This is a genomic window from Rhodococcus koreensis, from assembly GCF_900105905.1.
GTDB lineage: Bacteria > Actinomycetota > Actinomycetes > Mycobacteriales > Mycobacteriaceae > Rhodococcus_F > Rhodococcus_F koreensis.
This window is the reverse complement of the sequence record NZ_FNSV01000005.1, coordinates 5,500,408-5,558,078: the sequence shown is the minus strand read 5'-3', so window position 1 is coordinate 5,558,078 and position 57,671 is coordinate 5,500,408. Positions and strand designations below refer to the sequence as shown.

At 66.0% G+C, this 57,671-nt stretch carries 48 protein-coding genes, 1 pseudogene and 1 riboswitch (2 of these 50 only partly in view); of the genes and pseudogenes, 23 read left to right on the top strand and 26 right to left on the bottom strand.

Annotated elements, in window-relative coordinates; all coding sequences use genetic code 11:
* From BLV94_RS29810 to pdhA, 5 genes are all read right to left on the bottom strand, one after another.
* Positions 1-158 carry the beginning of a protein kinase domain-containing protein gene (locus BLV94_RS29810; RefSeq protein WP_072946685.1) on the bottom strand. The gene continues 3,121 nt to the left of window position 1, outside the view, so only the first 158 of its 3,279 coding nucleotides appear in the window; it begins with the start codon at positions 156-158; its stop codon lies beyond the left edge, outside the window.
* Between the two features lie 479 nt (positions 159-637).
* The gene (lpdA, locus tag BLV94_RS29805; RefSeq protein WP_072946684.1) at positions 638-2,014 is read right to left on the bottom strand and encodes a dihydrolipoyl dehydrogenase; all 1,377 of its coding nucleotides are present in this window, start codon (positions 2,012-2,014) and stop codon (positions 638-640) included.
* A 62-nt stretch (positions 2,015-2,076) separates the two neighbouring features.
* Complete coding sequence (locus tag BLV94_RS29800) at positions 2,077-3,342, bottom strand: dihydrolipoamide acetyltransferase family protein (RefSeq protein ID WP_072946683.1); 1,266 nt, start codon at positions 3,340-3,342, stop codon at positions 2,077-2,079.
* A 17-nt stretch (positions 3,343-3,359) separates the two neighbouring features.
* The gene (locus BLV94_RS29795) at positions 3,360-4,358 is read right to left on the bottom strand and encodes an alpha-ketoacid dehydrogenase subunit beta (RefSeq protein ID WP_072946682.1); all 999 of its coding nucleotides are present in this window, start codon (positions 4,356-4,358) and stop codon (positions 3,360-3,362) included.
* The gene (gene pdhA / locus BLV94_RS29790; RefSeq protein ID WP_072946681.1) at positions 4,355-5,440 is read right to left on the bottom strand and encodes a pyruvate dehydrogenase (acetyl-transferring) E1 component subunit alpha; all 1,086 of its coding nucleotides are present in this window, start codon (positions 5,438-5,440) and stop codon (positions 4,355-4,357) included. The genes BLV94_RS29795 and pdhA overlap by 4 nt, the downstream gene beginning before the upstream one ends.
* 169 nt (positions 5,441-5,609) lie before the next feature.
* Between pdhA and BLV94_RS29785 the strand changes: the two genes are divergently transcribed.
* Positions 5,610-6,083: an Lrp/AsnC family transcriptional regulator gene (locus tag BLV94_RS29785; RefSeq protein WP_072946680.1), complete on the top strand. Its 474-nt coding sequence runs from the start codon at positions 5,610-5,612 to the stop codon at positions 6,081-6,083.
* Between the two features lie 14 nt (positions 6,084-6,097).
* On the opposite strand, the gene BLV94_RS29780 is transcribed toward BLV94_RS29785, so the two are convergent.
* Positions 6,098-7,447: an MFS transporter gene (locus BLV94_RS29780; protein WP_072946776.1), complete on the bottom strand. Its 1,350-nt coding sequence runs from the start codon at positions 7,445-7,447 to the stop codon at positions 6,098-6,100.
* A 272-nt stretch (positions 7,448-7,719) separates the two neighbouring features.
* A riboswitch (cobalamin riboswitch) is annotated at positions 7,720-7,915 on the top strand.
* A gap of 136 nt (positions 7,916-8,051) precedes the next feature.
* Between BLV94_RS29780 and metE the strand changes: the two genes are divergently transcribed.
* Positions 8,052-10,313 carry a 5-methyltetrahydropteroyltriglutamate--homocysteine S-methyltransferase gene (metE, locus tag BLV94_RS29775; RefSeq protein ID WP_072946679.1) on the top strand — a complete coding sequence of 754 codons (2,262 nt, stop codon included), beginning with the start codon at positions 8,052-8,054 and terminating at the stop codon, positions 10,311-10,313.
* 46 nt (positions 10,314-10,359) lie between these two features.
* Here the strand turns inward: metE and BLV94_RS29770 are convergent, their stop codons facing one another.
* Positions 10,360-11,736 (bottom strand): FAD-binding oxidoreductase, encoded by a 1,377-nt coding sequence (locus BLV94_RS29770; protein ID WP_072946775.1) that lies wholly within the window; start codon positions 11,734-11,736, stop codon positions 10,360-10,362.
* Between the two features lie 105 nt (positions 11,737-11,841).
* Here BLV94_RS29770 and BLV94_RS29765 point away from each other — a divergent pair, with 105 nt between their 5' ends.
* Entirely contained in the window at positions 11,842-13,713 is a 1,872-nt protein-coding gene (locus BLV94_RS29765; RefSeq protein ID WP_174705542.1) for a helix-turn-helix domain-containing protein, read from the top strand.
* Between the two features lie 6 nt (positions 13,714-13,719).
* Here the strand turns inward: BLV94_RS29765 and BLV94_RS29760 are convergent, their stop codons facing one another.
* Positions 13,720-14,304, bottom strand: coding sequence for a TetR/AcrR family transcriptional regulator (locus BLV94_RS29760; RefSeq protein ID WP_072946677.1), 585 nt, complete (start codon positions 14,302-14,304; stop codon positions 13,720-13,722).
* A 101-nt stretch (positions 14,305-14,405) separates the two neighbouring features.
* Between BLV94_RS29760 and BLV94_RS29755 the strand changes: the two genes are divergently transcribed.
* Complete coding sequence (locus BLV94_RS29755) at positions 14,406-15,548, top strand: acyl-CoA dehydrogenase family protein (RefSeq protein WP_072946676.1); 1,143 nt, start codon at positions 14,406-14,408, stop codon at positions 15,546-15,548.
* 29 nt (positions 15,549-15,577) lie between these two features.
* Positions 15,578-16,759 (top strand): acetyl-CoA C-acetyltransferase, encoded by a 1,182-nt coding sequence (locus BLV94_RS29750; RefSeq protein WP_072946675.1) that lies wholly within the window; start codon positions 15,578-15,580, stop codon positions 16,757-16,759.
* A 22-nt stretch (positions 16,760-16,781) separates the two neighbouring features.
* Here BLV94_RS29750 and BLV94_RS29745 read toward each other — a convergent pair whose 3' ends face one another.
* On the bottom strand, positions 16,782-18,011 hold the full coding sequence (locus BLV94_RS29745; RefSeq protein WP_083395712.1) for a PucR family transcriptional regulator: 1,230 nt from the start codon (positions 18,009-18,011) through the stop codon (positions 16,782-16,784).
* 224 nt (positions 18,012-18,235) lie between these two features.
* On the opposite strand from BLV94_RS29745, the gene BLV94_RS29740 reads away from it, so the two are divergent.
* Positions 18,236-19,831, top strand: a complete 1,596-nt coding sequence (locus BLV94_RS29740; protein WP_072946773.1) for an AMP-binding protein — start codon at positions 18,236-18,238, stop codon at positions 19,829-19,831.
* Positions 19,832-20,118: 287 nt separating this feature from the next.
* Here the strand turns inward: BLV94_RS29740 and BLV94_RS29735 are convergent, their stop codons facing one another.
* The gene (locus tag BLV94_RS29735; protein WP_072946674.1) at positions 20,119-20,577 is read right to left on the bottom strand and encodes a QcrA and Rieske domain-containing protein; all 459 of its coding nucleotides are present in this window, start codon (positions 20,575-20,577) and stop codon (positions 20,119-20,121) included.
* A gap of 426 nt (positions 20,578-21,003) precedes the next feature.
* On the opposite strand from BLV94_RS29735, the pseudogene BLV94_RS51050 reads away from it, so the two are divergent.
* Positions 21,004-21,271 (top strand): annotated as a pseudogene (locus BLV94_RS51050) (RNA polymerase subunit sigma); the annotation flags it as partial.
* Entirely contained in the window at positions 21,255-22,403 is a 1,149-nt protein-coding gene (locus BLV94_RS29725; protein WP_072946673.1) for an anti-sigma-D factor RsdA, read from the top strand. The pseudogene BLV94_RS51050 and the gene BLV94_RS29725, both read left to right, overlap by 17 nt.
* A gap of 424 nt (positions 22,404-22,827) precedes the next feature.
* Here the strand turns inward: BLV94_RS29725 and BLV94_RS29720 are convergent, their stop codons facing one another.
* Entirely contained in the window at positions 22,828-23,295 is a 468-nt protein-coding gene (locus BLV94_RS29720) for an Lsr2 family DNA-binding protein (RefSeq protein WP_244163686.1), read from the bottom strand.
* A 331-nt stretch (positions 23,296-23,626) separates the two neighbouring features.
* Here BLV94_RS29720 and istA point away from each other — a divergent pair, with 331 nt between their 5' ends.
* Positions 23,627-25,198 (top strand): IS21 family transposase, encoded by a 1,572-nt coding sequence (gene istA, locus BLV94_RS29715; RefSeq protein ID WP_304363181.1) that lies wholly within the window; start codon positions 23,627-23,629, stop codon positions 25,196-25,198.
* Positions 25,195-25,962 (top strand): IS21-like element helper ATPase IstB, encoded by a 768-nt coding sequence (gene istB / locus BLV94_RS29710; RefSeq protein ID WP_072951752.1) that lies wholly within the window; start codon positions 25,195-25,197, stop codon positions 25,960-25,962. The genes istA and istB overlap by 4 nt, the downstream gene beginning before the upstream one ends.
* 12 nt (positions 25,963-25,974) lie before the next feature.
* Here the strand turns inward: istB and BLV94_RS29705 are convergent, their stop codons facing one another.
* Positions 25,975-26,667, bottom strand: coding sequence for an Lsr2 family DNA-binding protein (locus BLV94_RS29705; protein WP_341866477.1), 693 nt, complete (start codon positions 26,665-26,667; stop codon positions 25,975-25,977).
* A 641-nt stretch (positions 26,668-27,308) separates the two neighbouring features.
* Positions 27,309-28,202: a LysR family transcriptional regulator gene (locus BLV94_RS29700; RefSeq protein ID WP_072947222.1), complete on the bottom strand. Its 894-nt coding sequence runs from the start codon at positions 28,200-28,202 to the stop codon at positions 27,309-27,311.
* A gap of 69 nt (positions 28,203-28,271) precedes the next feature.
* On the opposite strand from BLV94_RS29700, the gene BLV94_RS29695 reads away from it, so the two are divergent.
* Both BLV94_RS29695 and BLV94_RS29690 read left to right on the top strand, forming a co-directional pair.
* Entirely contained in the window at positions 28,272-28,871 is a 600-nt protein-coding gene (locus BLV94_RS29695) for a short chain dehydrogenase (protein ID WP_072947223.1), read from the top strand.
* Positions 28,872-28,941: 70 nt separating this feature from the next.
* Complete coding sequence (locus BLV94_RS29690; RefSeq protein ID WP_072947224.1) at positions 28,942-30,165, top strand: NAD(P)/FAD-dependent oxidoreductase; 1,224 nt, start codon at positions 28,942-28,944, stop codon at positions 30,163-30,165.
* A 104-nt stretch (positions 30,166-30,269) separates the two neighbouring features.
* Here BLV94_RS29690 and BLV94_RS29685 read toward each other — a convergent pair whose 3' ends face one another.
* Genes BLV94_RS29685 through BLV94_RS29665 form a run of 5 tightly spaced genes read right to left on the bottom strand, consistent with a single transcriptional unit; the run spans position 30,270 to position 35,970 of the window.
* A complete protein-coding gene (locus BLV94_RS29685) occupies positions 30,270-31,454 on the bottom strand; it encodes an acyl-CoA dehydrogenase family protein (RefSeq protein ID WP_143051433.1) in 1,185 nt (394 codons plus the stop codon).
* A complete protein-coding gene (gene phaZ / locus BLV94_RS29680) occupies positions 31,451-32,284 on the bottom strand; it encodes a poly(3-hydroxyalkanoate) depolymerase (RefSeq protein WP_072947225.1) in 834 nt (277 codons plus the stop codon). The genes BLV94_RS29685 and phaZ overlap by 4 nt, the downstream gene beginning before the upstream one ends.
* Positions 32,281-32,733 (bottom strand): MaoC family dehydratase, encoded by a 453-nt coding sequence (locus BLV94_RS29675; RefSeq protein ID WP_072947226.1) that lies wholly within the window; start codon positions 32,731-32,733, stop codon positions 32,281-32,283. Before BLV94_RS29675 ends, phaZ begins: the two co-directional genes overlap by 4 nt.
* Before the next feature lie 19 nt (positions 32,734-32,752).
* Positions 32,753-34,456: a PHA/PHB synthase family protein gene (locus BLV94_RS29670; RefSeq protein WP_072947227.1), complete on the bottom strand. Its 1,704-nt coding sequence runs from the start codon at positions 34,454-34,456 to the stop codon at positions 32,753-32,755.
* Between the two features lie 2 nt (positions 34,457-34,458).
* Positions 34,459-35,970, bottom strand: coding sequence for a long-chain-fatty-acid--CoA ligase (locus BLV94_RS29665; protein WP_072947228.1), 1,512 nt, complete (start codon positions 35,968-35,970; stop codon positions 34,459-34,461).
* A gap of 145 nt (positions 35,971-36,115) precedes the next feature.
* Between BLV94_RS29665 and BLV94_RS29660 the strand changes: the two genes are divergently transcribed.
* Positions 36,116-37,297, top strand: coding sequence for a PucR family transcriptional regulator (locus tag BLV94_RS29660; RefSeq protein WP_072947302.1), 1,182 nt, complete (start codon positions 36,116-36,118; stop codon positions 37,295-37,297).
* Positions 37,298-37,469: 172 nt separating this feature from the next.
* Here the strand turns inward: BLV94_RS29660 and BLV94_RS29655 are convergent, their stop codons facing one another.
* The 6 genes from BLV94_RS29655 to BLV94_RS29630 all read right to left on the bottom strand — a co-directional run bounded on the left by BLV94_RS29655 (position 37,470) and on the right by BLV94_RS29630 (position 44,777).
* Positions 37,470-38,246 (bottom strand): SDR family NAD(P)-dependent oxidoreductase, encoded by a 777-nt coding sequence (locus BLV94_RS29655; RefSeq protein ID WP_167372191.1) that lies wholly within the window; start codon positions 38,244-38,246, stop codon positions 37,470-37,472.
* Between the two features lie 105 nt (positions 38,247-38,351).
* Positions 38,352-39,929: an APC family permease gene (locus tag BLV94_RS29650; RefSeq protein WP_072947229.1), complete on the bottom strand. Its 1,578-nt coding sequence runs from the start codon at positions 39,927-39,929 to the stop codon at positions 38,352-38,354.
* Between the two features lie 46 nt (positions 39,930-39,975).
* The gene (locus tag BLV94_RS29645; protein WP_072947230.1) at positions 39,976-41,286 is read right to left on the bottom strand and encodes an MFS transporter; all 1,311 of its coding nucleotides are present in this window, start codon (positions 41,284-41,286) and stop codon (positions 39,976-39,978) included.
* Between the two features lie 119 nt (positions 41,287-41,405).
* Positions 41,406-42,158 (bottom strand): SDR family oxidoreductase, encoded by a 753-nt coding sequence (locus BLV94_RS29640; protein ID WP_072947231.1) that lies wholly within the window; start codon positions 42,156-42,158, stop codon positions 41,406-41,408.
* Positions 42,151-43,827 carry an NADH:flavin oxidoreductase gene (locus BLV94_RS29635; protein ID WP_072947232.1) on the bottom strand — a complete coding sequence of 559 codons (1,677 nt, stop codon included), beginning with the start codon at positions 43,825-43,827 and terminating at the stop codon, positions 42,151-42,153. The genes BLV94_RS29640 and BLV94_RS29635 overlap by 8 nt, the downstream gene beginning before the upstream one ends.
* Before the next feature lie 5 nt (positions 43,828-43,832).
* Positions 43,833-44,777, bottom strand: coding sequence for a dihydrodipicolinate synthase family protein (locus BLV94_RS29630; RefSeq protein ID WP_072947233.1), 945 nt, complete (start codon positions 44,775-44,777; stop codon positions 43,833-43,835).
* A 585-nt stretch (positions 44,778-45,362) separates the two neighbouring features.
* On the opposite strand from BLV94_RS29630, the gene BLV94_RS29625 reads away from it, so the two are divergent.
* The 9 genes from BLV94_RS29625 to BLV94_RS29585 all read left to right on the top strand — a co-directional run bounded on the left by BLV94_RS29625 (position 45,363) and on the right by BLV94_RS29585 (position 55,859).
* A complete protein-coding gene (locus BLV94_RS29625; RefSeq protein ID WP_072947234.1) occupies positions 45,363-46,841 on the top strand; it encodes an aldehyde dehydrogenase family protein in 1,479 nt (492 codons plus the stop codon).
* A 166-nt stretch (positions 46,842-47,007) separates the two neighbouring features.
* A complete protein-coding gene (locus BLV94_RS29620) occupies positions 47,008-48,339 on the top strand; it encodes a flavin monoamine oxidase family protein (protein WP_072947235.1) in 1,332 nt (443 codons plus the stop codon).
* Between the two features lie 197 nt (positions 48,340-48,536).
* Entirely contained in the window at positions 48,537-50,072 is a 1,536-nt protein-coding gene (locus tag BLV94_RS29615) for an APC family permease (RefSeq protein WP_072947236.1), read from the top strand.
* A gap of 181 nt (positions 50,073-50,253) precedes the next feature.
* Entirely contained in the window at positions 50,254-51,168 is a 915-nt protein-coding gene (locus BLV94_RS29610; protein WP_083395706.1) for a LysR family transcriptional regulator, read from the top strand.
* 181 nt (positions 51,169-51,349) lie between these two features.
* Complete coding sequence (locus BLV94_RS29605) at positions 51,350-52,498, top strand: PucR family transcriptional regulator (RefSeq protein WP_072947238.1); 1,149 nt, start codon at positions 51,350-51,352, stop codon at positions 52,496-52,498.
* Between the two features lie 200 nt (positions 52,499-52,698).
* The gene (locus tag BLV94_RS29600) at positions 52,699-53,250 is read left to right on the top strand and encodes a VOC family protein (RefSeq protein ID WP_072947239.1); all 552 of its coding nucleotides are present in this window, start codon (positions 52,699-52,701) and stop codon (positions 53,248-53,250) included.
* 118 nt (positions 53,251-53,368) lie between these two features.
* The gene (locus BLV94_RS29595) at positions 53,369-54,571 is read left to right on the top strand and encodes an aromatic ring-hydroxylating oxygenase subunit alpha (RefSeq protein ID WP_072947240.1); all 1,203 of its coding nucleotides are present in this window, start codon (positions 53,369-53,371) and stop codon (positions 54,569-54,571) included.
* Positions 54,561-55,505 carry a PDR/VanB family oxidoreductase gene (locus tag BLV94_RS29590; protein ID WP_072947241.1) on the top strand — a complete coding sequence of 315 codons (945 nt, stop codon included), beginning with the start codon at positions 54,561-54,563 and terminating at the stop codon, positions 55,503-55,505. Before BLV94_RS29595 ends, BLV94_RS29590 begins: the two co-directional genes overlap by 11 nt.
* 108 nt (positions 55,506-55,613) lie before the next feature.
* A complete protein-coding gene (locus BLV94_RS29585; RefSeq protein ID WP_072947242.1) occupies positions 55,614-55,859 on the top strand; it encodes a hypothetical protein in 246 nt (81 codons plus the stop codon).
* 253 nt (positions 55,860-56,112) lie between these two features.
* On the opposite strand, the gene BLV94_RS29580 is transcribed toward BLV94_RS29585, so the two are convergent.
* Together BLV94_RS29580 and BLV94_RS29575 are read right to left on the bottom strand one after the other, a co-directional pair.
* Entirely contained in the window at positions 56,113-56,916 is an 804-nt protein-coding gene (locus BLV94_RS29580; protein ID WP_072947243.1) for an MBL fold metallo-hydrolase, read from the bottom strand.
* An 11-nt stretch (positions 56,917-56,927) separates the two neighbouring features.
* Positions 56,928-57,398: a grhN gene (locus BLV94_RS29575; RefSeq protein ID WP_244163685.1), complete on the bottom strand. Its 471-nt coding sequence runs from the start codon at positions 57,396-57,398 to the stop codon at positions 56,928-56,930.
* A gap of 103 nt (positions 57,399-57,501) precedes the next feature.
* On the opposite strand from BLV94_RS29575, the gene BLV94_RS29570 reads away from it, so the two are divergent.
* Positions 57,502-57,671: the beginning of a helix-turn-helix transcriptional regulator gene (locus BLV94_RS29570; RefSeq protein WP_072947244.1), read on the top strand. It continues 964 nt past the right edge of the window; the window shows 170 of its 1,134 coding nt (coding positions 1-170); it begins with the start codon at positions 57,502-57,504; the stop codon falls past the right edge of the window.

The following is a 57,671-nucleotide window of genomic DNA, read 5'->3' as shown; positions in this document are numbered from 1 at the left end:
GCCACAGTGCGGTCGAGCGCAGTCTGGGTGCAGCGGTACACGACCCCGAATCCGCCGCGGCCGATCTCCTGAGCGTCCTCGAATCCAGCCGCCGCCAACTCCGCCGTGACCGAACCGGACACGTCGCGCTGGGTGGCGAACGGATCGACATCAGTCATCGACTACATCGATTCGTCCCATTCGAAACACGGTCGACGCATGCCACACTGCCCACCTCTCGACGTTGTACCCCAGGATATCGCCGACCGTCCCCTCCGATGGCCGACTTGCGTTCCACCCGAGTGTGGGACGGGGACGCGACGCGATAACCGGCCGGTCGGTTCGATCGGCCGGCACTTCGGGTTTCCGCTACAACTGGACACTCGCCCAGTCGTTTTCGAGGATCGACCCGGACGAATCGTTGCTCCCCGCGGTGAATAGTCCCGCACATATCGGGTACCCACCACCTACGCTGATCCGCGGGCCCGGCGGCCCCACGGACCAGCGAGGCCCCCTGACCGGTCACCCCTCGGCTGGAGGGCCACAGCCGCCCGCGGCCGGGGAGCCCCCCTCTTCCTCGCCTGCGGGCGGCACCATGCCGTCACACGCCATACCCTCTCCTCCACCCTGCCAAAGGGACACAGCTGAATGCTCTCGATCAACTGTGGCTGTGCAGCGGGGTTCCCGCGAGTGCGAGGTGCGCCTCGCCGAGCGCCTCGGCCTGGGTGGGGTGCGCGTGAACGAGTGCGGCGACCTCGTTCGGGTAGGCACCCCAGTTGACGATCAATTGTGCCTCGCCGATGAGTTCACCCACGCGTTCTCCGACCATGTGGATACCGACGACCGGTCCGTCCGTGGCTCCGGCGCGGACGAGTTTGACGCCGCCGCTGGTTCCGAGGATCTGGCTTCTGCCGTTGCCGGCGAGGTCGTAGACGACGGTGGCGACGTCGCCGTGGCGTTCGCGTGCCTGTTCTTCGGTGAGCCCGACCGACGCGACCTCGGGGTTCGAGTACGTCACCCGCGGAATTGCGCTGTCCTCCAACAAGGTCGGGCTCAGACCGGCGATCGTCTCGGCGACGAAGATGCCCTGCTGGAATCCGCGGTGCGCGAGTTGAGGTCCGGCGACGATGTCGCCGACCGCGTACACGTCCGGCTGCGAGGTGCGCAGGGAATCGTCGACCGTGACGAATCCGCGGGGGTCGACGTCGACGCCCAGCTCGGTGAGTCCCAGGCCCGCGGTGCGGGGTCCGCGGCCGACCGCGACGAGCAGCAGGTCGGCCTCGAGCGTGTCGCCCGATTCCACGGTGACGCTGACCGTCCGCTCGTCCTGAACGGCTTTCGCGAATCGGGTGCCGGTCATGACCGTGATGGCGCGCTTGCGCAGGGCCCGGGTGAGTTGCTTCGAGGCCCATTCGTCCTCGGCGGCGATCAGCCGGGGCAGCGCCTCGACGATCGTGACGTCCGCGCCCAGGGACGCCCAGATGCCGGCGAACTCGACGCCGATGACACCGCCGCCGAGCACGACGACGCGCCGCGGAAGCTCGGGGAACGTCAATGCTTGGTCGCTGGTGAGGATTCGGCCGCCGATCTCGAGTCCGGGGAGACTCCGGACCTCCGAACCGGTCGCGAGGACCAGTGCCGCGCCGGTGATCGTGCGGTCACCGACGTGGACGGTGCGGCCTCCGGCGTAGCGACCGGTGCCGTGGACCACTTCGATCCGGTGACTGCGGACCAACCCCTGCAGACCCTTGTAGAGGCGTTCGACGATCGCGTTCTTGTACGCGTGGACACCGTCGAGGTCGATCCCGTCGAGTGTCGCACCGATCCCGAGGGCCGACGCGTGGGCGACGGTGTCAGCGACCTCGGCGGCGTGCACGAGCGCCTTGGTGGGAATGCACCCGCGGTGCAGGCAGGTGCCGCCGACCTTGTCCTCTTCTATCAGGGTGACGGATTTGCCCAATTGCGCGGCACGGAAGGCGCAGGCGTATCCGCCGGATCCTCCGCCGAGAATCAGGACGTCGGGTTGGTCAGACATGGGGAATCTCCCTCGGTCGGGCACGTCATCGGACGTGCCGGAAGGTCGGATCGAACGGAGGCTCAGCTCAGCGCGATCAACGTCATCGGGTCGGACAGGATCTGGCCGATGGCGGCGAGGAATCGCGATCCCTGCTCGCCGTCGACCAGTCGATGGTCGAACGACAGGCTCAAGGTCGTCACCGACCGCAACGCGATCTCGCCCCGGTATTCCCACGGCTGCCTGCGGATCGCCCCGAAGCACAGGATCGCCGCCTCGCCGGGGTTGAGGATGGGTGTGCCCGAGTCGATGCCGAAGACACCGACGTTGGTGATCGTGATGGTGCCGTCCGCCAGGTCGGCCGGTCCGGTCTTCCCCTCCTTGGCGGTGGTCGTCAGATCCGACAGGGCGATCGCAAGGTCGCGCAGACCGAGGGTGTGTGCGTTCTTGATGTTGGGCACCATGAGTCCGCGCGGCGTGGCGGCCGCGATGCCGAGGTTCACGGAGCGTTTGACCACGATCTCCTGCGCGCCTTCGTCCCAGAACGAATTCAGGGTCGGGTTGGTGCGCAGCGCCACGAGCAGGGCCTTGGCCACCAACGTCAGTGGTGTCAGGCGCACGTCGGTGAAGTGCTTCGTGTCCCGTAGCTGAGCCAGCAGTTCGATGGTCGGGGTGACGTCGACCGTGACGAACTCGGTGACGTGCGGGGCGGTGAACGCGCTGCGGACCATCGCCGCCGCAGTGTGCTTGCGGACGCCCTTGATCGGGATGCGTTCCTCGTCGGCGTCGGGCACGGGCGTGGCCGTCGGCGTCGTCACCGGGGTGGCGGTGCGATGACGTTCGAGGTCATCCCTGGTGACCTCACCGTGCACCCCGGTGGCAGCCACCGCGGTGAGGTCGACCCCGTGTCGCTTCGCGACGAACCGCACGGGCGGCGAGGCCAGCGGACGCGTCGGGTGCGGGGCGGGCACCTCGTCGACGCGAGCGACCGCGGCGGTTGTGTGCCTGCGGCGGCGCTTGCTGGACGAGTCCTCGGCCACGCCGTAGCCGACGAGGACCGGAGTCCGCTCGGCCGGGGGCGCGGGGTCCACCTTCGGTTCCTCGCCGGCGACCTCGATGTCGATGAACGGGCAGCCGACGTCGACGGTCGTCCCCTCCGCCGCGTGCAGCGCGACCACCGTTCCGGCGTACGGGGATGGGAGTTCGACGGAGGCCTTCGCGGTCTCGACCTCGGCGATGTTCTGGTTCAGCGTCACGGTGTCACCGACCGCGACCTGCCAGGTCAGCAGTTCGGCGTCGGTGAGGCCCTCGCCGAGGTCGGGCAGCAGGAATGTCTTGACAGTGGGCACGGGGGAACTCCTGATGCTTACGCGGTGAAGGTGCGGTCGACGGCGTCGAGGATGCGGTCGACGTCCGGCAGGAAGTGCTGTTCGAGTTTCGCCGGCGGATAGGGGACGGTGAAGCCGCCGACGCGGGCGACCGGCGCCTCGAGGTGGTAGAAGCAGCGCTCGCTGATGCGGGCGGCGATTTCGGCGCCGATGCCGAGGAACACGGGCGCCTCGTGGGTGACGACCAGGCGTCCGGTGCGCTGCACGGACGCGGCGACGGTGTCGACGTCGAGCGGGGAGAGGGACCGCAGATCGATCACTTCGACCGAACGACCCTCATCCGCAGCGACCTTCGCCGCCTGCAGGGCCGTCGTCACGAGCGGCCCGTACGCGACGACGGTGACGTCGGTGCCCGGGGCGACCACCCGGGCCTTGTGCAGTGGCCCCGTCGCGGCCGGGTCGATCTGCCCCTTCTCCCAGTAGCGGCGCTTGGGCTCGAAGAACAGCACCGGATCGTCCGAGGCGATGGCCTGCTGGATCATCGTGTGCGCGTCGGATGCGTTGCTGCAGGTGACCACCCGCAGTCCCGCGGTCGCGGCGAAATAGCCCTCCGGGGACTCGGAGTGATGCTCGATCGCGCCGATGCCGCCGCCGTACGGGACGCGGATGGTGATCGGCATCGTGACGTTGCCGCCGGTGCGGTAGTGCAGTTTGGCGACCTGCGAGACGATCTGGTCGAAGCCGGGGTAGATGAACCCGTCGAACTGGATCTCACACACCGGCCGGTAGCCGCGCATCGCGAGACCGACTGCGGTGCCGATGATCCCGGACTCGGCGAGCGGGGTGTCGATGACACGGTTGGGGCCGAAGTCCTTCTGCAGTCCGTCGGTGATGCGGAAGACGCCGCCGAGTTTGCCGATGTCCTCACCCAGGAGCACGACCTTCGGGTCGTTCTCGAGGGCGCGGCGCAGGCCGGCGTTGAGGGCCTTGCCGAGCGGAAGCGTGGTCGGGGCGGCCGCGGAGATGGATGTGCTCATGCGTCGGTCCCTTCGAAGCTGTCGAGGTAGGAGGCGAACTGGCGCCGCTCGTCGTCGACGAGGGGATGGGGTTCGGCGTAGACGTTGTCGAACAACGACATCGGCTCGGGCTCGACGGTCTCGAGGCACCCGCGGCGCAGCGCCGCGGCGGTGTCGTCGGCGCGCTGCTGCACCGCGGCGAGATAGTCGTCGTCGATCGCGCCCGCCGACTCGAGGAGCGCACGGATGCGGTCGAGGGGGTCCTTGCGTTTCCATTCCTCGTCGAGCGCGGCCGGGCGGTACCGGGTCGGGTCGTCGGACGTGGTGTGCGGGCCCATCCGGTACGTGACGGCCTCGATCAGGGTCGGTCCGCTGCCTTCCCGTGCCCGTTCGAGCGCGGCCCGGGTCACGGCGATCACGGCGATCACGTCGTTGCCGTCGACGCGCACACTGGGAACGCCGAAGCCCCGGCCCCGCGCGGCGATGCTCACCCGCGACTGCAGACTGACCGGTTCGGAGATCGCCCACTGGTTGTTCTGGCAGAAGAACACCACCGGTGCGTTGAAGCTCGCGGCGAATCCGAAGGCCTCGGAGATGTCGCCCTGACTGGTGGCGCCGTCGCCGAAGTAGGTGATCGCGGCGCCGTCGGAGCCGTCGAACTGCAGCCCCATCGCATACCCGGTGGCGTGCAGCGCCTGCGCGCCGACGATGATCGCCGGGGTTGTCATGTTGTAGTCGAACGGGTTCCAGCCCGAGTGCGTCGACCCCCGCCAGAACCGGAGCATGTGGGTGGGATCGACGCCGCGGCAATACGCCACCCCGTGTTCGCGGTAGCTGGCGAAGACGAAGTCGCCGGGATCGAGGGCGCGAGCCGACCCGACCTGCGCCGCTTCCTGCCCCAGCAGCGGCGCCCACAGGCCCAGTTCGCCCTGCCGCTGCAGCGCAGTCGCCTCCGCGTCGATGCGCCGCACCACGACGAGGTCTTCGTACAGCGCGCGCACCGCGGCGACGTCCACGTCGTCGACGTACCGGGAGTAGTCGGGATGATCCACTCGCGCACCGGTTTCGGTGACCAGCTGCACCACATCATCGTTGTCGAACACGAAACCTCCGAATGGGGATGGAACGGGAAACACCGCCGCCCACGTGTGACCGTTTCGGTCAGAATGATGCACTTATGCAAACATCGGGATCCAGCATGCGCAAGTGCTGTCTATCAAATTAAGCAAAATGCCCAACTCCCAGCACGGAGAGTGTGGGATACTGCGCTACATGACGAGACTCGATCGAACCGATGCCCGCCTTCTGCTCGCCCTGTGCGACGCCCCCCGCGCAACCGGCGTCCAACTGGCGACCCTGCTGGGGATGGCACGGAATACCGTGCAGGCACGAATGTCTCGCTGGGAGGAGCAGCGCGTGCTCGCGCCCGTGGACCGCTGCGTGTCACCCCGCGACCTGGGATACCCCCTGCAGGCGTTCGTCACCGCGGTCGTCGACCAGCACCGCCTCGAGGACGTCATCGAACACCTGCGGGACATCGCCGAGGTCGTCGAGGTCGTCGGCATCTCCGGAGCGGCAGACCTGCACATCGGCGTGGTCGCCGTCGATGCCGACGACCTGTACCGCGTCGCCGGCCTCATCCTCGCCGTGCCCGGGATCGAGCGCACCACGGTGTCCGTCGCCATGCGTGACGCCATCCCCTACCGGACCCGCCCACTGCTCGAGCGGATCGCCGAGGAGCGCTGACCCCGGGCGCATGCTCAACGACTCGCGGTGACCACGCGGGTCTCTGCGTCTTCGGTACTGCGCGTGGCACTTACCCGGGATCTGAGGATGAGAACCAGCATCACGGCGACGAGCATGACCGCCCCCACGACCCACAGGCCGGCGCGCGAGTTCCCGGTGGCGTCGAACAGCCACCCGGTGACGTACGGGGCCCCGAAACCGCTCAGGTTGCCCACCGAGTTGACGACGGCGATGCCTGCCGCGGCGCCGGCACCGGTCAGGAATGTGCTGGGCAGGTACCAGAACACGGGCAGTGCGCAGAACACACCGACCGCGTTGACGGTGACCGCGATCATCGTCGTGAGCGGCGACTGCATGTACAGGGCGACCGGGATGGAGACGGCTCCGATCAGGGTGGGGACGGCGACGTGCCAGATCCGCTCACCCGTCCGGTCGGAGTGCCTGCTCCACAACACCATTGCGACGGCGCCGACCGCGAACGGAACCGCGACGATCAACCCGGTGGTGAACAGCGAGAAATCGGTGGCGAACGTCTTCTTGAAACCGGCGACGATGCTGGGCAGGAAGAAGCTGAGCGAGTACAGCCCGTAGGTGATCCCGAAGTAGACGAGGCCCAGCATCCACACGCGGGAATCCGTCAGCGCCCGGCGCACCGACCCGTGGGAACCGGATTCCGAAGCCTCGGATTCGAGTTCGCGAGTGAGCCACACCTTTTCGTCCTCATCCAGCCACGTGGCCTGCGACGGCCGGTCCGTGAGGTAGAACCAGGTGACCACCGCGAGCAGGACGGCGGGTATCCCCTCGATCAAGAACATCACGCGCCAACCGGACAGTCCGAACAGGCCGTCCCAGTATTGGATGATGGCGCTCGACAACGGTGCCCCGAGCGCCGACGACACCGGGAGCGCGAGAAGGAACAGGCCCATCAGCCGGACCCGGTAGGCGCGGGGAAACCACAGGGTCAGGTAGAGCAGGACCCCCGGGAAGAAGCCGGCCTCGGCGATACCCAGCAGCATGCGCAACCCGTACAGCGATCCCACATTGGGCACGAAGGCCATGGCGGCCGCGATGATCCCCCACGTGAGCATGATCCGGGCGATCCAGCGGCGTGCCCCGAACCTGTGCAGCGCGAGATTGCTCGGCACCTCGAACAGGAGATACCCGATGAAGAACAGCCCGGAGGCCAGGCCGAACATCGTCTCGGTGAGGCCGAGTTCCGCGCTCATGGTCAACTTCGCCAGCCCGATATTGGTCCGGTCGAGGTAGTTGACGAAATAGGCCAGGCCGAGGAACGGAATGAGCCGCCGGGCGACCTTCCGGACCACCCTCGCCTCGATCTCGGGTTTCTGCAGTACAGGCGACATGAATGTCTCGGCTTCCTGAAGAGTGGGCGCGCCCGACCGGGCGACGTGACGTGACGTGACGTGGACCACTCTATGAGTCGGATCAGCTCGAAACTATGGAGAAACCACACATGCGACACCGCGATGAATGGAGGGATCCTCAGCCGAACGTCTCCCCTGGGAAGCGGGTGTGGTGTCCCACCCGGACGGGGTTGTCCCCTATGCTGACCGGTGCAGCTGGTTCGCCCGGCACGGTCATGAGGAGCCCCGAAGACCGCACCAGGCGTCGAAGCACCGCGAATCCCTCCGGGGGTCTCGGGGTGTGAGAGGGAACCCGGTGAGAATCCGGGACTGTCCCGCAGCGGTGAGTGGGAACGACCGCCGTCATCATGCACTGGGCATTTTGCCTGGGAAGCGACGGCCACTAGGTCCGGTGGATGCCACCGGGTGCCCGCGAGTCCGAAGACCTGCCGACTGCGTCGGGCACGCCGTGCCCGACGGTCCACCGCCTCGGGGAATGGGCGTGTAGGCCTCCTCGTGTCGCAGCATGCTTTGTCTCGGGCTCGAGAGGTGTACTCGTTTCTGCCGGTGGTGGTCCTTCCCTGCATGCAACTGGAGAAACACCGTGACCACCCTCTTCACCGCGACCGTACTGGGATCACCTCGTATCGGTCGGAACCGCGAACTCAAGAAGGTCGTCGAGGCCTACTGGGCGGGCCGCGCCGACGCCGCCGCCCTGGCCGCGGTCGGCGCCGACCTGCGCCGGCAGACCTGGACCGACCTGCGCGATGCCGGGCTCGATTCGATCCCGGTCAACACGTTCTCGTACTACGACCAGGTCCTCGACACCGCCGTCCTGCTCGGCGCCCTGCCCGACCGTGTCGCCGGCATCGACGACGACCTCGACCGGTACTTCGCCGCCGCTCGCGGCACCGACAGCGTCACCCCGCTGGAGATGACGAAGTGGTTCGACACCAACTACCACTACCTCGTCCCCGAAATCACCCCGTCCACCTCGTTCGCCCTGGATGCGTCGAAGGTGCTCGGCGAACTCGGTGAGGCCCTCGAACTCGGCATCGCGGCCCGCCCGGTGATCGTGGGTCCGGTGACGTTCCTGCTGCTGTCGAAGGCCGTCGGCTCGGAGGCGCCGCTGCTGGATCGGATCGATGAGCTGGTGCCGTTGTATGCGGATCTGCTGACCCAGCTCCACGACGCCGGCGCCGAGTGGGTGCAGATCGACGAACCGGCCCTGGTCGCCGACCGCACCCCGGAGGAGATCGCCACCGCCAAGCGCGTCTACGACCAGCTGTCCGCCGTCGAAACCCGTCCCGCGATCCTGCTGGCGTCCTACTTCGGCAGCCTCGGCGACGCCCTGCCCGCGATCGCCTCGACCGGGGTCGAGGGCATCGCCGTCGATCTGGTCGCCGGATCCGACACCCTCGCCGCGGTTCCCGAACTGACCCGCAAGCACGTCGTCGCCGGTGTCGTGGACGGGCGCAACATCTGGCGCACCGACCTCGAAAACGCCCTGACCACCCTCGGCACCCTGCTCGGCAGCACCGGATCGCTGGCGGTGTCCACCTCCTGCTCGCTGCTGCACGTCCCGTACACCCTGCAGGCCGAGAAGAACGTGGACAAGGCGCTGCGGTCGTGGCTGGCGTTCGGCACCGAGAAGGTCCGCGAGGTGGTCACGCTGGCCACCGCGCTCACCGAGGGCCGGGAGACGGTGGACGAGGAGTTCGCGCTGGCCCGGGCGGCGGCCTCGACCCGCACCACCGACCCGCGGCTGCGCGACAACGCAATCCGCGCCCGGCTGGAAACGATCCTGGCCTCCGACCCCGGCCGCTCCCCCGCCGATCAGCGCCGCCCGGCCCAGGCCGCGCTGGAGTTGCCGCTGCTACCGACCACCACCATCGGCTCCTACCCGCAGACCACCGCGATCCGGGTGGCGCGAGCCGCGCTGCGCAAGGGTGAGATCGACGACGCCGAGTACCTGATCCGGATGCGCGCCGAGATCGCCGATGTCGTTGCGCTGCAGGAGGAACTGGGCCTCGACGTCCTCGTGCACGGCGAGCCGGAACGCAACGACATGGTGCAGTACTTCGCCGAGCAGTTGGACGGGTTCTTCGCCACCGAGAACGGCTGGGTGCAGTCGTACGGGTCCCGGTGCGTCCGTCCGCCGATCCTCTACGGCGACGTGCGCCGTCCGAACCCGATGACCGTCAGCTGGATCACCTACGCCCAGTCCCTCACCCAGCGCCCGGTCAAAGGCATGCTCACCGGTCCGGTGACCATCCTGGCGTGGTCGTTCGTGCGCGACGACCAGCCGCTCGCGGACTCGGCGAACCAGGTGGCCCTCGCCATCCGCGACGAGACGGTCGACCTGCAGGGCGCCGGGATCCGGATCGTCCAGGTCGACGAGCCCGCACTGCGCGAACTCCTGCCGCTGCGGGCGGCCGAGCAGACCGCCTACCTGGACTGGTCCGTGGGGGCGTTCCGGCTCGCGACCTCGGGGGTCGCGGACTCGACGCAGATCCACACCCACCTGTGCTACTCGGAGTTCGGTGAGGTCATCGACGCCATCGCGAACCTGGACGCGGATGTGACGTCGATCGAGGCGGCCCGCTCGCACATGGAGGTCCTGGGTGACCTGAACGCCGTCGGGTTCGATCTCGGCGTCGGCCCGGGTGTCTACGACATCCACTCCCCGCGCGTGCCGAGCGTGGAGGAGATCGCAGCCTCGCTGAAGGAGGCGCTCGAAGCGGTTCCGGCGGAACGGTTGTGGGTCAACCCGGACTGCGGATTGAAGACCCGCAGTCCGGTGGAGGTGGAGGCGTCGCTGCGTAACCTCGTCGACGCCGCGAAGCTGGTCCGCGCCGGCCTCTGACACACCCCCTGTGAGTACTTGTTAACCGCCGGCGGTTAACAAGTACTCACGGGCCCGGGGCAAAGACCTTTCCCGGGTTCAGGATTCCGTGCGGGTCGAGGGCGTTCTTCACCGATCGGTGCATGTCCAGCACGACCGGATCGAGTTCCTGGGCAAGACCTTCCATCTTCAGCAGACCGACACCGTGTTCACCGGTGACGGTGCCACCGAGTTCGAGTGCGGCGTCGATGATTTCCGCGAAGGCGGCCTGCGCGCGGGCGCGGGCAGGCTCGTCGTCGCGGGGTGTGATGAGCAACGGGTGCAGGTTTCCGTCGCCGGCGTGTGCGATGTTGGCGATCGTGGTCTCGTGGGCGATGCCGATCTGTTCGATGCGTGCAAGCATCTCGGGGACAGCCCGTTTCGGAACGCACACGTCTTCGGTGAGAACCGGTCCGAGCCGCTCCATCGCCGGGTAGGCCAGGCGGCGCGCGGCGAACAACGCATCCGCCTCCTCCTGGTCGGTGGACACGGCAGACCACGTGGCTCCGGCCTCGTCGAAGCACGACAGCATCTTCTCCGCCTCCTGGTCGCCGATGACGCCCGCGGTGTCGATGCGGCCGAGGAGAACGACGTTCGCCTCCACCGACAGTCCCATCTTCTTCCACGCATCGACGGCGATGAGGCACTGCCTGTCCACCAATTCGAGCGCCGACGGGGTGAGCCCCGCCGCGGCCACCGCGCTGACGGCCCGGCCCGCGTCGACGATGGAATCGAAGTAGCCGGCCACCGTGCGCTGCGGGTCTTGCAGCGGGCGCAACTTGACCGTGATTTCGGTGATGACGCCGAGCGTTCCTTCGGACCCGACCATCAGACCCGCCAGGTCGTAGCCGGCCACCCCCTTGGCGGTCTTGCGTCCGAGGCGCACGAGTTCACCTGTGCCGGTGACGATCTGCATTCCGAGCACGTAGTCACGGGTGACGCCGTACTTGACGCAGCACAGTCCGCCCGCGTTGGTGGCGACGTTCCCTCCGATCGTCGACCACGGCGCGCTGGCCGGGTCCGGCGGATACCAGAGTCCGTGTTCGGCGCACGCTGCCCGGAGGTGATCGTTCACCACGCCGGGTTCGACGACGGCGTACCGCTCGAGGGGATCGATCTCCTTGATCGCGTTCATACCCTCGAGCGCGAGGACGACGCAGCCGTCGGTCGCGTTCGCCCCGCCGGACAGGCCGGTGCCGGCGCCCCGCGTAACGACGGCGGTGTCGTGCTCGAGGCAGGCGCGCACGACGGCCTGGACTTCGAGCGCCGTTCGGGGCCGGACGACGGCGAGCGGCGCCGCGTACGGCGCCCACTCCGCCTCGTCGTGCTGGTACCGGGCGACGACGTCGGGGTCGCGCACGACACGATCCGCCGGAAGGGCTGCCAACAGTGCATCGATCAACATGACGAAAACCAGTCCTTTGCGGGCGAGAAGGTGATGGTTCAAACGTAGCTGTGATCTGGATCTCGGCCAATGTAGATTCCATCTATCAAATCCAGGAATCCATGGATGGAGACACCAGTGAGTACTGCCGATCGTGGCTGGATGGAACTGCTGCTCGACGACGCACCCCTCGACGAACTCGAGACCCTCCGGCGCACGCTGATCGACGGCTCCACCCCGTCCGACCGGGCGACGGTCGAACGGGAGGCCAACGCCGCGCTGCGGCTGCGGGCACAGCTCGACCAGCGCCGGCAGCGCAGCAGGGAACTGGCGGCGCTCAACGACATCGCGGTCCGGCTGACGACGGTCCGCGACGACCGGGCGCTGCTGCAGGAGGTGGTCGACCAGGCGCGGCAACTGCTCGGGGTGGATCTCGCCTACATGGGATCGGTCTACGACGAGGAATTCGTCATCGAAGTCACCAGCGGGGCGCTGACCCCGAATCTCGTCGGCATCCGGCTGGCACTGGACGAAGGACTCGTGGGCCTGATCGTCCGCCGGTCCGCACCGGAGTGGACCCCCGACTACCAGAGCGAACCGGCCTTCCGGCACATCACGGGAGCCGACAGCGCGGCGCGGTCGGAGAACATGCGCGGCCTGCTCGGGGTCCCCCTCCGCGTCGCCGACCGCGTCATCGGTGCGTTGTTCGCGTGCAAGCGTCAGGAGCGGGCGTTCACCGAATCCGAGATCGCGCTGTTGTCGGCGCTGGCGGCGCATGCGGCGATCGCGATCGAGAACGTGCGCTCGCTGGAACGCGACCGAGACACTGTCGCACGGCTCGAAGCGGTGAACGCCGAATTGTCGCAGCGCACGAACGAACTCGAGCAGATTCTGCAGTGGGACCGGACGCTGACCCAGGTGGTGCTACTCGGCGCGGGAGTGCAGCGCCTGGTGCAAGAGGTCGCTCAACTCTCCCGGCAACCGGCATATTTCGTGCTGGACGAATCTGCGTTACCGGCGGAACTGATGCCGCACGCGGACGATGTGACGGCGGCGGTCCGCGAATTGCGCGCAGGCGGGAAGGACCACATCGCACGACGCGGGGTGCTGGCGCAACGCGTCGCGGCGGCCGGGGAGATGCTCGGCGCGCTGCTGTCCCTGGGCGCGGAGCAGCCGACCACGCGTCTGCTGCTCGAACGGGCCGCACCGGCGATCGCACTGTCGCTCGCCGAGGAACGCGCGGCCGGTGAGGCGACGCGTCGCGCACGGGACGCGTTTCTCGTCGACCTGCTGACGCATCCGGCCGCCACCGAGCAGGACGAACGCAGGCAACTGCGGTTGGCCGGTCTGAACCCCGACACGACGTACTGCATCGCGGTGGCGACCGCCGCCGGGCCGGACACGTCCATCCGCACTGCCCTCGAAAACTTGCCGCTCCCACCTGGAACCGTTGCGGCGGAACACGGCTCCCGCGCACTGGCCGTCGTCCCCGCCAAGAACTCCGCGTCCGTCCAGGCGGTGTTCACCTCCGGGCGGCTCGACGCGACGATCGGTATCGCGGAACCTGCGCGCGGTGCGAAGGCGCTCGCCCACGCGTACGTCGAAGCGCAGCAGACCGTCGACGTGCTCGACACCCTCGGACGCTCGGGGGAGGTCTCCTCCGCGCGCGGTCTGGGCATCTACCGGATCCTGCTGAGCCACCTGGCGCGTGAGCACCTCGACGAACTGACGGAGGCCCAGCTGGGGCCGTTGATGGCGGAGCAGTCCAAACGCGGGGTGCCGCTGCTGGAAACGCTGTCGGAGTATCTGGCGCACGGCCGTCACCACGCGGCGACCGCGTCGAGCCTCGGCGTCCACGTCAACACCCTGTATCAACGCCTCGACGCGATCGATCGCCTCCTCGGCCCGGACTGGCGCGACCCCGACAAGGCACTCGACCTGCAGGTGCTGATGCGGTTGCGGAGAACGGCGGACCTACTCGGCGCGCGGACTCGGTGACCCGGCTCAGGCGCTGATGCCGCCCGTGAGGATGGCGGCGAGTTCGGCGTACGCGTGCGCGTCGTCGAGCCCGGTGCTGTCGCGGACCCCGCGTTGCTGGATGCGGACCATCATGGTGGCGGCGAGGTCGGCGGCGAACGCGGCGTGCACGTCGCGGAAGTCGCCGGCGGCGACGCCCTCGGTGATCAACTCCTGGACCCGACCGGCCGCGAACTGCGTGTTCCGTTCGTAGACCTCCCGTGCCGGGGGGAAGGCGTCGAGGTCGGCCATGAACTGGTCGGACGCGGCCGCGAGTGCGTTGCCGACGGCCGACAGGTACGCGGTGATCCGCTCGCGGGCCCCGCCGATCGGCTCGATGCGCGACTCGACGTCCTCGGTCGCGCGGCGGAAGAAGTGCACCGTGGCGGCCCGGACCAGCTGCTCCTTGCTGCCGGCGAGGGTGTAGAGCGTCGACTTCGAGCAGCGCAGCCGGTTCGCGATCTCGTCGAGCGTCAGGTGTGCGAACCCCTCGACCAGAAAGAGGTCGACGAGGGCGTCGAAGAGCTGGGTGCGCCGTCGGGTGGCGAAACCGGGTCGGGGGGGCTGCTCCATGACAGAAATAGTACTGGGAGGTGCCTTGCAGTACTATTTCGCAATCAGTACTCTGGGCCGTAATCCAGTACTGCTTTCCGTAGCCTTCCCGAGGAGACACTGTGGCCGTCGATCGTTTGCTGCCTACTGACGAAGCCCGTGACCTGATCCGGCTCACGCGCGACGTCGCCGACAAGGTCCTGACGCCGATCGTCGACGAGCACGAGAAGTCGGAGACCTACCCCGAAGGCGTGTTCGCCACCCTCGGCGAGGCCGGACTGCTGAGCCTGCCGTACCCCGAGGAGTGGGGCGGCGGCGCGCAGCCGTACGAGGTGTACCTGCAGGTGCTCGAGGAGATCGCCGCCCGCTGGGCCGCCGTCGCGGTGGCGGTCAGCGTCCACAGCCTCGCCTGCCACCCGCTGATGGCGTTCGGCACGGACGAGCAGAAGCAGCAGTGGCTCCCGGACATGCTCGGCGGCAACACCGTCGGCGCCTACAGCCTGTCCGAGCCCCAGGCCGGATCCGACGCCGCCGCACTGACCTGCAAGGCCGCCGCGACCGACGGCGGGTACGTCGTCAACGGCGCGAAGGCCTGGATCACGCACGGCGGCATCGCCGATTTCTACAACCTCTTCGCCCGCACCGGTGAGGGCTCGAAGGGGATCTCCTGCTTCCTGGTCCCGAAGGACACCGAGGGACTCACGTTCGGCAAGCCCGAGGAGAAGATGGGCCTGCACGCCGTGCCGACCACGTCCGCGCACTACGACGACGCCTTCGTGCCCGTGGAGCGGCGCATCGGCGCGGAGGGTCAGGGGCTGCAGATCGCATTCAGCGCACTGGATTCCGGCCGGCTGGGCATCGCCGCCGTCGCCGTCGGACTCGCGCAGGCGGCCCTCGACGAGGCCGTGGCCTACGCCCAGGAACGGACCGCGTTCGGCAAGAAGATCATCGACCACCAGGGCCTCGGGTTCCTGCTCGCCGACATGGCCGCCGCCGTCGACTCGGCGCGCGCCACATACATCGACGCCGCCCGCCGCCGCGACGCCGGCCTGCCGTACTCCCGCAACGCGTCCGTCGCCAAGCTCGTCGCCACCGACGCCGCCATGAAGGTCACCACCGACGCCGTGCAGGTCCTCGGCGGTTACGGCTACACCCGCGACTTCCGCGTCGAGCGGTACATGCGCGAAGCGAAGATCACCCAGATCTTCGAGGGCACCAACCAGATTCAGCGACTGGTCATCAGCCGCACCCTCGCCGCGAACTGACGAACCCACCCCCGAAAGGCCTTCCGCACATGACCACCTCCGTGATCGTCGCCGGCGCCCGCACCCCGATCGGCCGGCTGCAGGGCTCACTCGCCGGATTCTCCGGCGCCGACCTCGGCGCCATCGCCATCGAGGGGGCGCTCGGCAAGGCCGGTGTCGCCCCGGACCGGGTCCAGTACGTCATCATGGGACAGGTCCTCACCGCCGGCGCCGGGCAGATGCCCGCCCGTCAGGCGGCCGCGAAGGCCGGCATCCCGATGAACACGCCGTCGCTCAACATCAACAAGGTGTGCCTGTCGGGGGTCGAATCGATCATCCTCGCCGACCAGTTCATCCGGTCCGGCGCGTTCGACGTGATCGTCGCCGGCGGCATGGAGTCGATGAGCCAGGCACCGCACCTGCTGCCCGGTTCGCGCGGCGGTTTCAAGTACGGCGACGTCACCCTCGTCGACCACATGGCCCTCGACGGATTGCACGACGCATTCACCGACCAGCCGATGGGACTGCTCACCGAGGCGGGCAACGACAGGGACGTCATCGCCCGCGAGGACCAGGACGCGTTCGCCGCCCGCTCGCACCAGCTCGCCGCGAAGGCGTGGGACAGCGGAGTCTTCGACGACGAGGTCGTCCCCGTCGAGATCCCCGCACGCAAGGGTGAGAGCACCTGGCTGCGCCGCGACGAAGGCATCCGGCCGGACACCACCGCCGAAACCCTGGCGCGGCTGCGGGGCGCATTCCGAGCCGGCGGCACGGTCACCGCGGGCAACGCGTCGACCATCAACGACGGCGCCTGCGCCGTGGTGGTGATGAGCAAGGAGCGCGCCGAGGCGGAAGGCCTGACGTGGCTGGCTGAGATCGGCGAGCACGGGATAGTCGCCGGGCCGGATTCGGGACTGCAGTTCCAGCCGTCCGGAGCGATCGCGAAAGCCTGTGATGCAGCCGGTATCTCACCGACCACATTGGATCTGATCGAGATCAACGAGGCGTTCGCCGCGGTCGGGATCGCGTCCACCCGCGAACTCGGCGTCGACCCCGAACGCGTCAACGTCAACGGCGGCGCCATCGCCCTCGGGCACCCCATCGGAATGTCCGGCGCCCGGATCACCCTGCACCTCGCGCTCGAGTTGCAGCGCCGCGGAGGCGGCACCGGCGCCGTCGCCCTCTGCGGCGGTGGCGGACAGGGCGACGCCCTGATCCTGCGCGTCCCCTGATCTCGCATCGCGGCCGCACCGCTCAGCGCGGCTCCGTTGACGCGATCCGGACCGCGAGGAGGAGATTGACGACGTCCTCCACCCGCCGAAGGTCCTTGCCGGTGCGCTCGGCAATCCGACCCAACCGGTAGTACATCGTGTTCACGTGAATCTGTAGCGCGGAGGCGGCCTCCTTCGCGTTCATGTCGTGGGCGACGTACGCCGTCAGCGTCTCGATGTAGATCGCGCCCGCCGACAGGTCTTCGGCGATGAACGCGCGCAACTGGGGCTCGACGAGTCGGCGCGCGGTCGGGTCCGCGCGCCGCACCAGGTAGTCCAGCGGCGAGAGATCGTCGAAGATCTGGACCTCGCGCCGGCCTCCCAGGTGGTCGCAGGCGACCTGAGCCTCCAGCAACGCTTCGGCCGTCTGGTCGAACCCGCGGTGCGCCGAGCTGATACCGATCGACGCCGTGGTCCGGGTCGTCCCGAAGTCGGTGGCTGCGCGAGCGACCTTCTGCGACAGGGCGCCGGGGCTGAGTCGTTCGAGCGGGACGAGTCCGACGAGTTCCTGCCGCCACGGCACCAACATCCCCGACAGATGCCGGGAGAGCACCCTGCGTGCGTCGAGGATCGGATCCGCGTCGTCCGCCTCCGAGCTTGCCCGGCAGACGATGACGACGAACCCGGCGCCGTCCGCGAGCCCGGCCCGGCGCATCGCCTCCAGGCGGACCGGTACGGCGGGCACGTTCCCCGCGAGCAGATCCTCGAGACAGTCGAGTGCGATGCGCTCCTGGTCGGCCACGAGATATTGCTGCGCCTGCAGGTAGGTGGTCGCGGCGGCGGAGCAGCCCGCCTCGATCGTGCGCATGAGGTGCTCGACCAGGCTCAGTGCCGTTTCCTGCTGTCCCTCCGTCGATCGGACGAATTCGAGAACATACGACCAGAGGACGATCTGCCCGATGCGAAACGCGTGAAGGAAGTCGATCAGGGAGATGCCGTGCGCGACGCGCTCCGAGGCGTGCCCGGACGTGAACGCGAAATCGTCGAGGCGCGGATTCCGTTGTTCGATGACGCTGGTCGTGAACACCCCGAAGACGGCGGTGACGTGGGCGACCACATCGTCGTACAGTCCGGTGGCGCGGTAGGACGGCAGTTCCGCCCAGATCGCGTCGGTGGCGGCTCGCGCGATCTCCGGATGGCGGTCGTGCACCCACTTCGCGAGATCGATTGCCGCGTCGTCGAACGGCCGCATCGCGCCGTGTGCTGTGGTCATCCCCACGACCTCCGATACTGTCCACCCGCTGTGGCCAGGCTACAGCCAGAATTCGGACCTTCGACACATTCCCACCAGGGGACTGTGGGCCGACCACAAACATCTTCGGTGTCGCACCACGATGAAGTGATGGCTGTCACGGCCTATGGTTGCCCGGACGACCCACGAGGCTCGCCGCCATTCGCGCGTGGGAGCCCGCCGCAATCTTCGAGGGAGTGACCCACGTGAGCTTCAAGAGCCCGTTTCCGGACGTCGAGATCCCAAACCTCAGTGTCTACGATTTCCTGTTCGGTCGGGTCGACCCGGCGGATGCGGAACGGCCCGCACTGATCGACGGCGCCTCCGGTGCGGTCACCACCTACCAAACCCTGGTCGCGCAGATCGGCGGGGTCGCCGGGGCGCTGGCCGCCCGCGGCCTCGCGGTCGGTGAGGTGGTGGCCCTGCACTCACCGAACGTGCCCGCGTTCGCCGCGGTGTTCCACGGCATCCTGCGCGCCGGCGGCGTCGCCACCACCATCAACGCCCTCTACACCGCCGAGGACATCGCCAAACAGCTCACCGACTCGCACGCGAAATTCCTGTTCACCGTCTCCCCACTGCTACCGCAGGCCCGGGCAGCGGCCGTCACGGTCGGAATCCCGGCCGAGAACGTGATCGTCCTCGACGGCGCCGACGGGCACCCGTCACTGGCGGATCTGCTCACCGAGGGCCACCCGGCCCCGGAGGTGTCGTTCGACCCGGCCACCCACCTCGCGGTGCTGCCGTATTCGTCGGGGACCACCGGCCGCCCGAAGGGGGTGATGCTCACCCACCGCAACCTGGTCGCGAACGTGTGTCAGATCAACCCGCGGATGGGCATCGGCGCCGACGACAAACTGCTGGCGGTGCTGCCGTTCTTCCACATCTACGGGATGACGGTGCTGCTCAACGCCGCCCTCTACAACCGGGCCGCCCTGGTGACGATGCCGAAGTTCGACCTCGTCGAGTTCCTCAGCATCGTCTCCGCCCAGCGGTGCACGTATGTGTTCATCGCGCCGCCGGTCGCGGTGGCGTTGGCCAAGCACCCGTTGGTCGACGACTACGACCTGTCCTCGGTGCATTCGATCTTCTCCGGTGCCGCCCCGCTGGATCAGGAACTGGGCAGGGCCGTCGCCACCCGGCTCGGCTGCCGGGTCCGGCAGGGCTACGGGATGTCGGAGATGAGCCCGGTCTCGCACGCGATCCCGTTCGACCGCGACGACATCGCCCTCGACTCGGTCGGCCCGACGATCGCGAACATGGAATGCAAACTCGTCGACCCCGCCACCGGGCAGGAGGTCGCCTACCCGGCCGAGGGGGTCAGCGCGCCGGGGGAGTTGTGGTGCAAGGGCCCGAACATCATGGCCGGGTACCTCGGCAACGACGAGGCCACCGCCGAAACCCTGGACGCGGACGGGTACCTGCACACCGGGGACATTGCGACCGTCGACGCCGAGGGGGTGGTGACGATCGTGGACCGGATGAAGGAGCTGATCAAGTACAAGGGGTATCAGGTGCCGCCCGCCGAACTCGAGGCGCTGCTGCTCACGCACCCGCAGATCGCCGACGCCGCCGTCATCGGTGTCCTCGACGACGAGGGTGAGGAGGTGCCGAAGGCGTTCGTCGTCGCCCAGCCCGGTGCCAAGGATCTGGACGAGGCCGCGGTGATCGCGTTCGTCGCCGCCCGGGTCTCCCCGCACAAGAAGGTCCGCAGGGTCGAGTTCATCGACCTCGTCCCCAAGTCCGCCGCAGGCAAAATCCTCCGCAAAGACCTGCGCACGCGGGAAACGGCGGGTAAGTAGACCGCGATTCGACTCGCCAGGAGTGCCCACCTCCGGTGACGGTGAGTGCAGGTGCCGCCCAATCAGCAGCTCGGGCAGCACCTGCACTCCACCCCTCGCGTGAATCGCCTCATATGCCTGAGACGTGCGCGTTGTCATGTGACCACCATGACGGCCCCGACGCTACCAGAAAACAGGCCAATCGGTTTGTTTCATTCGCCAGGGGCAGACCAGCACGGCGCGGGCACGCGGGCTGAGGTCAATCTGCCGCGTACCAATTCGTTGACACCCCTGAGTCGTCACACACCTCAGCCGACCACGACCGAGTCACCCTGAACGGAGACGCTCCGTGGGGCGAGCGGAACGGACGCCGGACCGTTGTGCACGGACCCGTCGAGATTGAACTTGCTGCCATGGCACGGGCAATTGATGGTGCCACCGGAGACGTCGGATACGGTGCACCCCGCGTGCGTGCATGTCGACGAGAACCCGCGGAAGTCACCGCCGCTGGGCTGTGTGACGACAACATCGCCGAGCACCACGCCGCCACCGACGGGAACATTGCCGGTCGGCACGGTTGCACTCGCAGCCTTCACAGCTGGGCTACCGCTGCCGCCGGACGCAGACGACGCGCGAGTTCTGCTGAACAGAGCGCTACCGGCGGCCAAGGCGGCTGCAACACCCATACCGGCGATAACCGTACGACGCGGAAACGCCATCTGGTTGATCCGCAGGCTCTGCTCCTGGTTGAGTTCGTCGGACTGCATGGCGGTATCTCCCTGTCTGGGCTGGGGTCACGCGGGATCGATCACTGCGGCTCTCTCAATGGTTCTAACGCAGGACACACACGACTGGTTCAATGCGCGACGCCGGGCAGGCTGTGTCCGGCGGATGCCTGCGAAACCCTTCACCGTGCGCGGTCGGTCCGCCTTGCGGACGGCATTAGCGTCGCCGAAGTCGGCGACAAGATCAGCGCGACCCACCAGCAATGGAGGCGGCGCGGAGCCTCGCCGAGTACCGGCCACCGGTGGGATAATCCAACTAGGAGGATCGTCCACCCAAATGAAGCGATGCCCCTACAAAAACGTCGACCCCGGCCCAGGGCCTCAGGACCGCCCGAGTGCGCCGGGGTCGGCCCAAACGGACGGGCGCGGTCGTGCGGCAACCGCAACAGTCCTCTGACATGCGGTAACGAATCGGAGCCCGTCACCGACAAACCAGATGACGAAGCCTACGATGACGGACCCGAACAGCGGGCGCTGGACTCGGAAGCGAGCAGGCTGATGAACGAACCGCTGAGCACGCTGCCGACGAAGCACCGGGAGATTTTGATCCTCCAGCTCGTGGTCGGTACGTCAGCCGAGTAGACGGCCCCAATCGTGGGTAGTACCGCAGGAGCGGTCCGTGCGGCTCAACACGAAGCCATCGCATGTGACGAGGGCAGGTGAGAGGTTTGGTTAGGGGCATCCAGCGCAACGGCAATCCCGATGCCGATCTCCCAGGAGACGACGCACCGGTGGACGTCGCGGCTGTGCGCCGCGACGACGCACTGATCGACGCGATCGCCGGTGGCGGTCCCGTCGCAACGGATTCGCCGGAACAGGACCAGCTCGCGCTTCTGCTGACCAATTGGCGTGCCGACATCGTGTCGACGCCGATGCCGACCGGGCCGCTACTCGACGACGTGATCGCGGCGATCGACGCCTCGGACAACGCCCGTTCCGCACGCAGCGCCGCCCGCGGCAAGCTCCGGCTGTTGCGACCCATCGCAGGCGCTGCCGCCGCGATCGCGGTCGTCATGGGCGGCGCCACCATCTTCTCGTACAACGCCGAACCCGGCGATCCGCTGTGGAGCGTCAAGTCGGTCGTGTTCAGCCAGCAGGCCGATTCGACCGTTGCACAGATCGACACCACGTCCCAGCTGCAGGAGGCCGAACGGCTGATCGCCGCGGGCGACGCGGAGTCGGCGAAGAACCTGCTCGACGGCGCCGCCGACCGTGCCGGTGGGGTCCGCGACGCTGACACGCGCAACGAACTCGACGCGTGGCGGGCGAAGCTGGCCGCGGAACTCGAGAAGATCGCTCCCACCCCACCCCCGGCGACGACAACGCCGGGAACCACCACCACCGGCGCGTCGACGCAGACCACCCAACTGCCTGCCACCGTGCAGGGAACACCCGGTTCCACGACGGTGCCGGGAGTCGGGCAGTTGCCGGGAACCCTGCCCACGGATCTACAGATTCCGGGACTGCCGCCCACTTCACTGCCGCCGCTACCCACCTTGCCGCCGCAGCAGCTTCCGCTTCCGCCCGAGACGTTGCCATCCACCAGCCCGGAACCCCCCATCACGGTGGTCCCGCCTCCGCAGCCGCCCCTGCCTGTCCCTTCCGACACCCCGACCACACAACCACCCCCGCCTGTGCCGCCGGACAACCCGACCACACAACCACCCACCCAGCTGCCGCCGCAGGAGCCTTCGTCGGCGCCGCTCCCGCAAATACCGCCGGAAAACCCGACCACAGAACCACCCACCCAGCTGCCGCCGCAGGAGCCTTCCTCGGCGCCGCTCCCGCAGCCGGTCCCGACCAGCTGACTCGCTCCGCACTGACCATTCGATTTGATGCGCAACCCACGGCGAACCCCAAACCTACTGTGCACCAACGCTTCCTGATGCATCAACCTCACGGAAACGGGAGGGGCCGGAGGAATCCGGTCAGGAGCTTTGCCCAAGAGCCCGCCGGGGCGGCACCAGGCCTCGAGATCGGCGGCAACAGCAGCCGGATCAGAGTGCATCCCCGAGCGGGTGGGCGATATCCGGATCGACGCGCTCCGGTGATCGCAACGAGTTCGGCGGTCACCTGGCACCGAGCGAACTCGTTGGATTCACCATCTCCGGCGCATGTCGTGGGCGGTTGCCCTGCGCTAGCCGTGTCACCTCACCGTCGGAGGTATCCCGACGGCACCTTGGGTGTTTCGCAGCACGATTGCCGCGAGATTCATCACGGCCGTGTTGCTGCCTATGCGGCCGGCGCCTTGGCCTGAGCCAGATGAAAGGCGTCTACGATCTCCGCCGAGATCCGGCCACGGGCCGATATATCGAGGCCCTCGCCGATCGCCCACTCGCGAATATCCCTGGTCGTCCTCTTCACCGGAGCCTTGCTCGCCGCCGCGCTGTTCAATGGAGCCGTCCTCGCGGCTGTCTTCTTCGCGGCCGTCTTCTTCGCGGCTACCTTCTTCGCGGCCGTCTTCTTCGCGGCGACCTTCTTCACGGCCGGCTTCCCCGCGGCGACCTTCTTCGCCCGAACCGTCTCTGCCTGAACCTTCTGTACCTGAGCGTCATGGAAGGCCCGCTCGACCTCGGCCGAGATTCGGCCACGGGAAGACACATCAAGACCGGCACCGATCGCCCACTCGCGAATATCCCTGGTCGTCTTCGCCGCCGGAGCCTTCCTCACGACAGGCTTCTCCGTATCTACCTTCTTCACGGCCGACGTCTTCACAACCGACTTCTGCGCGGCTATCTTCTCAGCAGCCGGCTTGCCCGCAGCGACCTTCTTCGCCGGACCCCTTGTTGCCTGAACCTTCTTTGGCTGACCCTTCTTGGCCTGAGCGCCCTCGAAGGCTTCTACGATCTCAGCCTGCTAGCGGACATGCCAACCTCCCTGTAGACGGACACGTTCGTCCCTACTGACGGACAGCTGATCTCCCTGTCGATGGACAAGGGGCCGGCGGTGTGTCGGTCCTGACACCGACGCCCCTCCGGGGTTTTGCTCGAGGTCTTCGACCACCTACGAGCGACTCCCACCGGAGGGACGCATGAAGAAGTCTGACAGGGACATCATGGAAATTCTCGAGGCCTACGACACCACCGGCACCGCGCACTCCGCGGCGCAGCTGGCCGGGGTCGATCCGAAAACGGTCCGACGTTACGTCGCCGCCCGTGACGCCGGGATGCCGGTGACCGGCCCGTCGCGGCGACCGCGCATCATCGACGAGCATTTACCCCAGATCGAGCAATGGGTCGAGCGCAGCAAAGGCAAGGTTCGTGCCGACATCGTCCACGAGCGCCTCGTCGCTCTCGGCTTCGACGGCACCGAACGCACCACCCGACGCGCCGTCGCGGAGGCGAAAGCCGCATGGCGGGCCGGGCACCGCCGCACCTACCGACCGTGGATCACCGAACCCGGACTGTGGATGCAATTCGACTGGGGTGCGGGCCCGAAAGTACCCGGGCCCGGTGGGATCCTGCGCTCGACCCTGTTGTTCTGCGCCTGGCTGGCATGGTCACGCTACCGGGTGGTGATCCCGGTGTGGGATCAAACATTGCCGACGTTGATCGCGTGCCTCGATGCCACGGTGCGCCGCTTCGGTGGGGTGCCGACCTACGCGTTGACCGACAATCCCCGTACGGTCAGCATCGACCACGTCGCCGGGATCCCGGTGCGGCATCCGCAGATCGTCGAAACAGCCCGCCACTATGGCATGGCCGTGCACACCTGCGTGCCCTTCGACCCCGAATCGAAGGGCGGCAGCGAAGCTACCGTCAAGATCGCCAAAGCCGATCTGGTGCCCACCGACGCGAACCTGCTGCCGGACTACGCCTCGTTCGCCGACCTCGAGGCCGCGTGCGAGCAGTTCTGCGCCACGGTCAATGCCCGTCGGCACCGCGAAAGCGCCCGCATCCCGGAGGAGGCCCTGGCCGAGGAACGCGCCCGGCTGCACACCCTGCCGACCGCCCCACACACCCTGGCATTGGGCACCACCCGCAGCGTCGGCACCGATCAGACGATCCGGTTCGGGTCGGTGCGGTATTCGACGCCACCGGGGTTGGTCGGCACCGAAGTGTGGGTGCGCGCTGCCGGCACCGACCTGGTCGTCGTTGCCGACCTCGACTCCCTGCCGCGGACCCCGGACTGGGCCGGTGACCGTCGTGGTTTGACAGAGATTGCGCGGCACCGTCTTTCGACACCCGGCAATCCGAGCATCGACCTGGCGCATTACCCCGGCCACCCCCAAGAACCGGACGGGGCACCACGCCCACCACGACCGAAGGCCCGTTCCGCGGCCGAAGCCCGGTTCCTCGACCTCGGACCCGGGGCGCACACCTGGTTGGTCGCCGCGTCGGCGGCCGGCACGGTCCGGATCCGGGCGAAGATGACCGCCGCAGTCGAATTGGCCGTATTCGTCGGCGCCGAGACCGTCGACTCGGCACTGTCGAGAGCAGCCGAAGCGGGCCGATTCGCCGAGGGGGACCTGCCGGCGATCGTCGCGCACCACACCGACACCACAGCCGGCGCGGTTGTCGTCGCCGACGAGGAGCATTCGGTCCAACCCGGCACCGCCGCCTGGGCCGGATTCGGCAGCACCAGTGCGCAGGCAAGCTCATGAACCCCGCACCGCCATTGCCCGACGACCTCCTCGCCGTCCTCAAACGGATGCGTCTGCCCTACCTGCGGGCTGCCGCACCGGAGGTGCTGGCGACGGCGAAAGCGCAGCGGTGGGATCCGACCGAGGTCCTCAAGGTCCTTCTCGACGAGGAGGTCCACGGCCGGGACGAGGCAACGAAGGCGATGCGCCGCAAAACCGCCGGGCTTCCCGCCGGCAAGACGTTTTCCTCATGGCGGGAACAGGATTCATCGATCCCGGCTCCTACCCAGCAAGCCCTGAGCACGTTGGAGTGGGTGCAGCGCGCCGAGAACCTGGCGGTCAGCGGACCGTCGGGGACCGGCAAGACCCATTTCGTCGAGGCGCTCGCGCATGCGGTGATCGACGCGGGCATGCGGGTGTCGTGGTTCACCCTCGAAACGTTGACCGCCGCGATCGGGCGGGCGGCGGTGGACGGGTCGATCACCAAGACCATCACCAAGATCACCCGCGCCGAGTTGATCGTCGTCGACGACATCGGCATGCTGCCGTCCGGTCAGGCCGCCGCCGAGGCGTTCTACCGCCTCGTCGATGCCGCCTATGAGCGCCGCAGCGTCGTGGTGACCAGCAACCTGCACCCGTCCGGGTTCGACACGATCATGCCGAAAACGCTCGCGACCGCCGCGGTCGACCGACTGCTCCACCATGCGCATGTCGTGATCACCGAAGGCACCTCGCTGCGATTGCAGGAGGCCACCGCCGGACGCGGGGTGATGCCCCTGACCTGATGGTGCGGGAGATCAGCTGACCGCCGACAGGGAGATCAGCTGTCCGCGCATAGGGACACCACCTGTCCGCCTACAGGGACGCTCCCATGTCCCTTGACACTCAGCCGGAATCCGACCACGGGCAGACACATCAAGACCCGCACCGATCGCCCACTCGCGAATATCCCTGGTCGTCTTCGCCGCCGGAGCCTTCTTCGCGGCCACCTTATTCACGGCTGCCTTCGTCACGGCCGCCTTCACGGTGGCCGAATTCTTCGCCTGAACCTTCTTCGCCTGAACCTTCTTCGCCGGAGCCGTCTTCGCCTGAACCTTCTTGGCCTGAGCGTCCTCGAAGGCTTCTACGATCTCAGCCGGAATCCGACCACGGGCAGACACATCAAGACCGGCACCGATCGCCCACTCGCGAATATCCTTGGTCGTCTTCGCCGCCGGAGCCTTCTTCGCGGCCACCTTATTCACGGCCGCCTTCGTCACGGCCGCCTTCACGGTGGCCGAATTCTTCGCCTGAACCTTCTTCGCCTGAACCTTCTTCGCCGAAGCCGTCGTCGCCTGAACCTTCTTGGCCTGAGCGTCCTCGAAGGCTTCTACGATCTCTGCCGGAATCCGACCGCGGGGCGACACATCAAGACCCGCACCGATCGCCCACTCGCGAATCTCTCTGGTCGTCTTCGCCGAACCTTTCGAACCATTCGGTGACTGGGCCATCTTGTTCTCCTTCTTCGCGGGCAATCGTCGAACGCACACAGTAACGGCAAACTTCTCTCGGTAGTCAAAAAGCTCACCTGAGCTAACTTTTCGACGTCTCCAGCTATTACCTATCTGGGCAGGCCAACACGATACTCTGGGCTCCACAGCGCGACTCGCCCCCCGAAAGCCGCTTCCCCACCACCCCCGAAAATGCTTCGCCCGCTGCAGCATCAAATGCGTAAGCTTTGACGCATTCGGCGATGTGGGGTTTCAGCAGAGCGTGTGCCGAGTCACACCTGCACCGAGTCGTGAGGTCTGAAACTGTAAGCACACCATAACCGATGCAAATTACGTTCCTACCCTCACCAGTTGATTACCAAACACACACCCCAGACGTCGGCGAGTCACTATTCGCCCAAAGCCCCCCGCAGGCGACCCCAGGGGGCTTGCCCCAACCCAATGAACGTCCGCATTGCCCTCACCCCAGCCACGACGGTGATACGCGGTGATCGTCGTCTTCAGGACCTGCCCGCCATCGGCATCATCACCGCATCATTTGGTGCCCACCCTGGGCGGGTGATCCCGGCGGACCTGCTCGAGTCCATTCCGCCAACCTGGATGCATTGGCGACGTCGATCATCACCGACAGCCGTGATCCCCTAGCGCCCGGTTGGCGCTCGATGGGCGGCGGTGGTCTCCTTACTCAACAGGTAACTCGCGTGCTCGACGAACTGCCCGGTCATCGGATGGCGATCGTTCCGGGGCCACGTGAGGTACACCTCCACCGGGGCGACATCGGGTAGCGCGGTGTAGCTGACGCCTGGATGCGGATGGCTGTATTCCGTGGCGACACTGGTTAACCCGATCGCTTCACCTGTAGCGATCGCGGTCAACCACTCGTCAACATTTGCAACGACCACCGTACTTTCAGGACGCTCGTTCGCTGGCCACAAATCCAAGTCAGCCGTTCCCGCGGTGGAGCACAGTGCAATGCGTCGCCTCGACAAATCGCTGAGTGACAACGGACCTGTCTGATTGAGCGAATCGTCCTCGGCAACCGCAACCATGCGATCTTCATACCCTAGGAGCACGTGTTCGAACGTGTCCGGACTGGGGAACGACGACCGGAAGAACGCAATGTCGACCTCGCCCTTCCTCAGGGCAAGTTCGGGGTTGTCGACCTGCCTGACAACGAGCGCCGCATCGGGATTTTCGTCCTTCCAGGTTCGTAGCAATGTCACCGTATGCCGCCCCAGCGCCGACCATGCGTATCCGACCCGCAGGGGAGCTGGTCCGGCCGTGGCCTCGGCGATGGCGTCGTCGACGCTCTGAAGTATGCGGTGCGCCCTTTCCCATAACCGCCTGCCTGCCGCGGTGAGTTCCAAGCTTCGTGTGGTTCGTTCGACCAACCGTGTTCCGACCCGATCCTCGAGTTGATTGAGTGTGCGCGACAACGCTGGTTGCGCCGTGTGTAAGGCGGCAGCAGCAGCCGTGATACTTCCCTCGTCCCCGATCGCCGCAAGCGCACGCAGATGCCGCAACTCGATATTCATAACTTTCAAGCATAACCGGTCGTCAAGAAGTATTTCTCTTCCTACTATCGGTGTCGATAACTTGGCCGCATGAACATCCTGCTTATCGGATCCACCGGCCGACTCGGATCTGCGGTCTACACCGCACTCGCAGATCGTGGCCACAAAATTGTCACCGCCAACCGCACTGGAGGCGACTTCCGTGCCGACATCACAGACCCTGGAGCCGTGGCCGCACTCTACGAGAAGGTGGGTGTACTCGACGCCGTCGTGAGCGCTGCAGGCGTCGTACCGTACAAGCCCATTCAGCAGATGACCGACGATGACTACTCCGCCGCGTACGCGGGTAAGGTCCGCAGCCAGGTGGAGTTGGTCCGCCAAGGGATCGACCGGGTCTCGCTTACGGGATCGTTCACCCTCATCACGGGCATCCTCGCGCGTACCCCCATTCCCACCGGGACCGCCGCGTCCCTCGCGAACGGGGCGGTCGAAGCCTTCGTTCGGGCCGCCGCGATCGAAATCGCCCCGCAGCGCATCAACGCCGTCAGCCCCACCGTGTTCACCGAGGCACTGGATGCGTACGGGGACTACTTCCCAGGCTTCTCCTCCGTCGATCTCGCCGACGTCGCGCAGGCCTACATCCGCTCCATAGAAGGCGCACAGACCGGTCGAATCTACAAACTTGACTAAGTCTCCGTGCTGAGAAACCCAGTCGTTCAGCGAAATCTCACCATTCCCTGTCAGGAAGCGATCCCGCCCTATGAGCACCACTTCCCCCATCCCGCAGCAACCCACGCAGGACGCGTACGACGTCGTCATCATCGGCGGCGCCACCAGCGGCTCTGCGATCGCCTGGTACCTGAGCACCAACCCCGACTTCACGGGCTCGATCCTGGTTGTCGAGCGCGACGCCGGGCTGACGCACTCCGCCACCATGGCAAGCAACAACTGTATGCGTCAACAGTTCGCCACCCAGATCAACGTCGAGATCGCCCAGTACGCGGCTGAATTCGTGAAGAAGTTCCGGGAGAACCTGGGTGGAGACCTCACCATCCCGCACATTCCGATCCGGAACTTCGGGTACCTGTACCTCGCCGACAACGAGGAGTTCGCCGAGACACTGCGTGAGGATCAACAGCTTCAGGCATCATGCGGGGCCGGCACCGCGATTCTCGCGCGTGACCAGATCGCCGAGAAGTATCCCTTCTACAACCTCGACGACATCGTTGCGGGAAGCCTCAACACAGTCGACGAAGGCGCCTTCGATGCCCTGGCCATGGTCGAGTGGCTCCGCGGCAAGGCCCGGGAAAATGGTGCCGACTACATCGAGAACGAAGTCGTCTCCATGACCCGCTCGGGTGAACGCATCGACAGTGTCACGCTCGAGACCGGTGAGGTGATCAGCGCGGGAACGGTTGTCAATGCTGCAGGCACCCGCGCGGGACTCGTCGCGCAATTGGCGGGCGCGGATCTGCCGATCGAAGCTCGACGCCGCTACACCTACATCTTCTCCGCAGAGACTCCGCTGGATCAGGACCTGCCGCTGACCATCGATCCCACTGGCGTCCACATGAGGTCGTTCGGGGACGACAACTACCTCGCAGGGTGCCCGCCGAGGGATGGCGATCCTGCAGTGGGTTTCGATGATTTCGCCTATGAGGAAGGCATCTGGGAGACGAAGATCCTCCCGGTCATCACGAACCGCGTGCCGACAATCGGCGAGGTCACGGTGATCGATTCCTGGGTCGGCCACTACGAATTCAACACCTTCGATCACAATGCGATCCTTGGTCCCCATACCGAGGTCACGAACCTACTGATGTGCGCTGGGTTCTCAGGTCACGGTAGCCAGCAAGCACCCGCCTGTGGTCGCGGTGTCGCCGAGCTGATCACTTACGGTGAATTCCGGACTCTCGACCTGTCCCCGCTCGCCTACGAGCGCATCGCCAAGAACGAGCCGCTGGTGGAACGGGCCGTCATCTGAGACCCAACGGCGCCACTTCTACTGTGCCGGAGGGAGCGACTACGTGGGCCGGGTTCTCGCTCGGCGCAGATTTGCGGGGACGGTGTCGCGGGCGCACGCGGGCGTCATACGAAGGCGCTGTGTCCGGTCAACGACCGTCCGACGATCAGGGTGTTCATCTCCCTGGTGCCCTCGTAGGAGTAGATCGCTTCCGCGTCGGCGACGAATCGGCCTACGTTGTGTTCCAGTAGTATTCCGTTGCCGCCCATCAACTCCCGCGCCCATCCGACAGTTTCACGCATTCGGACTGTACAGAATGCCTTGGCGAGCGATGAGTGCCGGTCTTCGGCGTGCCCCTGATCCTGCAACTGGGACAGCCGTGCACACAGGGCCAAGGACGAGGTGATGTTTCCGAGCATCCGCACCAGCAGGTCCTGCACGAGCTGGAAGCCGCCGATCGGCCGGCCGAACTGTTCACGAGCGCAGGCATATCTCAGCGCGTTCTCGTATGCGCCGCGCGCGCATCCGACCGCCATCCAGGCCACGCCCGCGCGTGTCAGTCGGAGCACCTCGGCGGTGTCCTTGAATGTGTTCGCGCCTTGTAGGCGGTTGTGCTCCGGAACCCGCACGTTGTCGAGCGTGATGAGCGCGTTCTGCACGATCCGGAGGGCGATCTTGTGCTCCTGCTTGTCCGCCGTGAATCCGGGCGAGGAGTTCTCGACGACAAATCCCTTCACCTGGCCGTCGGCGACATCCTTGGCCCAGATGACCGTGAGATCGCCGAACGTCGCGTTGCCGATCCATTTCTTCTGCCCGTTCAGGGTCCAGGTGTCACCGTCGCGTTCGGCGGTCGTGGTGAGCCCGCCCGACGCACCGGAGCCGACGTCGGGTTCGGTCAGCCCGAAGGATCCGATCTTCTCGTACCGTGCCATCGAGGGGAGGAAGCGTTCGCGTTGTTCGTCCGAACCGCACAGGTATATCGATCCCATGGCGAGGCCGCCATGCACGCCGTTGAAGGTGGCTATCGAGGAATCCGTGCGGGCCAGCTCCATCGCAATCATCCCGTCGAGCAGGTAACTCCGTCCGGCACAGCCATGGCCCTGGTAGGGCACGCCGGCGATGCCGAGTTTCCGGAGTCCGGGCACGATCTCGAACGGGAAGGTCCCGGCATTCCAATGTGTGTTGATGATCGGGTCGACCTCGGTGGTCATGAAATCGCGCACGGAGTGCAGCATTGCGCGCTCAGAGTCGGAGAGCATCTGTTCGAATGCATAGAAATCCGATGTGTCGATGTTCGGACTGGGGCTCATGGGCTTACTCCTGGGTCGTGAAGGAAGGTGGTGATCACCGGCGCGAGTTCGGTGGCATTGGTGACCAGGTCGATGTGTCCGCCGGAGTGCAGATGGATGGTTGAATGTGGCAACAGCTGATTCATGATGCGGGCGTTGACCACGGGCACGATCGGGTCGTCGGTGCCCGCGACGAGGAGGGTCTGCTGCCTGATCGCGGGCAGCAGGGGCAGGCTCGTCCACACCGCTCCGGCGAGCAGTTGATGGAAGTAGCCGATCTTCGATCCGGCGTGCAGCTGCTGGAGGAAGAGCCCGGCAACGTCGTCGCCCTGCCGGCGCGTGGTGCCGCCGTACAGGTCGCCGGCAATCGAGGCCGCGTAGGCCGGGTCGCGGAACCTGCGCGGTGTCAGCATCTTGGCCAGCACCCGAGGGTTGCCGGGAACCATCACTGCGCCGGTGCCGGTCGCGGCCAAGACCAGTCGCCGGCACCGGCGCGGATTCTGGACGGCGAACTGCTGTGCCAGCGCCCCACCCCAGGACAACCCGAGCACGTCGACGACGCCGAGGTCGAGTTTGGTCAGCACCCGCCCCAGCATCCAGGCCAGGTAGGCAAACCCGTAGGGGGCAACGGACGCGGGGGATCCGCCGGTGCCGGGAACGTCGAACCGAATCACGGTGATCTCTGGATCCAGCTGCGCCACCAACGGATCGAGCACCTCGTAGCTGGCCCCGATTCCGTTGCACAAGACCAGCGGCACACGTCGGGTGCCGGCGGATCCGGGCCGGATGCTGACGCGGATCCGCTGACCGGCGGTCGCGACGAATCTCTCGGCCTCGATGTCCGCGTTCATCGGTACAGCACCACGACATCGGCGATGCAGGCCGGGCGTTCGGTGCCGTCGACCTCGTAGATCAGTCCGAAGACGACCTCGACGCCGGCGGGCTTGTGCTGGGCCGACGTGACGGTCACCGTTGCCCGGAGTTTGGCACCGACCGGCACCGGCGCCGGGAACCGCACCCTGTTCAGCCCGTAGTTCAGCGCGGCCTGCACGTTGTCGATGGTCAGAACGTCGGCGAGCACTCGCGGGGCCAGCGAGAGCGTCAGGTAGCCGTGCGCGATCGTCCCCGTGAACGGCCCCCGGGCGGCGCGTTCGGGGTCGGTGTGGATCCATTGATGGTCGCCGGTCGCGTCGGCGAAGAGGTTCACCTGGTCCTGGCCGAGTTCGTACCACGCGGTGGTTCCGAGGGTCTGTCCGGTCAGGTCGAGCAAGTCCGCCGGGTTGGCGATATGTGTGGTCATCGTCGTCTCTCAGGTGGTGTCAGTTCTGGTGCACGTAGGTGCCGGGCGCTGGGGCGAGGGGTGCATAGCCCGGGCCGCCCAGGGTTTGCGGTGCGTCGACTTCGGGGCCGCTGCGGTCGGCCAGCCAGCTGATGTAGTCCGGCCACCACGAGTCGGTGGCCTGCTCGGCCGTGTGCACCCAGTCTTCGGCCGTGTCCTGATCGACTTGGCCGATCCGGAACGACGCCCTGGGGTTGCCCGGCGGGTTGACCAGTGCCGCGATGTGGCCGCTCGATGACAGGACGAACCGATTGTCCTTGCTGCCGAGCAGCCGGGCACTGCGGTAGCAGGCCTGCCACGGGGAGATGTGATCGGCGACACCGCCGATGACGTACGAGTCCGCGGTGATCTTCGACAGGTCGACCGGAGTTCCCAGCATGCTCACCGCCCCGGGGATGGTCAGCGCGTTGCGTAATCCCATCAGCACCAGGTCGCGGTGCAGCGCGGCCGCCATCCGGGTGGTGTCCGCATTCCAGAACAGCACGTCGAAGGCCGCGGGCGAGCGGCCCTGCACGTAGTTGTTCACCCAGTACCGCCACACCAGATCCGTCGGTCGCAGCCACGCGAACACCTCGGCCATCGCCCGTCCGTCGAGGTACCCCTTGGACCTCGACGCCCGGATGGCGGCCTGCGCTGCGCGCTCGCTCATTGCGGCCGACGCGAAGCCGGCCCTGTTCTGGTCGAGCACCGTGACGGCGAGCGTGAGTCCGGCGATCCGATCACCCTCACCGATCTCAGCGAGATGGGCCGCGGTCATGGCGGCGAGGATGCCACCCGAGCAGGTCGCCAGTAGGTGCGCGCTGGCGGTCCCGGCGATCTTCTGCACCGCATCGAGCGCCTCGACGATCGCCGCGCCGTACGTATCGACATCCCAGTCGCGATGCCGAGCTTGGGGATTGCGCCACGAGATCGTGAAGACCTGCTGGCCCTGCTGCAGGAAGTACTCGATCATGCTGCGACCGGGAGCGATGTCCATGATGTAGTACTTGTTGATCACGGGCGGGATCAACAGCAGCGGGATCGAGCGCACCTTCGGTGTCTGCGGTGCGTAATGGATCAGTTCGAACGCCCGGGTCTGCAACACCACAGCCCCCTTGGTGGTGGCGACGGTCTCGCCGACGGCGAACGCGTCGGGATCCACCATCGCCGGAATTCTGGGCTGGGACAGCATGTCACGGGCGAAGGCCTTCAATCCGCGCACGGCGCTCAGCCCGCCGGTGTCGATCATTGCTTTCCAACCGACCGGGCTGATCAGGGGGTTGTTGGTCGGCGCCAACCCCTCGACGATGTTGTCGAGAACGAACCGCATCTTCTCCGCGTCGCGCCAATCCAACTGGGCATCGTCGAACAGCTTGTCGGCCGTCTCCGCTGCTGCCAGGTACGCCTGCATGGTTCGCTTGAGCAGGGGATTGCCCTGCCATGCCGGATCGACGAAGCGTTTGTCACCCCTCGCGGGGGCACGTTCGCAGGTCCCGACGGCAATCGTGCCCAGTTCGCGGGCCAGGGTAGTGCCGCGACGAGCGAGTGTGCGCTGCCGTTTGGTGAGATTGACCGCCGACCGGGCCCAGGCCCCATTCGGGAGCATTCGGCCGAAAAATCCTCGGGTGGAGCTGGTCAGCAGCAGGTCCAACGGCGCGGCGAGCTCGTCGGGGCTCGTGGTCGGGCTCTTGGTCGGGTTCGTCATGACTACTTGGTGCTTTCGGTTGTAGGAACGGTTACCTCGCGGCGGAGGATCTTGCCGGTCGCTCCCTTCGGGAGACTGTCGACGATCCACACGCGGCGCGGGTACTTGTAGGCGGCGACTCGCTGCTTCACGAAGTCGCGCAGTTCGGTGGGATCGACCCGCGCGCCGTCCTCGAGGACGACCGCAGCGCCGATCTCCTCGCCGAGTGAGTCGTGCGGAAGACCGATGACCGCGGCCTCGACCACCACCGGATGCTCGTAGAGCACCTCCTCGACCTCCCGGGGGTAGACATTGAAACCACCGCGGATGATCAGGTCCTTCTTGCGGTCGACGATGTAGAAACAGCCGTCTTCGTCGACCTTGCCGACGTCACCGGTCGAGAACCAGCCATCGACCGAGAGTGCCGACGCCGTCGCGTCCGGCAGGTTCCAGTACCCCTTCATCACGTTGTGGCCCCGGATCTGGATCTCGCCGAGCTCGCCCTGCGGGACCTCGTGGCCCACCAGGTCGACGATCCGCATCTCGACACCCTCGACCGGGGTACCGATCGATCCGGGCTTGCGCTCGCGGTGCAGGTGGTTGAAGGACGCTACCGGGGAGGTCTCGGACAGCCCGTAGCCCTCGAGGATCGTGGCACCGAACATCTTCTCGAAGTCGGTGAGTACCTGAACCGGCAGGGAGGCGCCGCCGGATACGCAGACGCGGAGGGACGCCGTCGCCGAGGAAGGAATCCCCCTCGCCTCACCGAGCAGCGCCGAGTACATCGTCGGCACGCCCTCGAACACCGTGACTGCGTCGCGTTCGATCACGTCGAGGGCCGTGTGCGGGTCGAATCTGGGGATCAGTGTGAGCGTCGCCCCCGCCGACACCGAGGTGTTCAGCCCGCAGGTCAGTCCGAAGACGTGAAAGAGCGGCAGACACCCCATCACTACGTCGTCGGGCCCCAGTTCGATCAGGGTGCGCGCGGCGACGTCCTGGTTGCGGTCGAGGCCGCCGTGGGTGAGTTCGGCCCCCTTCGGCTTGCCGGTCGTCCCCGACGTGTGCAGGACGACGGCGGTGTCTGTACCGGCACGGTCGACCGGACTCACTTGTTCGGGTAGATCCGCCGTCAGCCTCACCAGATCGGCATCGTCGACCAGCCAGCATTTCGCTCCGGCCGCCGCGGCGGCCGCGGTGGCCTCCGCAGCGAAGGCCGGTGTCGCGAAAAGAGCTGTCGCACCCGTGTTGGAAAGGTAGAACTCGATCTCGCGGGACTTGAGCAACGGGTTCATGGGCACCGCGATGGCACCGCTGCGCAGGATGCCGTAGAAGGCCAGCGCGAACGCCGGCGTATTGGGCAACATCAACCCGACCCGATCGCCGGCCGCGATTTCTTCGCGGTCGAGGAAGGTCGCGACTCGCGCGGCCGCCGCGTCGAACTCGGTGAAGGTAAATTCCTGATCGCCGCAGCGAAGCGCGATCTTGTCCGGGTATTTTCGCGCTGAGGCAACAAGATTCAAACTCATATTGGACAAGAGGACCTCCGGTGACTGTTGGCGTTTTGCCGTTGATTCAAGGGTGACTCCTGGCGCCGCCTCAGTCGATGGCCGCGGGAACAACGTCCATCGGCCGCCGGTGTGTGCGCTCACAACCGGCGTCGATTCGGCCTATCGTGTCGGTATGGAGGGACGACCAGATCCACCCATCGTCGAACTCGCCGACGCGATGCTGGCCCGTGCCGACGAGTTCGGTGCCGCGCTGGCCGCGGTCATCCGTCGCGACATCGACTACTACCGGTCGAACACCCTCGTGAGCACCGACGAGATCCAGCGCAGCTGCAGCGCGAACATGACCTTCGTCTTTCGTGCGCTGGCCGGAGACACCGATATGGACGTCTCCGCAGCGGAAGCGACCGGGACCTCCCGGGCGCTGGCCGGCGTCCCGTTGCCGGCGGTGATGGCGGCGTACCGGGTCGGCTTCCGCTTCATGTGGGAGAAGACGGTCACGGAGGCGAGAAGTAGCGGGGTGCCGCTCGCCGCGATCCTGAACGCCACCTCGCAGATCCTCATCGCCCAGGACATGTTCACCCAGGCGATGACCGACGCGTACCGGCACCAACAAACGATTCAGGTCCTCAACCACGAGGAGGAACGTTCGGCGCTCGTGGAAGCGTTGTTGTTCCGCCGCATCACCGACATACAGAGTCTGTGGGAGACAGCCGACCTCTTGCGGTTGCCGACAGCTGGCCCGTATGTCGTTGTGGCAGCGCAGGTTCCCGCCATCGGCAAACTCGGTCTCCCGGAAATCGCAAGCAAGCTCGACGTCCGTGACATCCGCTCAGCATGGCGACTGCTACCCGACCTCCAGGTCGGCATCGTCTTCCTCCGCCGCCCCGACATCCTCCACGAGCTGATCGACGTCCTCGACACCGTTGCCACCTCGCGCGTCGGCATCAGCCCACAATTCGACGACCTCAACGAGACCAGCGAAGCACTTCGACTCGCCCGGATAGCCACCGGCGAGAGACCGTCCGGCGACTCCTTGATCACGGTCTTCGACGGGTCTGCGCTCGCGTTCGCCGCCGTCAGTGCACCCGAGGCCATGAAACGGATCGGGAAGTCCGTGCTCGGACCGATCGATGACCTGCCACCCGAGGAGCGCAAGATTCTGGTGGACACCTTCGCGGCGTGGCTCGATACAGGTGGTTCAGCGAACGAGACCGCTGCGAAGATCTACTGCCATCCGAATACCGTCCGGCATCGACTCCACCGCATCGAGGAGTGGACCGGTAAATCGCTGTCGCGGCCAAGAGATGTCGCCGAACTCTGCCTGGCATTCGAGATCGACCGACTACTGCCCTGAAGGCACCGCGTTCAGCGCAGGCGCGATTGCAAGGCCGACGAACGACTCTTCCGTAAAGCTCTCGACCAGGCAGTGCCTGGCTCCTCGGGTGCTGGTCACCGACAAGCTCGCCAGTTACGGGATGGCGCATTACTCGGCGTCCTGATCGCCAACGTCTTCGCGTCCTGTCTTCTCAGAGCATTGGCTGGCGGGTCAGGGTGCCGCCATCGACCGTGATGGTCTGCCCCGTGATGTAACTAGCATCGTCGGAGACGAGGAAGGCCACCACTGACGCGATCTCCGACGGCGTACCCAGTCGGCGCATCGGTACGTACCGCGCGATGACCTCATCGGATAGATCGGCGACCAGCGGATCAACCATCGGTGTTCGTATGCAGCCGGGCGCAACGCAGTTGACCCTGATGTTTTCATCGGCCCACTCAATGGCGCTGGTCTGAGTCAGCGATATCAGTCCGGCTTTCGACGCGTTGTAGGGCGCAAAGTTGGCCTCCGCCGCCAGCCCGTTGACCGAGGCGATGTTGACGATCGATCCGCCGCCGGTGGACCGCATGGCACGGGCCGCCGCAGCAGAAGTGAGTGCCGCACCACGCAAGTTGTTGTGCAAAGTGGCGTCCCATCCCTGGGCCGTCATGTCGACCATCGCGATCGACTCATAGATGCCGGCGTTATTGACGAGATAGTCGACCCCGCCGAATAGATCGAGGCACCGATCGACAATGCTGTTACCCACATCTGGATCCGCCAGATCCGCAGCCATTCCGGCAACTTGACCGCTGTGCTGACTCAGCTCCGCGGCCACCGCATTGGCCTGGGCTGCATTGCGTGAGCAGATCAGCACACGATAACCCCGTCGTGCAAATAGCTTTGCGCAGGCGTAACCGATCCCCTTGGTACCTCCGGTGATAATGACGCGGCGGTCCACACCGGCTTCCGAGTTGTTCACAGTCACTTCCCTTTCCTCGCTCAGATGAAGTTGGCCGACCGCCGGCACAGGCCGCGTTGGTAGCTGCCCGCGCCGTGCTTCTCGCGTGTGGGCCCCTTTTCGTACACCGGATCAGTCGTCGTGGTCGGTGAATGCCTTTACCGGCCGCACGCTCGGTTCCTGGCTCTGCCGAATAGTGCACAACCCAGCGTTATTGGCTACCTCCTCGTGGACGGTCCCAGCACCCCTGGTCACGCGCATCTCGAGCTCGAGGGCGAGAGCGTCCGCGCCCTCGGGCATGGCAGGAGCCGGGAGTCGCCAGACCAATGGAAGCTTGTCCTGGACGACGCGTCGATAGACATAGAGCACGACCGAGAACAGCAAGATACCCACTGCCAGCAGAGATTCCCTTGCGCCGCCGTAGCCCAGAAGCTCGGGATTGAGGACGCCGATCACGGTGATGAACACGTTGAACACCACCAGGACGGCCACGACCGGAATCCACGCGTTACTCCGCCGAATCGGCCGCGGCCAGTTCGGGCGATCTTTGCGTAGCAGGATGAAGGCCGCCAAACCCAGGATGATCGCCAGCAGGTAGCCGAGATTGCTCGCCAGCAGGATGCTCACCGGATGCCCCACCAGGACCATGACGGTCGCGTTGAGGAGCACGTCCAGGGTCAGGGATCGGCCGGGCACACCCCACCGGTTGACCCAGTCGAGTTGCTTGATGGTCATCCCTTCCTGGGCAAGGCCGAACAGCGCGCGGCCCCCGTCGGCGGTAGTGGAGATCATCCCCACCAGCAGCGAGAAGGCGATCACGAGGGTTCCGATCCACGACGCTCCGCCGAACGCGTGGTCGAACGCCACCGCGACATAGGTCACCGGGTTGTCGCGAATCGTTCCCTCACCAAGGCCGCCGGCCAGGGCCAGCGGCACTACGACGAACAGCACGATCATGAACAGCGAAATTCGCGTCATGGCTTTGGAAGTGTCGCGGGATGTGTCCTTGTATTCGGGTGCGAAAGACGCAACGATCTCGCCTGTGTACACCGCCCACGCGGTCACGTAGAGCACGACGACCACGGTTTTCCAGTCTCCGTCAACCGACCACGACAAGTTGGCCGTCGACCAATGGATCGACGGGCTGACCAGGCACGCCACCGACACCACGGCTAGACCTGCGATCACGAGCAGGCCGAGCACCTTGTTGACCGTGGCACCGAATTTCAAGCCGAAGTAGTTGAATGCCCAGGCGAACAGCATGGCACCGAGAGCGAAGACGTGCTCGAGCCCGAGGTGATTGCCAAGGACGTCGATGTCGAGTGTGTTTCCTTCAAACCACGTCGCCTCGATCAGTTCGCCGAACACGACCGAAGCCATGGAGATTGTCAGAGACCAACCGATCCAGTACCCGAACGCGGCGATGGCACCGATCGGGGCGAAGTACTTCTTCCAGCCCTCGATTGCGTAGCGCGCTACGCCCCCGGAGTCGCGCGGAAACATCGATGCCATCTCCGCGAACACCCGACACTGGAGATAGCTGACAACTGCACCAACGAACCAGACCGTGATTGCAACCCAGGCGCCGACGACCCCCAGAAGATAGCCGAATGTCACGAACAACCCAGTAGGTAGGGCAAGCGCAAGGGCCATTCCGTCGCGCCAGGTCAGTGTCTTGGCGAGTCTATGTTGGTCAACACTGTCGCTCATCGTGGTGCTCCTCGTAGTTGGTCAGTACATGCTGGCGACGTGGTGTTCACTCTCCGGCGAAGGTGCCGCTGCGGCGGCGGGCTGCAATGTAGAGGACCACGCTGATGACCGACAGAACGGCGGTGTAGACGGGGAAGGCCCACAACAAGTTGCGGCTCTGCAACCAGACAATCAGGTAGGACGCGGTGCCACCGAAGGCGGCGACGGCGATGCCGTAGCCGAGCCCGGTGCCGGTTGCCCGGCAGTACTTGGGCATCAGCGACGTGGACACGACGTTGTAGAGCGTCATGTTCGCTGCCAGCAGTACGCCACCCAGCAGCAGGACCACGGTGAAGGTGCTCAGACCGTCGCCGGCGTACAGCAACATCAGGAAGATGCCGGGGACGACCGCGAGGCGAGTGACAACGAACGCCCGGGACAGGCGCACCCGGTCGGCGATCCGGCCGGTGATGATCGATCCGACCAGCATGATTACGCCGAGGATGCTGGTTACGGCGAAGATCGTGGTCGGATTCTCGCCGTAGGTGCCGCGGGCCAGGCTGGGCAGACCGACGTTCCACGCGTAGTTGTAGGCCTGCGCGGCGCCGACGACAAAGATGATCGCGGCTAGGCCGAGCCAGTGCCGTCGGACGCCCTCCCAGGTGCCCGACGTGCGTTCGGCCTTCTCCTCCTCCGACAGTGTCTCGGGCAGCGCACGCCGCAGGTAGAGCACGAAAAAGCTCATCGCAGCACCGACCAGCATCGGGACCCGCCAGCCCCACGTCGACATGGCGTCGCCGCCGATGGTGTAGCTGGTCGCGAAGCTGACCACGGAGGCGAGCAGGATGCCGAAGTTCTGGAAGAAGCTGATGTAACCGGCCGCCCTACCCTCGTGTCCGGCCGGCATCAATTCCACGGCGTACGCCGTGGACAGCGGTGCCTCGATGCCGGTGGACAGGCCCTGGAGCAGCCGGCATGCCAGCAGTAGGATCCCGGCCCAGACGCCGATCGAGTCGTAGGACGGCAGCAGCGCGATGCCGAGGGTGGTGGCCGCCATGATGCCGACCGACCAGAGCATCACCCGGCGACGGCCGATACGGTCGGCGACATTGCCGAGCAGGACTCCGCCCAGCGGCCGGACGCAGAACCCGACCGCGAATACGGCCAGCGCGTCGAGGGTGGACGACACAGGGTCTTGCGACGGGAAGAACTGCGGCCCGATGAACGCGGCGAGGAGGCCGAAGATCATCCAGTCGTACCACTCGAGGGTGTTGCCGAGGCCGAGGCCCAGCATCGCCCTGCGGGTGGACGGTGGGGATGCGTTTCCGCGTTGCGTCGCCGACTCGACGGTCGCCGTGGGGTCCTGGGTGCCGGTCATGACGAATTCTCCGGGGATGTCGGGAGGACCCGTTTTGGGTGCCTCGGTGGAGCGCTGCGTGGACGGTTGGTGGCGCCAATCGCTTTGCAAGGTTCAAAGCGACTGCGCACCTATGTCATTCAGATCGACTGAGCGCCGTCGACGACCAACGTCACGCCTCGCATGAACTCGGCCGCCGGTGAGGCCAGGAAGCCGACCGCCTGTGCGATGTCGTTTGGCGTCGCCAGCCTGCCTGCCGGGATGCCGGATCGATAGGACGTCAGGTCGCCGACGACCTGTCGGTCCTTCGGGACACCGAGCTCCTCCCATTGACGGCGCTGCATCTCGGTGTCACAGGAACCGGGAGCGACAGCGTTGACGCGGATTCCGTCAGCTGCGAGTTCGAGTGCGAGGCATTCGACCATCATTTTGGTGGCGGCCTTGGTGGCGCAGTAGGCGCCGAGGTCGAGGCGGGGCTTGTGCGCACAGTTCGAGGTGATCGCGATCAGTGATCCACCCCCTTCGGCGCGCATCTGGGAGATGTGGGGGCGGAAGGTGTTGAGCACCCCCAAGGTGTTGATCTGAAAGTGGTTGACGAGGTTGTCGACCGGGTCGCTCGCCAACCGGCCGGATACGCACCTTCCTGCATTGGCGACCACCGTGGTGGGCGGCCCGCCCAATGCAGCTGTCAACGCCACGGCGGCCTGCTCCATAGCCGCGGCGTTGCTCACGTCGCACTCGGCGAAAGCGACTCGGTCCTTCAGTCGCGCCGAGGGCGCCTGCCGGTCGATTACGGCGACAGCAGCTCCATCTGACAGGAGTTTCTCGACGATGGCCTCGCCGATGCCTTGGCTGCCGCCGGTGACGATGCATCGCATCGGGTGATTAGTCATCACTGTTTTCCTTCCACGCTTGGGTGAATGCATCGCGCACGGCAGCGGCCAACTCACCCGGCTGTGCCGCGTCGCCGATCTTGATGGTGCGAGCCCCCGGAATGCGGGTCGGCTCCTTCCTCCGGGGGTTGCGCAGGTCGTAGAGCAATATGTGGTGGAGCCGGTCGCTTTTCATCAGCCGCTTCGGCAGGGGTACGCGGGACAGGACTCGGATGAGGATGCGGACGAGGGGACCGAGGTTGCCCACGTACGTGGCGCCTCTGGCGTCAGCGACGACGTCGACGTTCGTACGCCATTCGGGCGGTGGTTCCCGCTCCCCTTCCGGGGCGATGTGAACCCCGGCCTCGACGGCCTCCCTCCACAGTCCGTCGAAGTAGCGGCGCATCCGCTGTCGATCCGGTCGGTAGCCGTTGAAGGTGGGTGCTGCCGCCGCCTTCCAGGTGCGGTCCCGCGCGATGACGTACACCTCGTGTCCCGCTCGAGCCGATTCCACTGCGTAGGTCAGGCCGGCCGGCCCGGCACCGAACACGAGTCGGCGCTGCGCAACGGTTCGAGTGGCGGGCCGGTCGGTGGTCGTCACGGTGGGGTTCACCGCGCAGGCGAGCTGTTGACCCGATCGCATGGTCCGCACACAGTGATTGCACGCCAGGCACTCTCGCACTTGCAGGTGTTGCTGCGTCTTGCGCGCCCAGTGCGGATCGGCGATCTGGCCGCGCCCCACCGCGACGAAATCCGCCCACCCCTGTGCGAGAGCGTCCTCGGCCACAGCCGGGGCATTCACCCGCCCAACCGCGATGACGGGCAGGCGCGTGCGCGCCTTGACCGCCCTGGCCGCGTCGAGGAATACGCCGTCCTCGTACGGCATCGGCGGAATCATGATCTCGGGATCGACGGACTTGTAGTGCCCGCCGGTCACCGAGACGGCGGAGACGCCGGCGTTCTCGAGGTAGGGAAGGAACGCGAGCGAGTCGTCCACGGTTTGTCCGGCGGAGTAGTAGTCCTGACCGCTGAGGCGATAGCTCAGGGGAATTCCGACAGCTTCGACGATGCGGCGCACCAACGACGCGAGGAAGTCGTACCGGGCCGCAGCGTTCGGCAGCACCTGGTTCTCGTCGGCGCTGATCAACTGCGCCAGAAGGTATCCGTGGGCGCCGTGAAGCTCGATCATGTCGAACCCCGCCTCCTCAGCCCGTCTGGCCGCGGCGACGTGATCCACCACGAGCTGCTCCAGAGAATCCTCGTCGAAGAGCTCGGGAAAGTTCACGAAGCGTGCCGTCTCGAATACCGGAACCGGCCCCGCAGTCGAGGCCAGGGGGCGGCCGCCGAGTTCCGTCGGCAGCGCCCTCGCTCCGCCGTGGCCCAGTTGGATGCCGGCCCGAGCCCCCTGCTCGTGGATGGCCGCGACGAGGGAGCGCAACCCGGGTATGTACTCGTCCGAGTCGATGCCCAGCTCGCGCCCTCGGTGCCGACCACGACGCTGCGGCGAGGCCATCTCCACGATCACAAGACCACAGCCACCCCTGGCCCGTTCCTGGTAGTAACTCACGAGCTCCGGCGTGACCTCTCCGGAGGGGGTGGCCAGGCGAGTGGTCATGCTGGGCAACACGACCCGGTTGCGCATCTCGACGCCGCCGATCGCGCTCGGACTGAAGAGGTGGGCGTAGGACATGAGCGTTACACGAGCCCAGCGGCGACGCAGGCGGCCTCGAGAGTGGCGAGCTCAGTGTCGTCGACCTCCACCAAGGGGCGCCGCACATACGTGGCGTCGCTCGGGATTCGCCCCAAGATGCCCAGGGCCGCCTTCATCCGATTGTGCTGGTCGAAGAAGGGATCGGCGTAGCAGGCAACGGCAAGGGGGTAGATGCGATCCCAGGCCTTTCGCGCCCCGGTCAGGTCGCCGGCCTGCATTGCGGCGAGGAGTTCACTCTGCAGATCCGCGACGATACTGCCGTGACCGCTCAGCACCCCGTCGCTGCCCACCAGAAGGGATGCAAAGAGGGCGCGGCTGAAGCTGCTCAAGACCGAGACGTGGGGCGCGTCGGCCTTGATCGCCCGCCAGGTGTCCTCGTACTCGACGATGTCGTAGGACCATTCCTTGATGGCCGCCACGGTCGGGATGGTCTGACAGATTTCCAGGGTGGTCTCGAGCGGCAGCGTGAGAGGGTTGCCGACCGGATACTTGAAGATGATCAGGGGCACGTCCACAGCTTCAGCGACCGCTTCGTAGTGGGAACGCTGCGATTCCGAGCGCTGCTGCGACCCGCCGGCGAAGACTCCCGAGGGGAAGACCAAGAGCGCCTTCGCTCCAGAGTCGACCGAACGTCGTGCCTCGGCCGCGGCTCGGGCACTGCCGTCGTCGTAGACGCCGGCGACCACGCCGACGGATTCCGGAACGACGGAGACGGCGTGCTCGATCATGCGTTGGCGTTCGTCGGTGGTCAGGGTCGCGACCTCCGAGGCGTGGGCGGTGGTGGTGATCCATTCAACTCCTGGTATTGCCGCAAGCCACCGGAGATGGGTGGTGAGTGCGTCCCAGTGAATCGCTCCTCCCCTCGACATTGGAGTGAGGTGGGCTGGAATGAGACCACGAACTGACGAGACCGAGTCGCTCTGGACCATGATGTCCCCTTTCTGATGCGGTTAGAAGAAAGGTAGGAACGAGCGTGTGGACGAACAAGGGACAGTCCTGCACGCCGATATGCATTTGTGCAGAAATTGCAGGTCAGATGAATTCCTGGTCCGCGCCTCCGCGTTTGCGGTCAGAGACAAGTAGGGCCCGCTCCTCGACCTCCAGATCTGCGCGAGAGCCTTCTGCGCCCCGAAACGGTCGATTTATACAGTGCCGCTGAGTTATTCGCGATATCTCGAACTCGGCGTCATTCGTCGCGCGGGAGAAAGCGCCCAAAACGACCTCGGCAACGCCCTTTTCGTGGGCAGCGATCCATCGGCAGTCGCGGCTTCTCCAAATTCCTCGGAGAAGACGTATCAAGCGCCACCGAGTGTGGGCATGCACAGACAGTTCATCCTTGACTGTGCACACGCATATGTTGCCACCTGAAATTAGTGATTAAGTTCATTGTCACTCGATCCAGCCGGACGGATCACCTTACCCATCGGAACGGTCGGCCAGCGCTCACTCCGCATCCGACGAGCGAGGTGCGACCGACGATGCCCCCGAAATTCCCCCACGATGGAGACAACGACATGACCACCGCCCCCTCTCCCGCACCCCCTCAGCTCGACACTTCGGTTGCCCGAGTCGATCTGTCGGATCAGACGTTCAAGCAGCTGATCGATGGGCAATTAGTCGAAGGAGCGACTAGTCAGCCGGTCCGCGACCCGGCAACTGGCGAGGTCATCGCGACGGCGCCGGTCGCTGATGAGAAGCAGGCCGATGATGCATACCTGGGTGCGGCCCGCGCATTCGGAGAGTGGCAGAACACCACGGTGGAGGAGCGGTCACGAATCCTGCACCAGCTCGCGCAGCGCATCGAGGCGCGGCGGGAGGAGATCTCGCGGATCATCACATTGGAAACAGGCAAACCGGCTGCCTCGGCCGACGGTGATGTCGACTCGGCCCTCATCTGGATGCGCCACATCGCCGACCTGCGCCTCGACCCCGAAGTGGTGCGTGACGACGAGGACTCGAGGATCGAGATCCACCGCAAGCCCATCGGCGTCGTGCTCGGGATCATCCCGTGGAACTTCCCCTTTTTCCAGACCATCTACAAGGTGGCGCCGGCATTGCTCGCAGGCAACACGATCGTGATCAAACCCGCACCAACCACACCGCTCAACGCGATGCTGATCGGTGAGATGCTCCAGGATCTGGTTCCGGCCGGAGTGGTCAACGTGGTGGGCGACGGCGGCGACCTGGGCCCCTACCTGACCGCCCACAAGAAGGTCGACAAGATCTCCTTCACCGGTTCCACCGTCGCAGGCCGCAAGGTGATGGCCAGCAGCGCCGAGACTCTCAAACGAGTTGTCTTGGAGTTGGGCGGGAATGACGGAGCCGTCGTGCTCGACGACGCAGACGTATCGAAGGTCGCCAAAGGCATCTTCGAGTGGGCATTCTGGAACTCCGGTCAGGTTTGCATCAACATCAAGCGGATCTTCGTGCACGCTTCGCAATACGACGAGTTCTGCGATGAGTTCGCCAGGTTGGCCACCGACGCCAAGGTCGGTCACGGACTCGACCCGGACACCGAATACGGTCCGGTGCAGAACCCCAAGCAGTTGGAGGCTGCCAAGAAGGCACTCGAGATCGCAGCGCGTGATGGAAAGATCATCGCCGGCGGCGACGTGTTCGACGGCCCCGGCTATTTCGTGCAGCTCACCGTCGTCCGCGACATCGATCACGCCAGTCCACTCGTCGCCGAGGAAACCTTCGCGCCTGTCCGCGCCATCGTGAAGTACGACGACCTCGACGAGGTGATCGAGCAGGTCAATGGGACCGAATATGGCCTGGGCAATTCGGTGTGGGGCACCGACGTGGAGCGCGCCACCAGGGTCGCGCAGCGCCTCGAGAGTGGCACGGTCTGGGTGAATACGCATTGTGCCGTCCTGCCTGACGTTCCCTTCGGCGGACGCAAGCAATCGGGTCTCGGCGTTGAGTTCGGCATGGAAGGGCTCCTGGAATTCACCGACACCAGCGTCCTTCACATCGTCAAGAAGAGCGACTGAAGCTTCGCAAGAGAGGGATCGGAAAGAGGAGCGCTTATTCGAGCCGAGCGACCGTGGAGACAACCGGAGGACAGTAGCCCCAATTCCGGGGACTTTACTTCGTTCCGAAGGTGACCGAATCAAATTGTCACCGACAAATAATTCTTGACTATCAGTGGATGAGGACATGGGAAACAATCAGTCATGTGATGTTGTGATCATTGGAGCCGGCTTCGCCGGCATCACCGCTTCTCGGGAACTCAGTCGCCGGGGGTACGACGTGGTCGTGCTCGAAGGCAGGGATCGCATTGGCGGCAGAACCTGGTACAAGGACGACGCTCTGCCGGGGCACTCGTTGGAGTTGGGAGGTACGTGGGTTCATTGGTTCCAGCCACATGCGTTCGCGGAAATCTCGCGCTACAACCTCGAGCTTGTCGAAACCATCGGAGTGTCCGCGCCTGAGATCGCGGCCACGGTGACCGGAGGCCTGCGGAAGAGCGTTCCCTACGAGGAGGCCTCGGCGGCTATCGAGTCCCTCATGGAGATGGTCGTTCAGGACGCTCGGGAGGTTCTCGAGCGACCGTTCGAGCCCTTTTACCATCAGGATGCGCTGGAGGTCGTCGACAAGTTGTCGATCCAAGATCGGATCGACGGACTCGACCTGACTCCAGAAGAGAAGGACCTGGCCAATGGCTTGTGGACAGCCATGGGCTCCGCTCCCTGTGGAGACGTCGGTCTGGTTGCTGCGCTGCGTTGGTATGCGCTGAGCGGATTCGATATCAATGCAGTATTCGATACGGTTGGGCGCTACAAACTCAAGAACGGAACACGCTCTCTGATCCAGGCCATAGCCGACGATTCCTCAGCCGAAATTCGGCTGAGCACCCCCGTTGCCGCGGTGGAACAATCGGATGACGGTGTGGTCGTGACCACCCGGCAAGGGGATACCTTGCGGGCTCAGTACGTGGTCGTCGCGGCACCATTGAATACCTTCGGTGCCATTGATTTCAGTCCCGCACTGTCCGCCGCAAAACAAGCGGGGATTTCTGAGGGCCAGCCCGGCCGTGGTTCGAAAGCGTGGGTGCACGTTCGAGGGGACTTGCCCAAGCCGTTCTTCGCTGTTGCTCCGGAGAACCATTTGATCAACTATGTCGTCACGGACAAGGTTCTCGATGACGGCCAGTTGCTGATCGCATTCGGCCCCGAAGGGGCTGATCTGAACGCCAGTGACGTTGACCAGGTCAGTGCAGAACTCCAGAAGCTATTCGGGGATCTGGAAGTCGTCGCCACCACGGGACATGACTGGGCAAGCGACGAGTTTTCGCGCGGCACCTGGTGCATGTTCCGACCGGGCCAGACAACGAGGTTGCTCGCGGAGCTGCAGAAGCCCGAGGGCAGGGTCTTCTTCGCTGGTTCGGATCTCGCGAATGGATGGAACGGGTTCATCGATGGCGCGATCGAATCCGGAATCCGGGCTGATCGAGAGATTCATGCACGGATCTCCGGGAATCCCAGCTGAGCCCGGTCACAGGTTGCACCCCCTTCGCGCAACTCGGATGCACGCGAATTCCGGGGTGAAGACCTAGACATGCAGGGCCGGGACGCTCGCCGCGGCCTGGCGTCCCGGCCTGCCGTCCACACAGATCACCAGAAGGTGCCGATCCCGACGATCGCGTCGACCTAGCTCGGGGGGACAATAAAAACGAAGGACGAGACATGACCGAAAACAGCATGGGCGATCGAAGACTCGCCAAGAAGCTCACCTGGCGCGATGGCATGGCCATGGCGCTGACCCTGCCAGTTGGGTTGTTCGTGACCTTCGGCTACCTACTCGGCGTAGTCGGTGCGTGGACCGCAATTACGATCTGGTTCATCGGAGCGGTGATCAGCTTCCTGCAATGCCAAGTCTTTGCGGAGATGGCGGCAATGTTCCCCCGCGACTCCGGAGGGGTCGCACGCTACGCAATCGAGGGCTGGAAGAAATACTTCGCCCCACTGGGAGCTATCGCCGCATTCGGCTACTGGCTCGGTTGGTCACTGTCCATCTCCATGGCCTCCGTGGTCTTCGGCGAATTGATCGAGGCGACCTGGTTTCAGGACAACACTGTCGCCTTCAGCATCTTCGGCAACCAACTCGGGCTCGAACACCTCTTCGCCCTCGGTGCCATGCTGTTCGCCTGGGCCTTCAACTACTTCGGCTTGAAATTCGGTGCCACGGTCAACAAGGTGCTCGGATTGCTGGTCGTCGCAGGTCTAGCCGTAATAACGGTGGCGTGCCTGGTCAGCCCGTCGATCCATTGGTCGACGGCCAACCTGTCGTGGTCGGTGGCCGGCGACTGGCGAACTGTCGCCGTCGTGTTCTACGTGACCGCGTGGACGATCTACGCGGGCGAGATCGTTGCGTCTTTCGCACCCGAGTACAAGGACACCGCCCGCGACACTTCCAAGGCCATGTCGCGAATTTCGTTGTTCATGATCGTGTTGTTCGTCGTCGTCCCGACCGCTCTCGCGGGTGGTCTTGGCGAGGGCGTGGTCCGGGACAACCCGGTGAACTATGTCGCGGTGGCGTTCGACCACGCATTCGGTGGCGCGGCCTGGATCGGAACGATCGTGATCGCTTCGGCCCTGCTGATCTCCATCATCTCCACTACCGCCGACGGGGGCCGCGCGCTGTTCGGCCTTGCCCAGGAAGGGATGACCATCAAGCAACTCGACTGGGTCAACCGGTGGGGTGTGCCCGGCCGATCCCTGACGCTGGACGTGCTCCTCAACGCGACCGTCATGGTCCTGGTGGGGCATCCGGTGAGCATCCTGCTGGCGAGCAATCTCGGCTACCTGCTGGCGATCATCCTGGGTTTGGCGGCCTTCATCCTGCTACGCAAAGATCGCCCGAACTGGCCGCGGCCGATTCGGCGGAGTAACGCGTGGATTCCGGTCGTGGCCGTCCTGGTGGTGTTCAACGTATTCATCACCGTGATCGGCGTCCTCAATCCCGAGCTTCTGGGCTACGGCGGCGCCCGGGAGTCCCTCGTCGCGGTGGCCGTCCTGCTGTTCTCGGTCGTGCTCTATGCGTATCGACGTGTTGTTCAAGACAAACTTCCAATGCTCTGGCGGCTCCCCGCTCCGGCGATGCCCCAGGGTGCCGACGCGCTCGCCCTCGAGCACGAGATGAAGCAGATGCGTTCCTCTCCTACCCGCTCGACGAACCGTGACCCGATGACGCCAACCGAACTCGAGAAGGGACGTCTGTGAGGATCCTGCGCGGACGATGACCGACCGGCAGGTTCCGGGCCGATACCGCGCTGGCCACGATTCCAGCCTCGGCATCGGGCGTGAGGTCACCAGTAGCTCGTAGAGGACGGTGCCCTCGCCATCGGGGTAGGCCCCGGTGGCGAGGGCACGCATCGAAGTGAAATCGACATTGAGGGACCGGATGAGAGTGGATGCGGAAGACGTGAAGTACTTCCACGTCGTAGCCGAAGCCAAGACCCTGGTCCGCGCCAGCCAGGAGCTGGGGGTTGACTACACAACCGTCAGCCGCCGAATCGGTCGGCTGGAAAAAGCGCTCGGAACCCGGCTGTTCAGCCGGAGTGGAACTGGCTGGAAGCTGACACCCACGGGCGAAGGTCTCCTGCCGGCAGCGCGCATGGTTTCCCTCGGTGTCGATGTGTTCGCGGACGGCGACCCGATCGTGTCGGGTCCGGAGGAATGGACCATCCTCGCTCCGGACGGGTTCGCCGCGGCCGTCCTGGCACCGCGCTGCGGACGCTTGATCGCCGAGAGCGGGGTCATCCTGCGTATCGTGACGGCCGATTCCCTGGCGAGCCGGGACGGGGTGTCCTTCGACGCGGCGGTGGTCCGCACCAAACCCACATCTACCCGGGTCAAAGTCCAAGAACTCGTTGCCTACGAGATCGGGCTCTACGCCACCGAGGACTACCTGCACACACACCCCACGATCGGACAGATCGAGGATCTGCAACAGCACGTCCTGTGCTGGTACGCGGAGGACCCTCTCGCAGCCGTGCCCGACTTCGCGGCTCTCAGACCGATGCTGCCCAACATCATTCGGTTACAGTCCAACAATCTCCTGGTACACGAGGAAGCCGCACTGGCCGGTGTGGGGATTGCCGTCATGCCCACCTACATCGCACGTAGACGCCCGTCCCTGGTCCGAGTTCTCCCCGAGGACGTCACATTTACCGGGCACTACTGGACAGTCCTGCCGGCCGCTCAGCTCCGTTGGGAAATCACCCGGAAGGTCCTGCAATTCCTTCGCGATGCCGTCGTCGACTCCGGTCTCGCCCCGTCCCCGGAAGAACAGCCACGTCGAGCGAACGAGAAGTAGACTCCGTCATGCGCGGCGCTGAGCCACTTGTGCATGGGATTGCACGCTCCACCGCCCCTGATCCCGGCAACAGGCTCGCCGGTTGGGCGAACATCGGCAGCTCGTGGAGCGCATTTACTTCCGGATCCGCGGCGACATCGACTCAGGTGACCCACGTGGCCCAGTGCGTAGGATGCACGGTATGACGTCGGCCGACCCTGAACTCGCCGACCACCGGATCCTGGCCGACACACTGACCGCCGAACGGCCACTGCATGCACTGGTGAACGCGCTACACGGGATCTCGGCCGCGCCGGTGGCCGTGATCGACCTACGCGGTGGCGTATTGGTCAGTGTGCCTGCGCGGACCGAGTGGCCGGCCGAAGAACTGGTCGCTGCCTCACCCCCGACCGGGGACGTGGTCGCCGACTGCGTGCTCCGGCCGGTGGAGCTGGAAGGCGAGCCGGTCGCCGTGCTGTGCGCGCGAGGACAGGACGTGCCCCCGGCGCTGTTCTCGTTCGCCGCGACGCTGGCCGGTATCGAACTGTCGCGCCGCCACGCCGTCTTGAGCGGACGACGGGAGCTACTCGGCCAGATCCTCGAGGACGTCATCGCCGGTCAGTCCAGCGAACAGGAGACCGCACGGCGGCTCGGCGAGCACGGCCTGGACGCCGGCAAAGCGCACGAGGTCGTCATCGGTTCGGTGGCCTGTCCGCCTCGGCGGCTCCGCTCCTACCCGTGGAACCTGCACACTCTACTGAGCCAGCAACACGACCCGCACCTGCGAGCAATCGTGGACGACCGCGTCGTCCTGGTCGTCCCGGAGGGAGCCGGACTGTTCGTGGCGCGGCTGTGCCACGACCACCTTTCCAGCCTGGGGTCGGATGCCCGTGTGGGGGTCAGCAAAGCGCGCGTCGGAGTACGTGGACTGCGGTTGGGCTACTTCGAGGCGCGTAACGCCCTCGCCGAGGGCTACGGTGTGCACGTGCACCGGATCCAGGACCTGGCTACAGCGCTGCTGATCGCCGGCATCGAAGCCGGTCTGCCACTGCGCGATCTGGCGGCCGAGGCACTGGCCCCGCTCCTCGAGTACGACCAGAAGCACGGCACCGCACTGGTGGACACACTCCGCCGTTACCTGGCCGAGGACGGAGCACCGGCGGCAACCGCCACGGCACTGTTCGTGCACCGCAACACCTTACGCAACCGGCTCCGACTGATCGAGGAGCTCACCGGCCGTGACATCGATTCGCCGAGCAGCCGCACCCATTTCTGGCTGGCCACGACCTGCTGGGAGCTAGGCTCCACCGCAGATCTGTCGTCACTTCTCGACGGGCGGGGACCACAATGACAGGCAGTGTCGGGATCACCTCGGACACCGTACTTTTCGTGGGCGGCGACACATCCGGCGGCCGGGCGTTCTACGCCCTGGCCATGGACCACGGGCGTGGCAGTGACGGCCCTGGGCAGCGTATCTCGTTCGTATCGGCTGGTGATGTACCCGTGCCACCGCAGGGATGTTGGGTACCCTGCTTCGGTACCGACGACCACGTGGCCGCCGGTCGCCGAGCACTCGACCTCGGGGCACGTCCGGCCGGCACCGTTCCCGTCGACGGCCGGGACCAACCCGTGTACTCCGCGCCCGACGGGGCGCTGTTCGGGCTGACCGACGTTCCCGGTTCCCGACCGCACAGTCAGCGGCTGGGAGACGTGGCCTTCGTCGACTTGTACACGCCGCTGGCCGAAGAGGCAGCAACCTACTACGCCCAGACGCTGTCCTGTCATTTGATCGACGAGCCGGCGCCCAGCCCGGGCAACTACCGCCTACTGGTGTCTGCGGATCGACCCGTGGCCGGTGTTGTGGACATGTTGGACGTCCTGCCTTCTGCCGTTCCGCCACACTGGATCCCGTTCCTACGGGTCCTCGATCTGGAAGCGGAGGTCGCACGCCTGAGCGACCTCGGTGCACGAGTCCGGGTGCCGGCCACCGACTCTGCGATGGGCCCGTTCGCCGTGCTCGTCGACCCGTTCGGGGTTGCCTTCGGGCTGCAGACCCCGGTCTCCGACGAACTCCTGAGGACATACGCCACCATCCGGAGATAACTGTGACCGTGCACAGAACGTGCGGCGCGAACTGTGCACGAGAATATGTTGACGGTCCGAAATAGTGATTAAGTTCATTGTCATCCATTCCAGCTCCCCCAATGATGGAGACGATGACATGACCACCGCCCTCCCGCCCGCACCCCTCACCGCTGATGCGCTGGATTGTGTGCTCCAGGAACACCTCTCCGACGCACGAACGCTTCCGGCGGAGGCCTACCTTTCACCCGAGGTCCTCGACTGGGAACGCAAGCACCTCTTGGAAGCTGCGTGGGTCTGCGTGGGGCGCAGCAACGACGTCGGCAAGCCCGGCGACCAGCGCGCCGTGCGGGTCGGGACCCAGGGCATCCTCCTGACCCGCGACGGTTCCGGCACCCTTCACGCCTTCTACAACGCGTGCCGACACCGGGGACACGAACTGTTGGCGGTGGACTCGTGCACCAACAAGCGTCTGGTGCAGTGCCCCTACCACTCGTGGGTCTACGAACTGGACGGCGAACTCCGCTCCGCGACGCGGTTCACCGGCACGGACAACTTCGCAACGGACGAGTGGCCCCTCATCGGGTTGCGCGCAGTCGAGTGGTTCGGCTGGATCTTCGTCAACGCCTCCGACGATGCCCCCGACTTCGGTGAGTGGGTAGGCAATCTGACCGATGTCGTCGCCCCCTGGGATCCCACGGACATGGTCGTCGGCGAGTCTCACAGCTATACGCTCCAGACCAACTGGAAATTGGTGATCGAGAATTACCTCGAGTGCTACCACTGCCCCTCGATCCACCCTGAGCTCTGCCGGGTCAGCCCGCCGGAGACCGCAATGGGTCTGCGGCACACCGGCATGTGGCTGGGTGGACCATTGGAACTGCGCGATGACGCGGAAACCATGAGCCTCGACGGCCGCAGCGGCGGGGAACGCATCGCCGGGATCAGCGACGAGCAGGCCCGTCGGACGATCTACTTCATGCTTGCACCCAACCTGCTACTGACCCTGCAGCCGGACTACGTAATGACCCACCGCCTGGTGCCGCTGTCTCCCGGTGAGACGTTCGTGGAGTGCTCCTGGCTCTTCCCACGGGAGGTGGCCGAACGCCCCGGCTTCGACCCCTCGTACGCCGCAGGGTTCTGGGACATCACCAATCGGCAGGACTTCGCAGCCTGCGAGTCCGTGTACCAGGGGCTGTTGGGCAACGGCTACCGGCCCGGGCCATTCGACGCGCGTGAGGACGGCGTCCGCGCCTTCCAGGCCCAGCTTGCTTCCGCATACCTCACCGGGCGCTGGGACATCGCGCAAACCATCACCTTCGGCGGCCGTGATGACCAGTGACGCCGAGTTTTCGCTCCAGGTCACCGCCGTCGCATCACCGGCATCGGGTGTGCGACAGGTGCGCTTGGAGCGTCACGACCGAACCGTGCTGCCCGAGTGGGAGCCCGGCGCACACATCGACGTGATGCTGCCGAACGGAGTTGTGCGCCAGTACTCGCTGTGCGGCGACCCGCAGGACCCGTCGGTCTACGAGATCGCGGTGCTGCGCGCGCCGCAGAGCCGCGGCGGCTCCGAATACGTGCACACCCGCTTGCGCGTCGGCGACGTCATCCCCGTGCGGGGGCCGCGGAACAACTTCGCCTTCGCTGCCCGGCGCCGGGCCCTGTTCATCGCCGGCGGAATCGGGATCACCCCGATTCTCGCAATGATCAGACGAGCTGAGCGCGAAGGCATCGATTGGACACTCGTCTACGGCGGGCGATCCCGTGACACGATGGCGTTCGCCGACGAACTCGAGCGCTACGGCGACGGCGTGCAGCTGGTGCCCGAGGACGAGTTCGGGCTGGTGAACCTGCCCGGGCTGCTCGGCACACCGCTGCCGGACACCGAGGTCTACTGCTGCGGTCCCACCGGCCTGCTCGACGCCGTGCAGGCGCTGTGCAAGCCGTGGCCCGCCGGATCGCTCCACCTGGAACGGTTCTCGGGCACAGTCACCGACGGTCCGAACGATGCATTCACCGTGGTCGCCGAACGCAGTGGTGTGGCCTGCTCGGTGGTGCCGGGCCAGTCGATCGTGGAAGCACTGGCCGACGCCGGAATCATCGTCCCGACCTCCTGCGGAGAGGGCCTGTGCGGCACCTGCGAGACCAAGGTCCTCGACGGGGTGCCCGACCACCGCGACCTACTCCTCGGCGACGACGAGCGGGAGGCGGGCACGTCGATGATGATCTGCGTGTCCCGCGCCAAAGGCGAACGGCTGGTCCTCGACCTGTAGCGAGGTTGGGCGAGTTGGTTCGGCCAGCTACGCAGGCGTGGCCGGGCGAGGAATCGCGCGGCCACGCCTGCACTCCCGTTTTGTCATGCTGGAAAGAACGGAGACGACGTGACCGAAGACGAACTGACCATGCTCGACTTCGCTGTCAAATGGGCACCTTTCGGAGGCGGAGACGACCACATACTTCCCGAGTTCGGCGTCCTCCCCACCGAGTTCTACCGGCGACTGCAAGCATTCCTCGCCTACTACCCCGGCGTGAACGACAGCGTCCGACGCCGGCTCGCCGAGTTGTGCACCCTCAAACTCCGCGCGGCACCGTCGCCGGCTCGAACACTCTGGCACCTCGGTAGATAGCAACCTCGGCGTACACACCCCGATCGAGACCCTGATGGTCCGCGCCGACCGCCTAAGGACTCGCGTGTGCTATTGGCTAACCCACAGCCGACGAACCCGGCAGACCTCGAGGGTGTAGCCGTGGGACCGTGCCGACCCAGTCTGCGCCAGACTCTGTCAGGTGGGAACAACGGAGATCCGGGGCGCCCTGGCCACCAGGCTCGTCGTCGCGCCCGAGATGTCAACCAGGCGTGGTCGGGATTCGGCAACATTGTCAGTGGGCGGGTTCGAAGCCCGCCAGCATCTGTTCGAGCGCGAACTGGTCGGGCCCGACGAAGGGATCGGCCTGCGGGGCCGCGGCGAGCATGTCGAGGTACTCGGCGGTGCGCCCCTCCGCCGGCGGCAGGTGAGTACTGAGTATTCGCCGGGGGTCGAGGTCCCGCAACGTCGACACGGTGGCCGAGAATTTGGCTTCGTCCACCGTGTGCACCCAGGGACTGTCCACGGTGGCCCACAGGTGCTGGGCGGCGCGGACCACGCTGGGAACGCAGTAGCCGACGTCGTCGGCGGTGGCGAGTTCGGCGGTCTCCATCGGGGCCCCGAAGCAGTCTGACGAGAAGTAGGTTCCGCTGCGGTCGTCGTAGCAGCCGACCGTGCTCGGATTGTCGAACAGCGGCGGCCGCAGCGCGGTCAGCCGGCGATCGCCGACGTCGAGGGATTGCCCCGGGTTGAGTAGGTACACCCGGTCCAACGGGACGGACCGTTCGCACGACATGATGCCCACAGCGGCGAAGGTGGTGATCAGGCGCGCGTGCGGCGCCTGATCGAGCAAGTCGAACAGCGCGCCGGTGTGATCGCGGTCCGGGTGGGTCAACCACACCCATTCGACGTCGGCGGGGTCGAGCACGGTTCCGAGCGCGTCCATGAAGTCCCGGCCGGGCAGACTCAGTCCGGTGTCGATGACGACGGGCTCAGAGGCCAGCAGGACGTAGGCGTTCACCGGCAGATGTCCGATTCCGGGCACTTCCAACGCATCACCGAGAACCGCGATGTCGTGTCGTATTCTGTTGATAAGCATGAGATTTCTCCTCACTGATCGTAGTCGACGCGGATCAACGACCTGGCGATCCCGGCCAGGTCGGCTGCGGAAGGGACGTATCCACGGGAAACCTTCAGACCCAGTTCGAACGGCGAGGCCCCGTCGTCGAGAGCCGCCCGGAACGCTGCGCCGGCTTCGGCGGGCGTGACGTCGAGCAGCAGGGCACGGCCCCGTCGGACGCGGCCGTGTCGGGTCACCGTCACGGTTGCACCACCGGCGAAGTTGAACCGCCACGGCCGTTCGGTGAAGATCAGCGTCTCACCGTCGATGTCGTGAAGGCACACCGGTACACGCAGGGTGCGGCCGGTGCGGCGCCCGGTGAACTCGATCAATCCCTGGCGTCGAATTCGCCGGCCCGACCACCGGGTCGTGAGCACACGCCGCACCACCGGATTCACGAGCCGCATCAGTGCGGGCGGCGGCGGACTCAGACGTACGGTCGCGGTATCGGACTTGGACATGTCACCGACGCTATGCGCGGCGCGGCAGGGGTGCCATTCCATAAATGTGGTATTCCCGGCGGCCGATCCGGACTCGTACCATTGACGGGTGAGCGTGGATTCCATGCAGTGCGCGGCGGACAAGATCACACAGTTGTGCGCCGCACCGCGCGGCCTGATCGCGTTGTGGCAGGACGCGTCGGAAGTCGTTGCCGGGGTTGTCCCCTACTTCTGGACACCCTGCTGGTTCACTCTCGACCCGGTGTCGTTGCTGATGACCAGCCATCACCACCT

Excerpts from the sequence above, each read along its gene's own strand:
- istB (WP_072951752.1), top strand. The coding sequence starts at position 25,195 with ATGAACCCCGCACCGCCATTGCCCGACGACCTCCTCGCCGTCCTCAAA.
- phaZ (WP_072947225.1), bottom strand. The coding sequence starts at position 32,284 with ATGAACGCGGACATCGAGGCCGAGAGATTCGTCGCGACCGCCGGTCAG.
- BLV94_RS29690 (WP_072947224.1), top strand. The coding sequence starts at position 28,942 with ATGAGCACCACTTCCCCCATCCCGCAGCAACCCACGCAGGACGCGTAC.
- BLV94_RS29620 (WP_072947235.1), top strand. The coding sequence starts at position 47,008 with ATGGGAAACAATCAGTCATGTGATGTTGTGATCATTGGAGCCGGCTTC.
- BLV94_RS29760 (WP_072946677.1), bottom strand. The coding sequence starts at position 14,304 with ATGGAGCAGCCCCCCCGACCCGGTTTCGCCACCCGACGGCGCACCCAG.
- BLV94_RS29745 (WP_083395712.1), bottom strand. The coding sequence starts at position 18,011 with ATGACCACAGCACACGGCGCGATGCGGCCGTTCGACGACGCGGCAATC.
- BLV94_RS29785 (WP_072946680.1), top strand. The coding sequence starts at position 5,610 with ATGACGAGACTCGATCGAACCGATGCCCGCCTTCTGCTCGCCCTGTGC.
- lpdA (WP_072946684.1), bottom strand. The coding sequence starts at position 2,014 with ATGTCTGACCAACCCGACGTCCTGATTCTCGGCGGAGGATCCGGCGGA.
- BLV94_RS29645 (WP_072947230.1), bottom strand. The coding sequence starts at position 41,286 with ATGACCGGCACCCAGGACCCCACGGCGACCGTCGAGTCGGCGACGCAA.
- BLV94_RS29590 (WP_072947241.1), top strand. The coding sequence starts at position 54,561 with ATGACCAGTGACGCCGAGTTTTCGCTCCAGGTCACCGCCGTCGCATCA.
- BLV94_RS29615 (WP_072947236.1), top strand. The coding sequence starts at position 48,537 with ATGACCGAAAACAGCATGGGCGATCGAAGACTCGCCAAGAAGCTCACC.
- BLV94_RS29575 (WP_244163685.1), bottom strand. The coding sequence starts at position 57,398 with ATGTCCAAGTCCGATACCGCGACCGTACGTCTGAGTCCGCCGCCGCCC.
- BLV94_RS29670 (WP_072947227.1), bottom strand. The coding sequence starts at position 34,456 with ATGACGAACCCGACCAAGAGCCCGACCACGAGCCCCGACGAGCTCGCC.
- BLV94_RS29700 (WP_072947222.1), bottom strand. The coding sequence starts at position 28,202 with ATGAATATCGAGTTGCGGCATCTGCGTGCGCTTGCGGCGATCGGGGAC.
- BLV94_RS29595 (WP_072947240.1), top strand. The coding sequence starts at position 53,369 with ATGACCACCGCCCTCCCGCCCGCACCCCTCACCGCTGATGCGCTGGAT.
- BLV94_RS29780 (WP_072946776.1), bottom strand. The coding sequence starts at position 7,447 with ATGTCGCCTGTACTGCAGAAACCCGAGATCGAGGCGAGGGTGGTCCGG.
- BLV94_RS29640 (WP_072947231.1), bottom strand. The coding sequence starts at position 42,158 with ATGACTAATCACCCGATGCGATGCATCGTCACCGGCGGCAGCCAAGGC.
- istA (WP_304363181.1), top strand. The coding sequence starts at position 23,627 with ATGAAGAAGTCTGACAGGGACATCATGGAAATTCTCGAGGCCTACGAC.
- BLV94_RS29605 (WP_072947238.1), top strand. The coding sequence starts at position 51,350 with ATGACGTCGGCCGACCCTGAACTCGCCGACCACCGGATCCTGGCCGAC.
- BLV94_RS29580 (WP_072947243.1), bottom strand. The coding sequence starts at position 56,916 with ATGCTTATCAACAGAATACGACACGACATCGCGGTTCTCGGTGATGCG.
- BLV94_RS29770 (WP_072946775.1), bottom strand. The coding sequence starts at position 11,736 with ATGTTGATCGATGCACTGTTGGCAGCCCTTCCGGCGGATCGTGTCGTG.
- BLV94_RS29660 (WP_072947302.1), top strand. The coding sequence starts at position 36,116 with ATGGAGGGACGACCAGATCCACCCATCGTCGAACTCGCCGACGCGATG.
- BLV94_RS29685 (WP_143051433.1), bottom strand. The coding sequence starts at position 31,454 with ATGAGCCCCAGTCCGAACATCGACACATCGGATTTCTATGCATTCGAA.
- BLV94_RS29650 (WP_072947229.1), bottom strand. The coding sequence starts at position 39,929 with ATGAGCGACAGTGTTGACCAACATAGACTCGCCAAGACACTGACCTGG.
- BLV94_RS29635 (WP_072947232.1), bottom strand. The coding sequence starts at position 43,827 with ATGTCCTACGCCCACCTCTTCAGTCCGAGCGCGATCGGCGGCGTCGAG.
- BLV94_RS29695 (WP_072947223.1), top strand. The coding sequence starts at position 28,272 with ATGAACATCCTGCTTATCGGATCCACCGGCCGACTCGGATCTGCGGTC.
- BLV94_RS29750 (WP_072946675.1), top strand. The coding sequence starts at position 15,578 with ATGACCACCTCCGTGATCGTCGCCGGCGCCCGCACCCCGATCGGCCGG.
- BLV94_RS29705 (WP_341866477.1), bottom strand. The coding sequence starts at position 26,667 with ATGGCCCAGTCACCGAATGGTTCGAAAGGTTCGGCGAAGACGACCAGA.
- BLV94_RS29765 (WP_174705542.1), top strand. The coding sequence starts at position 11,842 with ATGGAGACACCAGTGAGTACTGCCGATCGTGGCTGGATGGAACTGCTG.
- BLV94_RS29675 (WP_072947226.1), bottom strand. The coding sequence starts at position 32,733 with ATGACCACACATATCGCCAACCCGGCGGACTTGCTCGACCTGACCGGA.
- BLV94_RS29625 (WP_072947234.1), top strand. The coding sequence starts at position 45,363 with ATGACCACCGCCCCCTCTCCCGCACCCCCTCAGCTCGACACTTCGGTT.
- BLV94_RS29735 (WP_072946674.1), bottom strand. The coding sequence starts at position 20,577 with ATGCAGTCCGACGAACTCAACCAGGAGCAGAGCCTGCGGATCAACCAG.
- BLV94_RS29630 (WP_072947233.1), bottom strand. The coding sequence starts at position 44,777 with ATGGTCCAGAGCGACTCGGTCTCGTCAGTTCGTGGTCTCATTCCAGCC.
- BLV94_RS29610 (WP_083395706.1), top strand. The coding sequence starts at position 50,254 with ATGAGAGTGGATGCGGAAGACGTGAAGTACTTCCACGTCGTAGCCGAA.
- BLV94_RS29795 (WP_072946682.1), bottom strand. The coding sequence starts at position 4,358 with ATGAGCACATCCATCTCCGCGGCCGCCCCGACCACGCTTCCGCTCGGC.